The sequence below is a fragment of the Mucilaginibacter sp. P2_A5 genome, from assembly GCF_056404995.1.
The window spans coordinates 115,343-173,013 of record NZ_JBFUCY010000004.1 but is presented as its reverse complement, the minus strand read 5'-3'; the positions used below and the strand labels follow the sequence as shown (position 1 = coordinate 173,013).

General features: G+C 42.5%; 50 protein-coding genes (1 of these 50 cut by a window edge). 25 read left to right on the top strand and 25 right to left on the bottom strand.

Features of this window, described 5'->3' with window-relative positions:
* Positions 1-730, top strand: the 3' portion of a protein-coding gene (dprA, locus tag AC1DXF_RS05250) for a DNA-processing protein DprA (protein ID WP_477446839.1). Its footprint begins 368 nt before the window's first position; the window shows 730 of its 1,098 coding nt (coding positions 369-1,098); the start codon falls outside the window, past its left edge; the stop codon is at positions 728-730.
* 90 nt (positions 731-820) lie between these two features.
* Here the strand turns inward: dprA and AC1DXF_RS05245 are convergent, their stop codons facing one another.
* From AC1DXF_RS05245 to AC1DXF_RS05210, 8 genes are all read right to left on the bottom strand, one after another.
* A complete protein-coding gene (locus AC1DXF_RS05245; RefSeq protein ID WP_477446837.1) occupies positions 821-1,297 on the bottom strand; it encodes a SixA phosphatase family protein in 477 nt (158 codons plus the stop codon).
* Between the two features lie 85 nt (positions 1,298-1,382).
* On the bottom strand, positions 1,383-2,069 hold the full coding sequence (locus AC1DXF_RS05240; protein ID WP_477446835.1) for a porin family protein: 687 nt from the start codon (positions 2,067-2,069) through the stop codon (positions 1,383-1,385).
* A gap of 101 nt (positions 2,070-2,170) precedes the next feature.
* A complete protein-coding gene (locus AC1DXF_RS05235) occupies positions 2,171-2,809 on the bottom strand; it encodes a porin family protein (protein ID WP_477446833.1) in 639 nt (212 codons plus the stop codon).
* 80 nt (positions 2,810-2,889) lie between these two features.
* Complete coding sequence (locus AC1DXF_RS05230; protein WP_477446831.1) at positions 2,890-3,855, bottom strand: glycosyltransferase family 9 protein; 966 nt, start codon at positions 3,853-3,855, stop codon at positions 2,890-2,892.
* A 12-nt stretch (positions 3,856-3,867) separates the two neighbouring features.
* Positions 3,868-4,374: a D-glycero-beta-D-manno-heptose 1-phosphate adenylyltransferase gene (gene rfaE2 / locus AC1DXF_RS05225; RefSeq protein ID WP_477446829.1), complete on the bottom strand. Its 507-nt coding sequence runs from the start codon at positions 4,372-4,374 to the stop codon at positions 3,868-3,870.
* A gap of 46 nt (positions 4,375-4,420) precedes the next feature.
* Entirely contained in the window at positions 4,421-4,978 is a 558-nt protein-coding gene (locus tag AC1DXF_RS05220; RefSeq protein WP_477446827.1) for a D-sedoheptulose 7-phosphate isomerase, read from the bottom strand.
* 83 nt (positions 4,979-5,061) lie between these two features.
* Entirely contained in the window at positions 5,062-6,048 is a 987-nt protein-coding gene (gene rfaE1 / locus AC1DXF_RS05215; protein WP_477446824.1) for a D-glycero-beta-D-manno-heptose-7-phosphate kinase, read from the bottom strand.
* Between the two features lie 346 nt (positions 6,049-6,394).
* Positions 6,395-8,071 carry a helix-hairpin-helix domain-containing protein gene (locus AC1DXF_RS05210; protein WP_477446822.1) on the bottom strand — a complete coding sequence of 559 codons (1,677 nt, stop codon included), beginning with the start codon at positions 8,069-8,071 and terminating at the stop codon, positions 6,395-6,397.
* Positions 8,072-8,316: 245 nt separating this feature from the next.
* Between AC1DXF_RS05210 and AC1DXF_RS05205 the strand changes: the two genes are divergently transcribed.
* From AC1DXF_RS05205 to AC1DXF_RS05190, 4 genes are all read left to right on the top strand, one after another.
* The gene (locus AC1DXF_RS05205; protein WP_477446820.1) at positions 8,317-8,898 is read left to right on the top strand and encodes a hypothetical protein; all 582 of its coding nucleotides are present in this window, start codon (positions 8,317-8,319) and stop codon (positions 8,896-8,898) included.
* A 19-nt stretch (positions 8,899-8,917) separates the two neighbouring features.
* On the top strand, positions 8,918-9,667 hold the full coding sequence (locus AC1DXF_RS05200; RefSeq protein ID WP_477446818.1) for an ankyrin repeat domain-containing protein: 750 nt from the start codon (positions 8,918-8,920) through the stop codon (positions 9,665-9,667).
* A 75-nt stretch (positions 9,668-9,742) separates the two neighbouring features.
* Positions 9,743-10,531 (top strand): carbon-nitrogen hydrolase family protein, encoded by a 789-nt coding sequence (locus tag AC1DXF_RS05195; RefSeq protein ID WP_477446816.1) that lies wholly within the window; start codon positions 9,743-9,745, stop codon positions 10,529-10,531.
* A 247-nt stretch (positions 10,532-10,778) separates the two neighbouring features.
* Positions 10,779-11,765 carry a hypothetical protein gene (locus tag AC1DXF_RS05190; RefSeq protein WP_477446814.1) on the top strand — a complete coding sequence of 329 codons (987 nt, stop codon included), beginning with the start codon at positions 10,779-10,781 and terminating at the stop codon, positions 11,763-11,765.
* A gap of 82 nt (positions 11,766-11,847) precedes the next feature.
* Here AC1DXF_RS05190 and AC1DXF_RS05185 read toward each other — a convergent pair whose 3' ends face one another.
* Both AC1DXF_RS05185 and sppA read right to left on the bottom strand, forming a co-directional pair.
* Entirely contained in the window at positions 11,848-12,336 is a 489-nt protein-coding gene (locus AC1DXF_RS05185) for a hypothetical protein (protein WP_477446812.1), read from the bottom strand.
* A gap of 62 nt (positions 12,337-12,398) precedes the next feature.
* On the bottom strand, positions 12,399-14,165 hold the full coding sequence (gene sppA / locus AC1DXF_RS05180; RefSeq protein ID WP_477446810.1) for a signal peptide peptidase SppA: 1,767 nt from the start codon (positions 14,163-14,165) through the stop codon (positions 12,399-12,401).
* 87 nt (positions 14,166-14,252) lie between these two features.
* Here sppA and folK point away from each other — a divergent pair, with 87 nt between their 5' ends.
* Positions 14,253-14,732 (top strand): 2-amino-4-hydroxy-6-hydroxymethyldihydropteridine diphosphokinase, encoded by a 480-nt coding sequence (gene folK / locus AC1DXF_RS05175; protein WP_477446808.1) that lies wholly within the window; start codon positions 14,253-14,255, stop codon positions 14,730-14,732.
* Between the two features lie 24 nt (positions 14,733-14,756).
* On the top strand, positions 14,757-15,134 hold the full coding sequence (locus tag AC1DXF_RS05170) for an Hpt domain-containing protein (RefSeq protein WP_477446806.1): 378 nt from the start codon (positions 14,757-14,759) through the stop codon (positions 15,132-15,134).
* Between the two features lie 275 nt (positions 15,135-15,409).
* Here the strand turns inward: AC1DXF_RS05170 and purS are convergent, their stop codons facing one another.
* From purS to rho, 3 genes are all read right to left on the bottom strand, one after another.
* Entirely contained in the window at positions 15,410-15,664 is a 255-nt protein-coding gene (gene purS, locus AC1DXF_RS05165; RefSeq protein WP_477446804.1) for a phosphoribosylformylglycinamidine synthase subunit PurS, read from the bottom strand.
* Positions 15,645-16,367, bottom strand: a complete 723-nt coding sequence (locus AC1DXF_RS05160; protein WP_477446802.1) for a CDP-alcohol phosphatidyltransferase family protein — start codon at positions 16,365-16,367, stop codon at positions 15,645-15,647. Before AC1DXF_RS05160 ends, purS begins: the two co-directional genes overlap by 20 nt.
* A gap of 91 nt (positions 16,368-16,458) precedes the next feature.
* A complete protein-coding gene (rho, locus tag AC1DXF_RS05155; protein WP_477446800.1) occupies positions 16,459-18,090 on the bottom strand; it encodes a transcription termination factor Rho in 1,632 nt (543 codons plus the stop codon).
* 354 nt (positions 18,091-18,444) lie between these two features.
* Here rho and pyrF point away from each other — a divergent pair, with 354 nt between their 5' ends.
* Entirely contained in the window at positions 18,445-19,275 is an 831-nt protein-coding gene (gene pyrF / locus AC1DXF_RS05150; RefSeq protein WP_477446963.1) for an orotidine-5'-phosphate decarboxylase, read from the top strand.
* 64 nt (positions 19,276-19,339) lie between these two features.
* On the opposite strand, the gene AC1DXF_RS05145 is transcribed toward pyrF, so the two are convergent.
* On the bottom strand, positions 19,340-20,755 hold the full coding sequence (locus AC1DXF_RS05145; protein WP_477446798.1) for a B12-binding domain-containing radical SAM protein: 1,416 nt from the start codon (positions 20,753-20,755) through the stop codon (positions 19,340-19,342).
* 178 nt (positions 20,756-20,933) lie between these two features.
* On the opposite strand from AC1DXF_RS05145, the gene AC1DXF_RS05140 reads away from it, so the two are divergent.
* The 3 genes from AC1DXF_RS05140 (at position 20,934) to AC1DXF_RS05130 (ending at position 25,656) form a co-directional block, all read left to right on the top strand.
* The gene (locus AC1DXF_RS05140) at positions 20,934-21,545 is read left to right on the top strand and encodes a hypothetical protein (protein WP_477446796.1); all 612 of its coding nucleotides are present in this window, start codon (positions 20,934-20,936) and stop codon (positions 21,543-21,545) included.
* 105 nt (positions 21,546-21,650) lie between these two features.
* On the top strand, positions 21,651-23,618 hold the full coding sequence (locus AC1DXF_RS05135) for a S9 family peptidase (protein WP_477446794.1): 1,968 nt from the start codon (positions 21,651-21,653) through the stop codon (positions 23,616-23,618).
* 61 nt (positions 23,619-23,679) lie between these two features.
* Positions 23,680-25,656 carry a S9 family peptidase gene (locus AC1DXF_RS05130; RefSeq protein WP_477446792.1) on the top strand — a complete coding sequence of 659 codons (1,977 nt, stop codon included), beginning with the start codon at positions 23,680-23,682 and terminating at the stop codon, positions 25,654-25,656.
* Positions 25,657-25,962: 306 nt separating this feature from the next.
* Here the strand turns inward: AC1DXF_RS05130 and AC1DXF_RS05125 are convergent, their stop codons facing one another.
* The 5 genes from AC1DXF_RS05125 to AC1DXF_RS05105 form a co-directional block, all read right to left on the bottom strand.
* The gene (locus tag AC1DXF_RS05125) at positions 25,963-27,327 is read right to left on the bottom strand and encodes an exonuclease domain-containing protein (protein ID WP_477446790.1); all 1,365 of its coding nucleotides are present in this window, start codon (positions 27,325-27,327) and stop codon (positions 25,963-25,965) included.
* 161 nt (positions 27,328-27,488) lie between these two features.
* Positions 27,489-28,235 carry an ABC transporter ATP-binding protein gene (locus AC1DXF_RS05120; RefSeq protein ID WP_477446788.1) on the bottom strand — a complete coding sequence of 249 codons (747 nt, stop codon included), beginning with the start codon at positions 28,233-28,235 and terminating at the stop codon, positions 27,489-27,491.
* 191 nt (positions 28,236-28,426) lie between these two features.
* Positions 28,427-28,717: an Asp-tRNA(Asn)/Glu-tRNA(Gln) amidotransferase subunit GatC gene (gene gatC, locus AC1DXF_RS05115; protein WP_477446786.1), complete on the bottom strand. Its 291-nt coding sequence runs from the start codon at positions 28,715-28,717 to the stop codon at positions 28,427-28,429.
* The gene (locus tag AC1DXF_RS05110) at positions 28,714-29,445 is read right to left on the bottom strand and encodes a lysophospholipid acyltransferase family protein (protein ID WP_477446784.1); all 732 of its coding nucleotides are present in this window, start codon (positions 29,443-29,445) and stop codon (positions 28,714-28,716) included. The genes gatC and AC1DXF_RS05110 overlap by 4 nt, the downstream gene beginning before the upstream one ends.
* 108 nt (positions 29,446-29,553) lie before the next feature.
* Entirely contained in the window at positions 29,554-30,186 is a 633-nt protein-coding gene (locus tag AC1DXF_RS05105) for a lysophospholipid acyltransferase family protein (protein ID WP_477446782.1), read from the bottom strand.
* A 159-nt stretch (positions 30,187-30,345) separates the two neighbouring features.
* Between AC1DXF_RS05105 and trpS the strand changes: the two genes are divergently transcribed.
* The 3 genes from trpS (at position 30,346) to kdsB (ending at position 32,989) form a co-directional block, all read left to right on the top strand.
* Entirely contained in the window at positions 30,346-31,341 is a 996-nt protein-coding gene (trpS, locus tag AC1DXF_RS05100) for a tryptophan--tRNA ligase (RefSeq protein ID WP_477446780.1), read from the top strand.
* A gap of 178 nt (positions 31,342-31,519) precedes the next feature.
* Positions 31,520-32,134, top strand: coding sequence for a deoxynucleoside kinase (locus AC1DXF_RS05095; protein WP_477446778.1), 615 nt, complete (start codon positions 31,520-31,522; stop codon positions 32,132-32,134).
* 120 nt (positions 32,135-32,254) lie between these two features.
* A complete protein-coding gene (gene kdsB / locus AC1DXF_RS05090; RefSeq protein WP_477446776.1) occupies positions 32,255-32,989 on the top strand; it encodes a 3-deoxy-manno-octulosonate cytidylyltransferase in 735 nt (244 codons plus the stop codon).
* 115 nt (positions 32,990-33,104) lie between these two features.
* Here kdsB and AC1DXF_RS05085 read toward each other — a convergent pair whose 3' ends face one another.
* Entirely contained in the window at positions 33,105-36,137 is a 3,033-nt protein-coding gene (locus AC1DXF_RS05085) for a glycosyltransferase family 117 protein (protein ID WP_477446773.1), read from the bottom strand.
* Between the two features lie 422 nt (positions 36,138-36,559).
* Here AC1DXF_RS05085 and AC1DXF_RS05080 point away from each other — a divergent pair, with 422 nt between their 5' ends.
* From AC1DXF_RS05080 to yidC, 4 genes are all read left to right on the top strand, one after another.
* Positions 36,560-37,696 carry an FIST signal transduction protein gene (locus tag AC1DXF_RS05080; protein WP_477446771.1) on the top strand — a complete coding sequence of 379 codons (1,137 nt, stop codon included), beginning with the start codon at positions 36,560-36,562 and terminating at the stop codon, positions 37,694-37,696.
* 1 nt (position 37,697) lies between these two features.
* Positions 37,698-39,230, top strand: coding sequence for an ATP-binding protein (locus AC1DXF_RS05075; protein WP_477446769.1), 1,533 nt, complete (start codon positions 37,698-37,700; stop codon positions 39,228-39,230).
* A gap of 173 nt (positions 39,231-39,403) precedes the next feature.
* A complete protein-coding gene (locus tag AC1DXF_RS05070; protein ID WP_477446767.1) occupies positions 39,404-41,014 on the top strand; it encodes a CTP synthase in 1,611 nt (536 codons plus the stop codon).
* A 21-nt stretch (positions 41,015-41,035) separates the two neighbouring features.
* Complete coding sequence (yidC, locus tag AC1DXF_RS05065) at positions 41,036-42,856, top strand: membrane protein insertase YidC (RefSeq protein ID WP_477446765.1); 1,821 nt, start codon at positions 41,036-41,038, stop codon at positions 42,854-42,856.
* A 253-nt stretch (positions 42,857-43,109) separates the two neighbouring features.
* Here the strand turns inward: yidC and AC1DXF_RS05060 are convergent, their stop codons facing one another.
* Complete coding sequence (locus tag AC1DXF_RS05060; RefSeq protein WP_477446763.1) at positions 43,110-44,150, bottom strand: cellulase family glycosylhydrolase; 1,041 nt, start codon at positions 44,148-44,150, stop codon at positions 43,110-43,112.
* 396 nt (positions 44,151-44,546) lie between these two features.
* On the opposite strand from AC1DXF_RS05060, the gene AC1DXF_RS05055 reads away from it, so the two are divergent.
* Entirely contained in the window at positions 44,547-45,749 is a 1,203-nt protein-coding gene (locus tag AC1DXF_RS05055; RefSeq protein ID WP_477446761.1) for a sensor histidine kinase, read from the top strand.
* Positions 45,750-46,546: 797 nt separating this feature from the next.
* Here the strand turns inward: AC1DXF_RS05055 and AC1DXF_RS05050 are convergent.
* Positions 46,547-47,563, bottom strand: coding sequence for a chitinase (locus AC1DXF_RS05050; RefSeq protein WP_477446759.1), 1,017 nt, complete (start codon positions 47,561-47,563; stop codon positions 46,547-46,549).
* Between the two features lie 184 nt (positions 47,564-47,747).
* Between AC1DXF_RS05050 and AC1DXF_RS05045 the strand changes: the two genes are divergently transcribed.
* The 3 genes from AC1DXF_RS05045 (at position 47,748) to AC1DXF_RS05035 (ending at position 48,862) form a co-directional block, all read left to right on the top strand.
* Positions 47,748-48,296 (top strand): cob(I)yrinic acid a,c-diamide adenosyltransferase, encoded by a 549-nt coding sequence (locus tag AC1DXF_RS05045; RefSeq protein WP_477446757.1) that lies wholly within the window; start codon positions 47,748-47,750, stop codon positions 48,294-48,296.
* A gap of 92 nt (positions 48,297-48,388) precedes the next feature.
* Positions 48,389-48,610 (top strand): DUF2795 domain-containing protein, encoded by a 222-nt coding sequence (locus AC1DXF_RS05040; RefSeq protein WP_002996718.1) that lies wholly within the window; start codon positions 48,389-48,391, stop codon positions 48,608-48,610.
* A 105-nt stretch (positions 48,611-48,715) separates the two neighbouring features.
* Entirely contained in the window at positions 48,716-48,862 is a 147-nt protein-coding gene (locus AC1DXF_RS05035) for a lmo0937 family membrane protein (RefSeq protein ID WP_147052108.1), read from the top strand.
* A 36-nt stretch (positions 48,863-48,898) separates the two neighbouring features.
* On the opposite strand, the gene AC1DXF_RS05030 is transcribed toward AC1DXF_RS05035, so the two are convergent.
* Together AC1DXF_RS05030 and queA are read right to left on the bottom strand one after the other, a co-directional pair.
* Positions 48,899-49,618, bottom strand: a complete 720-nt coding sequence (locus AC1DXF_RS05030) for a 2-C-methyl-D-erythritol 4-phosphate cytidylyltransferase (protein WP_477446754.1) — start codon at positions 49,616-49,618, stop codon at positions 48,899-48,901.
* Between the two features lie 237 nt (positions 49,619-49,855).
* Positions 49,856-50,905: a tRNA preQ1(34) S-adenosylmethionine ribosyltransferase-isomerase QueA gene (gene queA / locus AC1DXF_RS05025; protein ID WP_090652026.1), complete on the bottom strand. Its 1,050-nt coding sequence runs from the start codon at positions 50,903-50,905 to the stop codon at positions 49,856-49,858.
* A 238-nt stretch (positions 50,906-51,143) separates the two neighbouring features.
* Between queA and AC1DXF_RS05020 the strand changes: the two genes are divergently transcribed.
* Positions 51,144-52,391, top strand: a complete 1,248-nt coding sequence (locus AC1DXF_RS05020; RefSeq protein ID WP_477446752.1) for an ABC transporter permease — start codon at positions 51,144-51,146, stop codon at positions 52,389-52,391.
* Between the two features lie 8 nt (positions 52,392-52,399).
* On the top strand, positions 52,400-52,927 hold the full coding sequence (locus tag AC1DXF_RS05015) for a DUF3347 domain-containing protein (RefSeq protein ID WP_477446750.1): 528 nt from the start codon (positions 52,400-52,402) through the stop codon (positions 52,925-52,927).
* 12 nt (positions 52,928-52,939) lie between these two features.
* Here the strand turns inward: AC1DXF_RS05015 and AC1DXF_RS05010 are convergent, their stop codons facing one another.
* A complete protein-coding gene (locus AC1DXF_RS05010) occupies positions 52,940-56,209 on the bottom strand; it encodes a PAS domain-containing hybrid sensor histidine kinase/response regulator (protein ID WP_477446748.1) in 3,270 nt (1,089 codons plus the stop codon).
* Between the two features lie 154 nt (positions 56,210-56,363).
* Here AC1DXF_RS05010 and AC1DXF_RS05005 point away from each other — a divergent pair, with 154 nt between their 5' ends.
* The gene (locus AC1DXF_RS05005; protein WP_477446746.1) at positions 56,364-57,650 is read left to right on the top strand and encodes a citrate synthase; all 1,287 of its coding nucleotides are present in this window, start codon (positions 56,364-56,366) and stop codon (positions 57,648-57,650) included.
* The last annotated feature ends 21 nt before the right edge of the window (positions 57,651-57,671 follow it).

Here is a 57,671-nt window from a genome sequence, read left to right as displayed (position 1 = left end):
CGATTACGGCAAGCAATTATGCAGACAACTGATAGAAGAATTACAGCAATACAACGTTTTGATTGCAAGCGGCCTTGCCCTGGGCATTGATGTTGCCGCCCATAAAGAGTGCCTGCGGCTAAATGTACCCACAGTAGGGGTACTGGGCCACGGCCTCGACAGGATGTACCCCAGCCAAAACCGGGCAACTGCCGAAAAAATGCTCGAAAATGGTGGTCTGCTTACCGAGTATCCATCAGGTACCATCCCCGACAGGGAAAACTTCCCCCAGCGAAACCGGATTGTGGCCGGTATGGCCGATGCTACGGTAGTGATTGAAGCTGGGCTTAAAGGTGGCGCGCTGATAACCGCCGAAATTGCCAATTCCTATAACCGGGATGTTTTTGCATTTCCGGGCAGGCTGGATGATGTATATTCTGAAGGATGTAATTTCCTGATCCGCAACAATAAAGCGGCCCTGCTTACTTGCGTGGCCGACCTGGCCTTTAGCCTCGGCTGGGAAAAAGACGAAAACCTGAAACCCACCGAACAGTTTGCGCTACCGCTTGATTTAACTAAAGATGAAAGCCTGATATTTGATATTTTACAACAACATAAAGCCCCGCTGGCTATTGATGAACTTACCATAAAAGCAAACATGCCCATGAGCTCGCTGGCCATGAACCTGCTCAACATGGAAATGCAGGGCTACATCCGCAGTTTGCCGGGGAAAACTTATAGAGTGAATTAGGGTTACGTTGTACGTGGGACGTTTTACGTTATCCGTTTTTTATATTGTGCAAATTAACGTACAACTTATAACGTACAACCTACAACCTCTTCACCCCTTCGGCGAATCAAAAAAGGTTAAATGTCCGTCTTCGCTGCTGATGGATTCCCAGGTGTCGTTATCAAAAGTGATGAGGGCTACGGCGCAGGTTGGCAAATCGCGGTACTGGCCGGTAAGGTAATATAATACCTGGCTAATGCCTGGGTTATGGCCTACAACGCCAATAAAATCGTACTCGTTTGGCAGGCCGTTAATCACTTTTACCCAGGTATATTCGTTGGCTTCGTAAATCCTTTTATCTGTGCCCGCATTGGGCAGTTGCAGTTGCGCGGTAAAAATATCGGCTGTGGTTTGCGTGCGCAGGGCCGGGCTGGTTACTATTATTTGCGGTATAATGGATTGCCCTTTCAGTATCGATGCCATCAGCATGGCATCCTCCTTACCCGCCTGCTTTAATGGTCGTTCAAAATCAACGTAGCCACTTTCATGTGTGGCTTTGGCATGGCGGATGAGCAGCAATTTTTTCATGACAAAACGGATTTACCGGGTATTTTATGTTTAGTTTATTAAAGTAATAACGCAACCTTTTGTTTGATATTTTTGGCCAGAAGGCTTAAAAAACAAAGCCCACGGAAGCGCCAAAAACGCGTGATTTAAGTTTATAACCTAAATTGTTAGGTGCTATGTTTGATAAGCCAAGGTCGTAATTTAAATTAAGGAGCAGGCCGCTTTTAAGTTTAACACCTGCAATAGCGCCTGCGCCGTACTCGTCCGACCGGATATCGCCGTTATCGCCAAATGTGATTTTATCGCTTGATGATATTGTGGTATGTGTGCCATTGTTATCATTGTCGGCCGATTGTTTCTTTTTGCCATAAATCCCCATGCTTACAAAGGGGCCCGCGCCCAGGTAAAAATCACCTGCCACAAACGGTACGTGGTACACAAGGTTTACCGGAACCTGTATATAATACAAATTGTATTTGGTATCCACTTCGCTTTTTGATCCGTTGGGGAAGGTACCGGTAAAGCCATTGAATGTGCCGCCTTTGCCGGTAAAATTGACGGCTGGTTGCAATGAGAAATGGCCGAGTTTAACATCAACAAAAACGCCGAAATTAAAAGATGTTACAGAGCCATTGTTAGCTATAGTATTTGTGCCGGCAATTACATTAGTCTGCGTGCCCGATGCCTGCATGGTTACAAAATTTACACCGCCTTTGATACCGATAGCAGGCAGTTGCGCGAAAGCGGCTAACGACGGGCAAGATAAAAGCAAGGCAAGAAAGGTTCTCTTCATGTAGCAGCAAATGGTTTACAGGTTAAAACAAATGTATAAATAATACCAAATAAAAAAAGGGGCGTTAATGATGGCTTTTCTTTTGTATTCTCATTCAACTATTAAAATACGAAGCCTGCGGAAACTCCCAGAGCGCGATTTTTTATGTTGTCTCCTTTGTTGTTGGAGATATTTGTTAGTCCCAAATCATAGTTTAATCCTATTAACAAGCCATTTTTTAACTTAAGGCCAGCTATTATATCCGCACCAAAGTCGGTCGGTTTGATATCTGCTTCGTTGTTGCCAAACTTAATATCATGAGTTTCGGTAGTAGCGGAGGTTATATATTTTGTTTTGCCTGATAAACCCACTGCTACATAAGGGCCAGCTCCTGCATACAAATTCCCTATTGTAATAGGTAAGCGATAAATTATATTCATGGGTACCTGTAAATAATATAAATTGTTTTTTTCGGTAACATCTATACCGTCGGCCTCTTGTCCTTTATAAAACACCTGCCTGCCTTTTCCGGTAAAACTTACCGCAGGCTGGTATGAAAAATTGCCAAATTTAAAGTCCATAAATGCAGCAACCGAAAAAGTAGTTAGCGTTTTTCCTGAAACAAGCGGATCATCTTTATATTGCGATGGTATGTTTGTTTTCACAAAGTTAGCGCCACCCTTGACGCCAAATTCAAGATTTTGCGCAATGGCGCTCAGCGATAAAACAGATAATAATAGTGAGAGGAGTATCTTTTTCATGGATAAGGTTTTAAATAATAGATAATATTTAAACCTTACGTAATATCAACCAGTGATATTACAGCCACTGATAATAAAGTTTACCTGTTTACAAAACTGATAATATCACCTTCAGGCATATCATTCATGCATTTAAAATGCCCGAGCGGACATTTCTCCAACCCAAATTTTGAGCATGGGCGGCAATCCAGGTCGATGCCCGCAACCAGCACCTCTTTAACCATATAGGGTTGTACGCCCAGTAGCTCGGGTACGGTGCCGCCCCAAACAGATACAATTGGTTTGCTGAAAGCTTCGGCAATGTGGGTGAGGCCGGTATCAAAACCTATAATACTTTGGGCTTGGGATACCAGGTAAACCGATTCATCCAGCGAGGTTACCCCACAGGCATTATAAATATTTGCGCCGATGGCGGAGGCAACAATATCGCCATTGGCTTTAACATCGTTACCGCCCAATAGTACAACCGGCAATTTAAGCTGGCTGCATATACTGATGATTTTTTCATTCGGCATCCGTTTGGTGAAATGCGTTGCCCCAATAACGAAGGCGATATAGCCGTTTTGATGCGATGCGGGCAATAATTTACTTAGCTCATGCTCCGCCTTAACATAGTAATCAATTGGCTGACCATCGTTAATAACGCCTATAGGCTTTGTTGCTTCCAGGTACCTGTCAACCAGGTGGGTTGGGGCTATCAGCTTTAGTTTAAACTTTAAGCTGAGCCATTTCCTTATAGGTTGCTTTTTGTAGGTTGTGGCTTTTATACCCGTACGCAATTTAATAATGGTGGTGCGCAGGTTGTTGTGCAAATCTACGATGTGATCGTATTTTTCGGCCTTAATCTCGTTAATGGTATCTGATAGCGATGGTTTTAGCAGCAGTAGTTTATCAACATAAGGATTATTGTCATAAATATACTTAAACGCCGGCTTGGTTAAAAAATGAACTTCGGCATTGGGTACCTGCTTTTTGATGCAACGTACAACGGGTGTGGTATATATAATATCACCCATCGAGCTAAAGCGGATCACCAGTATCTTCATATCGCTGCGGTATCAGGAAATTTGGTTCCTGATTTTATTTATTATCGAGGTTGAGGAATAGCCCTCTACAAAATTAATGGTTTTAACCTCGCCGCCATTGGCAATCACCTCTTTAGCACCAATAATGTTTTCTACTGAGTAATCTGCACCTTTTACCAGGTAATCGGGCAAGAGTGTGCTGATTAAATTGAGCGGGGTATCTTCCTCAAAAACTACTATGGCATCTACAAAAAACAGAGCTGCTAATATTGCCGCGCGGGTGTTCTGGTCGTTAACCGGCCTGCTTTCGCCCTTAATGCGCCTTACAGAACTATCAGCATTAAGCCCGATGATCAGCTTATCGCCCAGTTCGGCAGCTTTGGCCAGGTAGGTGATGTGGCCTATATGCAGTAAATCAAACACACCATTGGTAAATACCACCTTTTTTCCTTCGCTTTGCCAGCTTTGCACCAGGCTTTTAAGCGTGGGCAAATCGTTGATCTTTCCGGTAAGTGTTTTTTCGAGATCGATTCTCATCATTTTAATTTTTTTGGCGGGTGGCTCAAATAGGTGCCTATACGATTTTTTAATCAAACATATTATCAACCGCCTGGCACATAATATGGCCTATCAGGATATGCATTTCCTGGATGCGGGCGGTGGTGTTTGATGGTACTACAATATTTAAATCGCAAATACCGTTCATTTTACCGCCGTCCCGGCCGGATAATCCTAAAGTTTTGCAGCCGTATTGAGCAGCAGTTTCAAAGGCATTTAAAATTCCCTGGCTATTGCCGCTGGTAGATATGCCGATAAACAGGTCGCCCGGTTTGGCATATGCCTCAACCTGGCGTGCAAACACCCTATCGTAATGGTAATCATTGGCAATGGCAGTCATTGCCGAAGTATCTACCGTTAAAGCTATTCCTGGCAAGGCTTTCCGTTCCTTTACAAATCGTCCGGTTAATTCGGCCGCAAGGTGTTGTGCATCTGCAGCACTGCCGCCATTGCCGGCAAATAAAATCTTATTGCCGTTTTTTAAAGTAGTGGTCATCATTTCGCAGGCTGTTTCAATATCACCTTGCAGTGTATCAATTACCAGTTGTATAGTGTGCTGATGATCTATAAGTTCTTTTAAAACCATGTTATAGTTTTGAATTTTGTGTTGTCTGTTTGAGATCCTCTTTTCTTGTGCTAAAAAAGCTTTCTGCTTTGGGCCTCTGGCTTTCAGCTCCTATCTATATCCTTAATTATCTCATCGATAGTTGTGGTTGCGCTGCCTACATGGCGTATTACAATAGCGGCGGCGTGGTTGGCCAGTTCACACGCTTCTTCAACAGACAATCCCGAAGCTATAAAATAAGCCATAGTTGCCAAAACGGTATCGCCCGCGCCGGTTACGTCAAATACTTCGGTAGCTTTTACCGGTAACGATTTGTACGACAGCTCACTCAATATTACCATACCTTCTTCGGATAGCGTAACCACAATATATTCAGTGCCCGTTTGCCCAAAAATAACTTTTGATGCTTCCTGCAGGCTTTCTATCGAATTTATTTTTTCCACTTTGGCCGCTTCCGCCAGTTCTTTACGGTTTGGTTTAATGATAAATGCACCTTTATACTTTTCGTAATTGAGCCCCTTAGGGTCAATTATTACTTTTTTACCGTGCTTAGTAGCCTCGATGATAACCCGCTGAGTTAATGTGGGCGAAAAAAGGCCTTTGTTGTAATCAGACAATATCACCATATCCGCCTGTTCAATATAATCGCCTAATTTATCAATAAGCTCATCTTCAATAGCTATTGAAACGGTGTCTGTAACTTCCCTATCCACCCTTACCAATTGGTGACTGCCCGCCAATACCCTTGTTTTAACCGTAGTGGGGCGGTTATTGTCTTTGATAATGGTATGGGTTTCTACGCCTTCGCTTGTTAGTATATCAAATACCCGGGCTGCGGCATCATCATCGCCAATTACACCGGCTACGGTAACACCCGCGCCAAGGGATACCAGGTTTTGCACCACATTCCCGGCGCCACCAAGCGTATATGTTTCTTTTTTTACATTCACTATAGGCACCGGCGCCTCGGGCGAAAGCCTTGTGGCGCCACCTATTATATAATGGTCAACCATCAAATCGCCTATAACCAGTATTTTGGGCTTTGCACCTGACGATTGTATAGCGTGTACTTTATCTTTTAGTTGGTTCATTAGTTCACTGGTTCATTAGTTCATTGGTCTTTTCGCTTCGCTGTCATTGGTCTTTTCGCTTCGCTGTCATTGGTCATTTCGCTTCGCTGTCATTGGTCATTCGCTTCGCTGTCATTGGTCATTTGCTTCGTTGTCATTGGTCATTCGCTGCGCTGTCATTGGTCATTCGCTGCGCTGTCATTGGTCATTCGCTGCGCTGTCATTGGTCATTTTGCTTCGCTGTCATTGGTCATTTGCTGCGCTGTCATTGGTCATTCGCTGCGCTGTCATTTGCTTTTCACCTTTCGCCTTTCACCTTTCACCTTTCGCCTTTCGCCTTTTACCTTTTACCTTTCGCCTTTCACCTTCAACTACCCCTCTTCTTATCAAAGGCCTTTGTAATCTCTGGTAACGATAACGCGTTTAGGCACATTTCCTTATACAGACCGCCTTTGCGGGCTGCTAAAATGCCATAATGCATATCCAGGTGACCTTCCAGCCGGTGGGCATCGGGGTTTATGGATAGCATAACACCTTTCTCCAGGGCGTATTGGTGCCAGCGCCAGTCAAGATCAAGCCTTAGCGGGTTGGCGTTTATTTCAATTACTACGTTGTTGGCGGCGCAGGCGTCAATTACCTTTTTATAATTAATGGGGTAACCCTTACGGCTTAGCAGCAGCCTGCCGGTAGGGTGGCCAAGTATGGTAGTGTATGGGTTTTCAATGGCGGTTATCAGCCTTGATGTGGCTTTGCCCTCATCCATTTTTAATATGGAGTGTACCGATGCCACGATGAAATCGAACTTTTTCAATATCTCGTCCGGGTAATCCAGTGAGCCATCATATAAAATATCCGATTCAATACCTTTGAATATATGAAAGCCATCCAGCTTTTTGTTCAGGTGGTCAATCTCTTCCTGTTGTTGTAGTACACGTTCAATGGTCAGGCCCTTGGCATAAAAGGCGCTCTTGCTGTGGTCGCACATCCCCAGGTACTCCAATTTCAGGGTATCACGGCAGTATAGCGCCATTTCTTCAACCGTGTTAACGCCATCGCTCCAGGTACTGTGGTTGTGCAGACTGCCTTTTAAATCGTGCCAGTTTATAAGCGTTGGCAGGGTGTTTGTTTCGGCCTTTTCAATAAACGTGGTGCCTTCGCGCAGTTCGGGCTGCATCCAGGCCAGGCCCGCTTTAGTGTATATTAATTCTTCAGATTCCGGCTGTTGAAGCGGCGTATTAATCCGCTCTAAAACTGCTTGCACATGATCGTCGGTACCGGTATTTTTAAATAACTCTAAGTAATAATTGCCCTTTTCTACACAAACAATATCAACCAGCAAGCCATTATTTAATTCGCCCGAAATATGGTTTTCATTCTGTGCTACATTCTGTATAATATCAGATGCTAAAAAAGCATCGTAAGCAATTTGCTGGTCTATGCTGCCAATCACAATCACAATTTCGGTAATGATATCATTTAACCTCCTGAACTCACCGGCGAAATGCTTTAGGGCGCCGGGGAAAACGGATTTTACCATGTCCATCAGCTCATTTGCTTCTTTTTCTACCTGGGCAAACAGGAATTTTCCGTTACTGGCCATCCTGAACTCAATGGCTTTACGAATCTCTTCCTGCGTTTTTAGTCCGAAACCTTTGGCCTCAATCAGGCGGTTTTCGTTACATGCATAAAATAGCTCGCCGGTGTTTTCAATCCCCAGTTCCCTCCATATAACAGCAACTTTTTTTGGGCCAATACCTTTAATATGCATCATCTCAACCACGCCCTCGGGGGTTTGGGCAAGCATTTCTTCCATTTCGGCCATGGTGCCGGTTTCAAAAAGCTCGATGATTTTGCCTGCTATGCTTTTGCCAATACCATCAACCTTTTCCAGTTCGGCCAGTGTTTTACCGGCTATAGGGAACGGCAGCTTATCAACCTTAAAAGCGGCATTAGCTATCGACTTAATTTTAAACGGGTTAACCTCATGCAATTCCATGAGTTGCGATAGTAAACGAAGTTTGCGGGCTATGGGTTTATTTTCCATAATTAAATTGAGCGGTAAAAATACAAAAAGCCATTGTAAAGACGGTGTTGTAGGGTGGTTTGTTTTGCAGATGTGCAGATTTCAGATTTCAAATGTGCAGATGATTGAAAGTTAAAATTAGGCTCTGGTTCCTTTATCCAGATTTGCTTGAATTAGATTTTTAGAATTAACAATATAAAAACGAAACTTATGAAGTTTTTAAAACTTCGTAAATTTGACAGTAAGTTGCTAAAGTCGTCAAAACCATGATCCACATAAACCAGGAAGAATTTCAAAAAAACCTTTTGCTTACACAGGTTTATTGTGATATGCAACTCAACACCGGAGGGAAACCGGCAGGTGAGATATTAAGAAGCATTAACCCGGTAATTGATGGAAAAGCTATTTTTTCCTTCAGAAGAGTAAGATTCTTTGGTAGTTCTGAAGAAGAGACAAGGTTGATTTGGAACATTGATCCTACCAAAAACGGCAATGAAATAATTTATGATAAACTGTTTCAACTGCAATTGGCGCACAAAATACAAGCCGTTAGTATTTTGAATTCAAATGTAGCATATCAGGGTCAAATACTGGTCGCCGAGGTAGATTGCGTAATAGTCGACGGATTTTCAGAACAGGAATCACTTGGCATAATAGATGAACAGGATTGCCCGCCCATTGATACCTGGTTTTACATGGCCAGGAATAACTTGGGGCGGGTATTGTATGCCTGGATACCTGGAAAATTTGTTCCGCTTGTTCAGGCCGCAACGGAGGTTAATATGCTATCTACTGTTGTTTGGCTTGATGATTTTATAAAAGATGGCCGGGATAAATTACTATTGTAAACATTAAAACCAACGAGGCATGCCCGATTACAATCAAATTCTTTACGCCATCGAAGTGCATTCCGTTGATGGAATTAATCAATACTTTAACGATGGGGGAGATCCTAATGAGGTTCATGATGGTGTGCCGCTTTTTACCACCATGGTCGAGATGTATTACCGCAGCCCCAAATTTAAGGATTGTGTACAGGCTTTTATTGATGCCGGGCTGGAGTATAAGGATAATGCATTGCTGGCTGTATTGGCACATGACGCCGGAAAGTTAAAAGCGTGTATAGATATTGATTCGCAAATAGTTGACAGGATATATGCAATATATAATAACTCGTACACGCCGTTAACCGGTGGTACCCTGATGCATTTTTGCGCCGAATACAATAGCCTGGCCTGTGCCGAAGTACTGCTGCAACACGGGGCCGATGTAAATGCCGGGGCTGCCCTTGATGAATATGGTTTTGGCGGGCATACACCGATATTTCATACCGTAAATCAAAACGGCAACAGCTCCATTGATATGCTTCACTTCCTGTTGCAAAATGGTGCCGGTTTGTCTGTTACCGTTAAAGGCTTAATATGGGGCAAAGGCTATGAATGGGAAACACTGATGCCTGCCGTTAACCCGATAAGTTATGCCATGATGGGCTCGCTGCCGCAGGTACACAGGAAAGAAGTTACGGTAATGCAAATAGTAACCCTGCTGTTAAAATACGCTTATGGAGTTGAATATGTACCCAAAAATGTGCCTAATGCTTATTTGAAGAGGGGATAAGCTTATCAGGCTAAGTGCCAAAAAATGATACATCGTGTTGGGCAATTAATTATTTTAGTGCGCAAATAAAAAAGCATGAAAATAGCTATAGCATCACCGCCAATGCCGGCATCCATTAGGGAGGGGCTGCAACAGGCCGAGTTTTTGATCCAGGAAGCGGCAAATCGGCAGGCAGAGATCATCTGCTTTCCGGAATCGTACATCCCCGGTTATCCGGCCAAAGAATTTGAGGTTGAGGAACGTTCGCCCGAAAAAATGCAGCTTGCATTGCAGGAGGTATGTGCCATGGCTGCAAAAAATTCTATCGCCATTATTATGCCGATGGATTGGTATAGCAATGGCGATCTTTTAAATATCGCCCATGTAATATCAAAAACAGGTGAAGTTTTAGGCTATCAAACCAAAAACCAGTTAGACCCCTCCGAAGATAACATCTGGATACCCGGAACCGAGCGCCATATTTTTGAAGTAAATGGGTTGAAGTTTGGCATTACTATATGTCATGAAGGTTTCCGCTACCCGGAATCTGTACGGTGGGCAGCCCGCAACGATGCTCAAATTGTGTTTCACCCGCATTGTACAGGCAGCAACATCCAGGGTGTTGAGCTTACTGAATGGGGAAGTAAGGATAATCCTTATTATGAAAAGGCCATTATGTTAAGGGCGATGGAAAATACCATATATTTTGCAAGTTCGAACTATGCATTTAAATATCCCGATTCGGCCAGCTGTATTATAGGCCCCGATGGTGCTTGTCTCGCCCATGAAACATACGGAAAAGTTGGTGTAATTATAGCTGATATTGATCCTCGCTTAGCTACAGGATTGTTGGCCAGGAGGTTTAAACCACAACTCTACATTTAAGAATTTCCATCCTACAGGGTATAAAAAAACACTGTTGCCAAAAGTGTTTTTTCTTCAAAATGCCTTTTGGTAATTCTACCTAAAAGGCAAGTATTTATACGCGATGCAAAACGGGTAATAACACGTTTGCGTTTGCGTGGATCTCCTCATTAATCTTTTTCGCAGTGTGCCGATTTTAGCTCCTGATTAAACAATAAAGAAATTTTGTTTCAATCAGCTCAAATTTATTCACTAAAAATCTATCCACATGAAAAAGATCTATTTATTACAGTTACTGGCGGTTGTTGTATTGGCAATAACCTCTTGCGGTAAAGACGGAGCAACAGGCCCGGCAGGGCCTGCCGGTACACAGGGCGCAGCGGGTGCTGCCGGGGCGGTAGGAGCCACCGGTGCCGACGGAACCAAAATTTACTCGGGCACAACTGCCCCGGCCGCAACGCTTGGTATCAATGGCGATTTTTACATCAATACTGCTACCAGCGGATTCTACGGCCCCAAAACAGCTGGCAGCTGGGGTTCGCCTTTTAGCCTGAAGGGTGCTACCGGAGCAACAGGAGCTACAGGCGCAACTGGTGCTACCGGTGCAGCTGGTGCTACAGGCGCAACCGGAGCTACTGGTGCGACTGGCGCTGCCGGTGCCAACGGTTCAACTATTAAAAGCGGCAATGTTGCACCAAGTGCAGCTGTAGGTGTCAATGGCGACTATTATTTGAACACCGCCACCTATTTATTTTACGGGCCAAAAATTGGTGGCACATGGCCTGCACCTATCAACCTAAAAGGCCCGAAAGGTGACCCCGGCACTGCAAATGTTATTTACTCTGATTGGTTTACACCATCGTCGTACGTAAAAACAACCGTTTTTAGTACAAGTACCTTTACATTCGACGTAGCCGAACCTAAAATAACACAGGATATATTAGATAAAGGTGTTGTGGTGATTTATGGCAAATTAAACGGCTACAATCCAATAATCTGGCCAACAGATCAGGTTGCCCCGCTGCCCATCGTGATTAACTACTTAAGTGGTACCACCCCCGAAATTGATATCTGGTCGGGCCTTTATACCCTGGGGAATGTGCAAATCAGTATGAAAAACAATAACAATGTTTATGGTAATATTTCAAATGCACATAGTTACAGGTATGTAATTATACCTGGCGGGGTACACATAGCTGCTGTTAAATTGAAAAACTATAATGAACTGAAAGCGGCGTTGCATATACAGGATTAAATCATCCCTGCTTATCAGCTTTTTAAACCACCGTATGAAGATGTTTATCTTTCATATGGTGGTTTTTGCGTGATTAAGTCATTTATATTATCCCCGCGATACACGCCTTATAAACCCTCATTATCCGTTCGCCGATAGCTTTGGCAGCTGTAGTTGCTGGTAGGGAAGACTTAATGCTCATATCGTTATCTGCAATTGTATTACCTTCTATATTTATGAAAATATTACCTGAGTTTATGCCATCGATTTTTATTTTAAAGTAGAGCGTTTCAAAAGCTTTAATCGTTTTTTGCTTGCTGTGGATAAAAGCCGGCCAATCTTTAAGTTTTTGGTCGCGAAGGTTTTTATCTTGTACCTTAAAAAGATAGAAGTTCTTCATCACTTCGTCGCCTAAAATTGTTGCATCAGTTGAGAATTTTAATACTGAACATTTTTCCTGTTCATAATAAATTCCTGCGTCGTTTTTATATAGTGGTGCAATAATAATCTTTTCTTCCTGTGCAGAAATATATAAGGAAACGTGCTTTACGTGACCGTTGCTGATGGGTTTTTTGCTAAAAAAAGATAACATATGCTAAAATAAAAAAAAGCCACCCCTTCGGGCAGCTCTTCTTTCAAAATATAACATAAAACTTACTTGATCACAATTTCATAAGGCAACTTGGCCTGGGGGCAGCGCATCATTTGGGTTATGCCTTTTATCTGTTCGTATACGCGGTAATTATCACCTAACTCCGATTTTAGCATTTTAGCTTTCATCTGGCCGGTTACATCACTATCCAGCTGTTTAAAGAAACTTTTTTGCTCGGGGTAACTTACCAGGTTATAGTTTTTTAGCTTTGCTTTTTTAGCAGCCGAAGCAATAGCATCGTTAATATTGCCCAAGCGGTCAACCAGCCCAATTTTTATGGCCTGGGCGCCTGTCCAAACACGGCCCTGGCCGATGCTGTTGATGTAAGCCTGTGTTTTGCTGCGGCCTGCCGCAACGGCTTTGGTAAAATCATCGTAACCATGGTTTACGCTGTTTTGTAGTATTGCCCGTTCTTCGGGGCTCAGGGGGCGGCTTACATCGCCCAGGTCGGCATATTTGCCGGTTTTTACGCCGTCAAAAGTAACGCCCAGCTTATCATTAAATAGCTTTTGCATGTTGGGCAATACGGCAAAAATACCTATTGAGCCGGTTATTGTATTAGGTTCTGCAAATATCGAATCGGCAGCGCAACTGATATAGTAGCCACCCGATGCGGCATAATCGCCCATAGAAACAATGATTGGTTTAACCTTTTTAGTGAGGGCAACTTCGCGCCATATCACATCGGATGCCAATGAGCTGCCTCCCGGTGAGTTAACCCTTAATACAACTGCTTTTACCTTATTATCTAAACGTACTTTACGGATGGCTTTTGAAATTCTTTCAGATCCGATGTTATTATCGTCGCCTTGGCCGCCGGTAATATCGCCGCTGGCATAAACAATGGCTATGCGGTTTTTCGACGAATTATCGTCATCACTTTTACTATCGGTTTTGGTGTATTCGTCAAGATCAACGCTGGCAATATCTTCTTTTTTACCTTTGCCTGTACGTTGTCTAAGCTCATCTAAAAGCTCGTCTTTATATTTCAAACCATCTATCAGCTTAAGTTTCACCGCATCTTCCGGGAATTGAACGCGGCCGTTGTTGGCATAATTAAACAACGAGTCTTTATTAATGCCCCTGCTTTTGCTGATGCCGGTTAAAAAATGATCATATAACGAGCCTAAGTAGGAGGTAACCTGTAAACGGTTTGGCTCGCTCATTTTGGTGAGGAATAAAGGCTCAACCGCGCTTTTGTAGGTGCCTACTTTAATAATTTGTACTTCGATACCCAATTTGTCGAGCGCCCCCTTCAGGAAAGTGACCTGCTGGCTAAAGCCTTTAAACTCAAAAATACCTCTGGGGTTCATATAAACCTTATCGGCAACGGATGCCAGGTAATAAAAGCCCTGGGTGTAAATTTCTGAGTAAGCTATAACGAACTTGCCCGATTTTTTAAAGTCGATTAGTGCATTGCGAATTTCTTCGGTGGTGGCCTGGCCGGATGTCATATAGCTTTCATCCAAAAAAATGCCTTTGATATTGGAGTCGGTTTTCGCTTTTTTAATGTTGGCCAAAATATCATTTAACCCGGTTGATTTATCGCTGTTCAACCCTAAAAAGCTTAACCCTGCAAGCGGGTTATTTGGGGTGCGCTCGGTTATGGGGTTAGTAAACGCCATGTGTAGCACCGAGTTGGACTCAACTTCTACCTCTTTTTCGCCGCTGGCGGCAACTATTATACCTACAATCACAAAAGCCAGTATCACTGTTGTTAATACTATCCCCAGCATGGTGGCAAAAACGAATTTGAAGAATTGTTTCATTAATGTTATAAATCTTTTTAACTATGCAAACTTAGTAATTCAATACCGTATAGTGGTAAGAGCCTGTTCTATAATATTTGTTACAACATGATTGATGTTTTTTTACTTTTGGGCAGTAACCTTGGCGACAGAAAATTGCTGCTGTTTGAGGCTATAAAACGCATTGAAACCGGGGTGGGCCCCGTATTACAGGCTTCATCTGTTTACGAAACGCAATCCTGGGGCAAAACGGACGCCCCCGATTATTTGAACCAGGTGCTGTTGCTGCAAACCGAAATGACGGCGCGGCAAGTGCTTGAAAAAATACTGGCAATTGAACTATCAATGGGGCGCAGGCGCGAAGAAAAATGGGGGTCGCGGACTATCGATATCGACATTTTATTTTATGGTGATGCCGTTATTGACGAGCCCGATTTGAAGGTGCCACACCCCGAAATGCATAAACGCAGGTTTACATTGGCGCCTTTGGCCGAATTGGCGCCTGAATTTGAACACCCGTTAATAAAAAAAAATATTTTGCAGCTAAAAAATGAACTTATTGATGACTTGGTCGTAAAAAAAGTATAATTTTGAATATTCATAAATCTTTATATGTCAGATATTTCACCCGAACAAGACTTTGATCTTTCTTTCCTATATGAAATTGCCGATGGCAGCGATGAATTTATTGTGGAATCAATTGGTATGTTCCTGGAGCAAACACCTCAATTATTGGGTATGATAACCGTTGCCCTTGAATCGGGCGACTGGGCTGAAGCCGGTAAAGCATCGCATAAATTGAAACCCAACCTGGGGTTTTTTGGTATGCCGATAAGCCAGGCTACCATTCAGGAAGTTGAATTGGCTTGTAAGGCAGGCGGGCAAAACCCCGCAGAAATTTTTGCCAAATTTAACCAGGTAAAAGCTACTGTTAACGCTAACCTTATTACCCTGCAACAAATTAAAGAAGAAAAAGAAGCAAGCCTTTAAGGAGGTAAAAGGTTAAAGGCGAAAGGTTAAAGGTTTTTTGCCTGTGTGCTAAAAATATAAGAGAGGCTATCCTTTGAAGGGTGGCCTCTTTACGTTTCTATATGCCTACAAATCGTGAACGAAAAAAAAGAGGCTACCTCTCTGTGAGATAACCTCTTTTTATATTTTAGAGTTGTTAAAGCCTTTCGCCTTTAACCTTTTCCCTTTCACCTTTTTATAGAGATGTTAAAGCCCTTCACCTTTCGCCTTTGACCTTTCGCCTTTAACCTCAAAAACTAAACTTCTACTACTTTAAAAGTGTAGCTTTCCATAATAAGGTTGGCCAATAAATTTTTGCAGGCCTGGTCTACTTTGCTGTGTGCGGTTTCGGCGCTGTCGGCTTCAAGTTCAAGGGTGATGTGTTTGCCTATACGTACATTTTGAATTTCGGCCAAACCGAGGTTTTTCATGCTTCCGGTTACTGCTTTTCCTTGTGGATCAAGAATTTCTTTTTTGGGCATTACGTCAATTTCAGCCTGGAACTTTGTCATTGGTTATTTTAGTTTGAATTAAAGATAAGGTGATGTACATAAATATAACCACCGGAACTGCCACAAATTTAAAAAATAGAATCAGTATTGCCGAAAACATGAGCAGTAAATAACGGAAAATGTTTTTATTGAAGTCGCGGTTCTTGAATTTAAGCGACATTAACGGTAATTCGGATACCAGCAGGGTGCACATGATAATTATCAATGCCGTTAACGAATAAGGATTTAATATAAAGCGGGCCAAAACTTCGTACTGTTCAATAATTAAGGGTAACGATGCTATAAATATGGCGTTGGCAGGTGTTGGCAAACCAATAAAACTATCTGATTGCCGGGTATCGTTATTGAATTTGGCCAGGCGTAAAGCCGAAAACACAGTTATTAAAAAGGCAACGTAACACAAGTACTCGCTTATGTGAGGAATTTGCGGGCCCTTTAAAAACAACTCATACAATATAGCCGATGGCAAAAAGCCAAAGCTTACCATATCTGCCAGCGAATCCAGGTCTTTACCTATAAACGAGTAGGAGTTGAGCACCCGGGATGCAAAGCCATCAAAAAAATCAAAAATGGCTGCCAAAAAAATGGCGTAAGATGCAATTAATAAATTACCCTGGAAGGCAAACACTATCCCTATACAGCCGCTAAACAGGTTGGCGCAGGTTATGGTATTGGGCAGGTGCTTTCTAACTCGTCTCTTCATTTTGTGTTACGAAGTTATCAGGATTTTATTAAGTAATAATGAAGTTACAAATAATATTTACATTAAATATAACTTCATTATCGCTAAAATATTACGAATTCATCGAAATCAGGAATTCTTCGTTGGTTTTGGTACCTCTTATTTGTGCCTGTAAAAACTCCATTGATTCCTGTGAGTTCATGTCGGCCAGGTGGTTACGTAATATCCAGATGCGTTGCAGGGTTTCGCGGTCAAGCAACAGATCGTCGCGGCGGGTACTTGATGCAGTGATGTCGATAGCCGGGAAAATACGCTTGTTGGATAGTTTACGATCCAGCTGCAACTCCATGTTACCGGTACCTTTAAATTCTTCAAAAATAACCTCGTCCATTTTTGAACCGGTTTCTGTAAGTGCAGTTGCGATGATGGTTAACGAACCGCCATCCTCAATGTTACGGGCCGCTCCAAAAAAGCGTTTTGGTTTGTGTAATGCGTTGGCATCAACACCACCCGATAATATTTTACCTGATGCCGGTGCAACCGTATTATATGCACGGGCTAAACGGGTTATAGAGTCTAATAAGATCACCACGTCATGACCGCATTCTACCATACGTTTTGCTTTCTCTAAAACAATATTGGCAATTTTAACGTGGCGCTCGGCAGGCTCATCAAATGTTGATGATACTACTTCGGCGCGTACGCTGCGGGCCATATCGGTTACCTCTTCCGGACGTTCGTCGATCAATAATATAATCAGGTAAACTTCGGGGTGGTTGCGGGCAATAGCATTGGCCACATCCTTTAGCAACATGGTTTTACCTGTTTTAGGCTGTGCCACAATCAATCCGCGCTGCCCTTTACCAATAGGCGAAAACAAATCCATGATACGGGTTGAATAATTGCCTGGATCAGTAAACAAGCTTAATTTCTCAGATGGGAAAAGCGGCGTCAAGTGATCAAAAGGAACGCGGTCACGCACCTCGGCAGGGATGCGGCCGTTAATAGCCTCAACACGTACCAAAGGAAAATATTTTTCGCCTTCTTTTGGCGGGCGGATGCTGCCGCGAACGGTATCACCAGTTTTTAAGCCAAAAAGTTTTATTTGCGATTGCGATACGTAAATATCGTCGGGAGAGGTAAGGTAGTTATAGTCGGATGAACGCAGGAAACCATAACCATCGGGCATAATTTCCAAAACGCCTTCGTTTACAATAACATTATCAAAATCAAGATTGATAGGTGGCTCCTGTGCTTTTTGTTGATTAGGGTTGCCATTGGCGCGCCTGTCAAATTTTTGCGGACGCCCTTCAGCAACAGGTACTTCAGTTTTTGGTGCCGATTCCCCGGGCTGGTTATCAGGGGTTTCGCCTGTTACGGGTGCCGGTACGGTGGTATCGTTAACGGCATCAGCATTGTTTTGATCGTCCTCTTCCTGGTCAAACAGGTTGGTATCATCCAAAGGTACTTCAACACGGGGTTGAGTTTTGGGTTTCAACACACGGGTACGTTTGCGTGTTTTTTCGCCGGCTTCTTCGGCTACAGGCTCGGCTGCAATTGGTGTATAGTTTTGCTCAACAATGTTCTGTTGTACCCTTGCGGCCTCAATTAATTGTTGTTGTTCAATAATACGGGCAATCAGCTGTGCTTTACGTAGTTCGTCGGCCTCAGCAATACCTAAATTTTTTGCAATTTCGCGCAACTCTGAAACGAGTTTGTCGTTCAATTCGATTTTATCAGACATGATATGAATTATAGTTCAAAGGGATTTTTAATATCGTAAATAGTTTTCAAACGGTTATAAAACTTCCATGTGCATTTTGGCTGCTATGTTATTACACACGGGGCATTATAGTAAGAAATTGATCTTGAAGCATTGATTAAATAAACATCCAAACCCACTCAAAGCATTAGTTATAATAAATGTTGTGGGGTTTTAAATTGTTTCTTTAGTGCAAGAAAAATTCAATGGAAAACGATGCAATTGTAAACAATTATTTGTTAATATCAAATTAATTAAATAAATATCTGCGTTGTTATAACGTTTAAGGTAAATTTTTAGTTTTTTTGCCATCCGAATATTTAACCCCTTCCTATGATATCGCGCAGGCAGCTAATAGAGCAGATCAAACAAAAAAAATCCTTTTTATGTGTAGGCCTTGATACCGACATTGATAAGATCCCTCAATTTTTAAAAGAATATCCCGATCCAATCCTTGAGTTTAATAAGCGCATTATTGATGCCACTAGAGATCTTTGTGTATCCTATAAACCCAATGCTGCCTTTTACGAGGCCCGGGGTATAAAAGGCCTGCAAAGCCTGATAGATACCTGGAAATACCTGCCAACAGACACCTTAAATATAATAGATGCCAAAAGGGGCGATATCGGTAACACATCTGATAAATACGCCACCGCTTTTTTTAATGAAGAAGCATCGGGTATGAGTTTCGACGCTATCACTATTACTCCCTATATGGGCAACGATAGTGTTACACCTTACCTTAAATATGAGGGTAAATGGATCATCATCCTGGCGCTCACGTCATCTGTAGGCAGTAAGGATTTTCAGTACCTGGAAACCGGCGATGGCTATTTATACGAAACCGTGATACAAAAAGCCAATACCTGGGCCGGGGCCGATAGGATCATGTATGTTGTGGGGGCTACCAAAAGCACCGAATTTACCAACATCCGCAAGTATGCGCCGGATAATTTCCTGCTTGTGCCCGGAGTTGGTGCGCAGGGGGGCAGCCTTGAAGAAGTGTGCAAATATGGCATTACCAAAGATTGCGGCCTGATTGTAAATGCATCCCGTTCTATCATTTATGCCGGTAACGACGAAAACTTTGCCGAAGCCGCCCGCGCCGAAGCATTACGTATGCAACGGCAAATGCAGGTGGAATTGGAAAAGGCGGGAGTTATTTAGAGAGTATCAAGTAGTTAGTATCAAGTAGCAAGATTTTTAAGTGAATGGTTAGTGGCTAATTAGATTAACCTTCTGGTAAATACAAGGGCAATGTCTCGGTCGTTTTGCCTTGTTTATTGCCGAAGTTTATCTTTGATAGCACGGTTTCCAGGGCGGGGAGTGTATTGTTGAGGTTTTTTGTTTTGATGAGCAAATTCCAAACCGGTTCAAATTTTTTCCAGCCGCCGGCGTAAAAGAAGTGTTTTAGCTTATGCATATGCGATTCGTGCTGAATACTGGCCTTAAAGATGTTGTTCCATTTGTAAAATTCCTTGTAAGCCCACCAGTAACCATCTTCCAGTTCCTGCGCGCTTAGGCCAATGGTTTGGTAAACTACTTTGCGGGTATCATACAAATCCCAGTTTTTGGTCATTATCCTTCCCTGCCTTTCCATGCTTTTAAATAATTCGGTACCTGGGTATGGGGTTAGCACGTGATAGGTTGATGTGGTAATAGAATGTTTTACACCCCAATCAACTGTTCGCTTAAAAACATCCTTATCATCATCATCCAAACCAAAAACAAAACTACCGTTTATCATGATACCAAGGCTGTGGAGCCTGTTTACAGCTTTTACGTAGTCCTTTTCCAGGTTTTGTTTTTTATTGCTTTGTTTAAGATTTTGGGGCGAAAATGTTTCGAAACCAACAAATAAACTCCTTAGCCCGGCTTCTGCGGCTTTTTCAATCAGGTTTCCCCGTAATATCGAATCTACGGTTGCCGCTCCCTGGAAAACGCGGTTCATACCCTTCATTCCGTCAAATAGGGCGGCCGAGAATTTGGTGTTGCCTAACAGGTGATCGTCTAAAAAATATAAATGCCTGCCTGGCAGCCGGTCAATTTCGGCAAGGGCATCGTCAACCTCCTGGGTATAAAAAGTACGGCCACCTTCAAAAAAAGCATCCTTATAACAAAAGCTGCAATGATGCGGGCAGCCCCTGGTAACCACAATGGAGTTTGGTACAAGGTACAAATGCCTTTTGATCAGGTCGCGACGGATTGGCGGTACTTTTTCAAGCGTGCGGATAGTTGAATTGTATATTTTTTGAGGGCAGCGGTTTTTAAAATCCAATAGAAACTTAGGGAAGGTATCTTCTCCAGGCCCTATAAAAATACTATCTGCATGCGGTGCCGCCTCAAATGGCAGCGACGTAACGTGCAGGCCGCCAAGGATAACGTAAGCTCCTTTTGCCCGGTAATGGTCGGCAATTTTGTAGGCGCGGTAAGCATTGGTGATGTACACCTGGATAACCACCAGGTGGGGGCTGTCGTCTAAATTAAGTTTCTCTACATGTTGGTCTTGCAAATCTATTTCATCATCGGGTGACAGGTATGCAGCCAGTGTAGCCAAACCTAAAGGAGGAAACAAGGAATATTTTATCGGCCTCCAAAACGGACTTTCGGCTTCGGTTAAGGCAGGGAGGATCATTTTAACTCTCATATTTTATAAATAAAAAGTACTTTGTTAAACAAAGTAAATAATTAATTTTTAATAAGCAAAAGAGAATGAGTTGTTAAGAAGTATTAAGCGTATAACAACAAATGCTGGCGGGTGACTAACAATATTTTATTGTTAATTAGAAAAGATGGGTATATTAGTTGAACCTAAATAGTCACTCATGCTAAATTCAAAACTAAAAGAGATTTATATATCTTCAGATAAAGAAAATAAAACGTTTATTCCAAAAGAATACATTTTATTATTTATCGGGGCATTTATTTCGTTGTTGTCAAGCTTTGGAGTAATTTATTTTAACAACAAGATCGAAAAAGATAAACAGCTAGCTAAGAATATAATTGATAAGCGAAATGAAGTAACAAAAGCAAAGATCGCCTTTACTGATGAATTATGTAAAAATATCGCAACTAGAATAACTGTTGTAGGGAGCTTATACAATTCAAAATTGGAACAAAATGACATTGAATTAAAAAAGTGGTTGGGCAGAAATGAAGCATTAGATACATTTATGTATGCCCGTACATATTATTATCCTTCCAGGCTGAAAGTTTTGTTCGGTGATCAATATGCCAATTGGTTTAGAGATTCTGTTGATGTCCCATTTGATAAACTAGAAGAAGAAGTTGTTGACTCAAAACAAGAGGACTTGCTTAAAATAAATATGAAAGTAAGATGGCCGAAATTGGATACTGCTATTCACAATTTTACAAGAGCTATTTATACTGATGCTTTTAAAGATTTTAAAAAAGTAGATTCGATAGGAATTAAATAGGAACAGGGTAATTGATATTACAGTCTCTCCGTTACTTGAATTGCCTATTTTTATTTGTTTTTAAGAGACAGTATTTCCTAACTTACCGCCTCGTAAGTTGACGCTATGAAAAAAACATTACTCTCGCTTTTTGCGCTATCCTGTGCGCTGTATGCTACTGCTCAAACAAAACCATTTAAACCAGCCGATTTTTATAAAATTCCTACAGTAAGTGATCCGCAGCTTTCGCCCGATGGCAAATGGGTGGCTTATAGCTTATCTGAAGTTGATACGGCCAAGGATAAACGGGTATCGCACCTGTGGATGCAAAGCTGGGACGGTAAGGAATCAATAGAGTTGACGCATGGCGACGAAGCAGCTTCGGTGCCGCGATGGTCGCCGGATGGTAAATATTTGTCGTTTATGTCATCCCGCGAATCGAAAAAAGGTGGTCAGATCTGGCTGATAGACAGGCGGGGGGGCGAGGGCGTAAAGTTAACAGACATTAAGGGCGATGTTGACGAATACGCATGGTCGCCTGACGGTAAAAAGCTGGTAATGGTTATTGGCGACCCTGAAAATAAAGGTAAAGAGGAGCCTAAAACACCTAAACCTATTGTTATAGACCGCTATCATTTTAAACAGGATGTAGAAGGCTACCTGCAGCACCTGCACAAGCATTTGTACCTGTTTGATGTTGCAGCCAAAAAGCTGGATACTTTAACAAAAGGCGATAAAGATGAAAGTTCGCCGGTATGGTCGCCGGATAGTAAGACGATAGCTTTTGTGAGCAACCGCAGCGCCGACCCGGATAAAAACGAGAATACTGATATTTTTACCATTGACGCCCGGCCGAATGCAAGTATGCTCCAGGTAACATCATGGAAAGGCCCCGATACCAACCCGCAATGGAGCCCCGATGGTAAGCTGATTGCCTTTTTACGATCTACCAGCGATGCCGATTATATGATGTACGATCAAAAGATGTTGTGCACCATGGATATAGTTGGCTCCAATAAAAAAATACTAACCCAACAACTTGACCGCCCCGTTACCGATCTGGCCTGGGCCAGGGACAGTAAGAATATCTCGTTTTTAGTGGTTGACGACCGTGAGCGGTATGTGGCCGCCGTAAATGTAAACAACGGTAAAATAAACACGGTTAATAAAGGCCTGTACAGCATTGCCGATATAACCACCAACCTAAGCGGCAACTGGGTTGTTCAAAAAACAGATCCTTATACCCCAGCCGAGTTATTCGCGTTGGAAGGCGGCAAACTGCGCCGCTTAACCTTCCATCAGCAAGCCTGGTTGGCCAATGTGAAGCTGGCACATGTTGAAGGATTTGAATCTGCCAGTGCAGATGGCACTTTGGTTAACGGCATTGTTTTAACGCCCGATAGTAATGCCAAAAAGCTGCCATTCATTTTATTTATTCACGGCGGCCCGGTCGGGCAGGATGAATACGCTTTTGATGCCGTAAGGCAGGTTTTGGCTTGCGCTGGTTATGCAGTAGCAGGTGTAAATTACCGGGGCAGCAACGGCCGCGGCCTTGATTATTGCAAGGCCATTTATGCCGATTGGGGAAATAAAGAGGTTAAAGACCTCTTAGGCGCCGTTGATAAACTCGAGAAACTCGGCATTGCCGATCCCGACCGTTTAGGCATAGGCGGATGGAGCTACGGCGGTATCCTTACCGATTATACTATTGCATCTGATACCCGTTTTAAAGCCGCGGCCAGCGGGGCAGGCAGCGCATTGCAGCTATCTGTTTACGGCAGCGACCAATACGTGCTGCAATATGAAAACGAAATAGGAGCGCCCTGGAAAAACCCGGATAAATGGATTGCCTTATCGTACCCGTTTTTTCATGCTGATAAAATCAAAACACCGGTACTATATATGTCTGGTTTGAAAGACTTCAACGTACCAACCATCGGCAGCGAGCAAATGTACCAGGCCCTGCGGTCGCAGGGGATACCCACGGAATTAATACTTTATCCAAACTCGTTCCATGGTATCACCAAGCCAAGCTACCAGGTTGACAGGCTGCAGCGGTATGTGGATTGGTATGATAAATATTTGAAGAAGTAGATGCCGTTACTTATGCATTGGATAGTTTTTGCTAAAAACCATTGATTTTTGTTTCATTGCTATGAATAAAAATGTACTGATGCTTGTCGCTATCTTTGCTTTTACGGGCGTATTAGCACAAACAGCTAAGCGCCCTTTAAAACCATCTGATGTAAATAATATCCCCACGCTTGCCAATCCGCAATTATCGATCGATGGTAAATGGCTTGCTTATAGCGTTTCGGATGTGGATACTGCAAAGGATAACCGGGTATCGCATTTGTGGATGCAAAGTGTTGATGGCAAGCAGTCTATTCAGCTTACTTATGGCGCTGAACCGGCTTCGTCGCCCAAATGGACACCGGATGGTAAATTCCTGTCTTATATATCGGAGCGGGAATCTAAAACCGGTGGCCAGGTTTGGCTGATGGATCGCAGGGGAGGTGAGGGGCATAAATTGACAGATTTGAAAAAGGCCGGTCTGGAAAGTTACGCATGGTCGCCGGATAGTAAAAAACTGGTGCTGGTAATTAAAGACCCTGAGTATGATGGTAAGGAGCCAAAAACAATCCCGCCTATAAGGATAGACCGTTACCATTTTAAGCAGGATATTGAGGGGTACCTGCAGCACCGGCACACGCATTTGTACCTGTATGATATTGAAAGCAAGAAGCTGGATACATTGACGACCGGTGGCAGGGACGATCAATCGCCGGTATGGAGCCCGGATGGTAAATACATAGCTTTTGTAAGCAACCATACCAATGATCCCGACAGGAACGAAAATTCGGATATTTTTACGGTTGAGGCCAAAGACGATGGCGAGATTAAGCAATTGACTACTTTTACCGGCCACGATATTCAGCCGCTTTGGAGCCCGGATGGAAAGCATATTGCCTACCTGCGATCGACAAGCGATGCCGATTATTATATTTATCAGCACGATTTGTTGTGTATGATGGATGCCGACGGAAAAAATAACCGCGTGCTTACCGAGGCGCTCGACAGGCCGGTAAGCAACGTAGCCTGGAGCCGCGATAGCAAAAATATAAGCTACCTGGTAAGCAGTGACCGCACCAGGTATATTGCCCAGTACAACCTGCTGCTCCGCAAATCAACTACAGTTTATAAAGGAGCCGAATGCAGCTTTGAAAACCTTATTGGTGCCGCGCCCGGCGTATGGATTGCCAAAATGACCACGCCCTATATGCCGCACGAACTGGTGGCTATCGAAAACGGCAAAATCAGGCGGCTCACCTTTCATCAGGAAAAATGGCTGAGCGGTGTAAAGCTGGCTTATGTAAAAGGTTTTCAATCGTTCAGTGCCGATGGTACGCTGGTTTCGGGCATTTTATATACTCCCGATAGTGTAGTGAATAAAAAACTGCCACTCATCCTGTATATCCACGGCGGCCCTACCGATCAGGATGAGTTTGAATTTGACATGGTTCGGCAAACTTTAGCTTCGGCGGGGTATGCTGTGGCTGCGGTTAACTACCGGGGCAGCACAGGCCGGGGGCTAGAATTTACCAAAGCCATCTATGCCGATTGGGGTAACAAAGAAGTTCAGGATTTGTTAGGCGCGGTAGACGAACTGGTGAAGTTTGGCATAGCCGACCGTGACCGGTTAGGTATAGGCGGCTGGAGCTATGGCGGCATTTTGACTGATTATACCATAGCAACCGATGCGCGCTTTAAAGCAGCATCCAGCGGGGCGGGCAGCGCTATGCAATTGACTATTTACGGCAGCGATCAATGGGTGGTGCAATATGACAATGAGCTGGGGGCTCCCTGGAAAAATCCCGAAAAATATATCAAGTTATCGTATCCGTTTTTTCATGCAGATAAAATCAAAACGCCAACGCAGTTCATGTCGGGCCTGAAGGATTTTAATGTGCCAACCAGCGGCGGCGAGCAGATGTACCAGGCCCTTAAATCGCAGGGTGTGCCTACCCAAATGGTGCTTTACCCCGGTCAGTTTCATGGCATTACCGTGCCAAGCTACCAGGTGGATAGGCTGCAGCGTTATATTGATTGGTATGATAAGTATTTGAAATAATAGCCCACAGTTGTTCCACCGGAACGGGTGGAGCACCCGGAGCGGTGTGGAACGCCTTGGTACTGATAGTCAGCTGTTTAGTGTTTGTTGAAAATAGGGGGTGGAACACCTTTGTAGCTGATTGTCAGGTAGTTGATTTTTAGCAGGGGGATATTTTATCACGTTAAAAAAGGAATAAAAATCAGCGGTGAGTCCCTATAATTAATATTATATTAACATCTGCAAAAATCAAGAAAAATCAAGAAATATATAAATCACACCAGGGATAATTTATTTATGAAATGGGAGATATATTTAAGGATAAACCTATGCAAACACCACCATCCTGTCTGGATATCGTGAGGCGTAGCTGGATACAATATTTTTAATATAATCATTTCCCGGATAGGGGGTGAGGTAGTTTTTTAATTGCTGTATATTATCCGCGTCGAAATAATGCGAGATGTAACCCATGCCATAAAACTGGCCTTTCTCTACCAAAATACAGCTGTGTTCATCGCCTGTGCGGCCTTCATCGCGGATGGCATAGGTAGGCAGGGCAAGTTTAAGCTGGTCAATAGCGTTGTTAACCTTTTTGTTATAGTCCTCTACAGATTCAACACCTTCGCAGGCGCATTGGCTGCCGGCGGCACCTGTACATGGGGCCGTGTTGGTTTGTATAAAGCAAAGCTTGGGGCATAGGCCAAAAGCTTCTATCAGTTTATTGAGCAGGTTATAACCATCCAGCAATGAGTTGCAGGTATAAATAACATCGCTGAATTTGCGGCGTTTATCTACCGCAAGCCTGGTGTATCCCCGCTGATCCTCAAAAGCATACAGGCAATAGGCGTTGTCAAAACGTTTTAATGAGCGGTTGTATTTCGGCCACAGGCGTTTTATCTCGATAGCTTCCAGTACAAAGGCAATCAGTTCGGTGCCGCAAACCTGGTAGCTTACCTGGTGAATATTACGCAAAAACTCCTGCCGCTGCAAGCCGGGATTGTTGCCCGTAAAATGGCTGCTTACTCGTTTCTTGATGTTTTTGGCTTTGCCAACATAAATCACTTTCCCTTTTTGATCATGAAAGTAATATACGCCCGGCGAATATGGTAATTGCTCTACATCTTTTTTAGGCAGGTTGGCGGGCAATACCTGCTCTTTTGAATTTTGTTTAAGCGCCTGTTTAATATGGCCCTCGCTATCGCTGTTTATTAACAGTGTAAATAATTCGGCGGTGGCTTCGGCATCGCCGGCGGCGCGGTGGCGTGCTTCGTTACCGATGCCTAAATGGCGGCACAGGCGGCCAAGGCTGTAGGATGGCAGGCCAGGCAGTATTTTACGGCCAAGGCGTACGGTACAAAGCTTGTTCAGTTGTAAATCGTATCCTGCGGCGGCAAGGTGGTAGCGAACAAATGAATAGTCAAAGTTTACGTTATGCGCTACAAATATCTTTCCGTGTATCAAATGGTAAATATCAGCAGCTACATCTTCAAAGGGAGGGGCGCTTTGTACCATCTCGTTGGTAATGCCGGTTAAGGCGCTGATATATATGGGTATTTCGCGTTGCGGGTTAACCAGGGTCTGGAAACGTTTTACAATTTTTTTACCATCATGTATGCATATGGCAATTTCTGTAATGCCATTGGCGCTGGCATGCCCCCCGGTAGTCTCGATATCAACAATTGCATACATATTTCAAATGTAATACAAGTTTGCTAATTATTTTAGTGTTATTTTATTTTTTAGTCCGAAAGTTCGAAAGTCCGGAAGACGGGAAGTCCGAAAGTCGGGGAGAGCTGAAAGTTTGAAAAACGGATAAGGTTGTGAACTTTATCTTAAATTAAACGGATGATTTAAGCTTTTTCTTCAATAGCAACTCTTCTGTCAACTTTTTGGATATCCTCGTTTTGGTAATCTTTTTCAATCAGGCCATCGCGCATGCGTACAATACGGTGGGCATGTTTAGCAATATCTTCTTCGTGGGTTACCAATATAATGGTATTGCCTTTGGCATGGATATCTTCCAGCAAGCCCATAATTTCAATGGATGTTTTGGTATCCAGGTTACCGGTTGGCTCATCGGCCAGTATAATAGAAGGATCGTTAATAAGCGCCCGGGCCACGGCCACACGCTGGCGTTGACCGCCCGACAGCTCGTTGGGCTTATGATCAACCCTATGCTCCAGGCCAACATTTTTAAGGGCGGCGTTCGCGCGTTCGGTACGTTTTTCTTTGCTGATGCCGGCGTAGATCAAGGGCAGGGCAACGTTATCAAGCGCTGTATTACGGGGTAATAGGTTAAACGTTTGGAAAACGAAGCCAATCTCGGAGTTACGCACCTCGGCCAGCTCATTATCGGTCATGTGGCTTACATTTATTCCGTTCAAAATATACACGCCCTTGGTTGGGGTATCCAGGCAGCCCAAAATATTCATCAGCGTTGATTTGCCGGAACCCGACGGGCCCATCAAAGCCACAAATTCACCTTTATTTATAGTTAACGAAACAGATTTAAGCGCGTGGATCACCTCGCTGCCTATCACATACTTACGTCCAATTTCGTTTATGGTAATTAAAGGCTTGTCTTTTAATGGCTCCATGAATGTTTTTTTATTTGGACTGCTGATAGGTACGGAATGTTACAATGTAAATTCAAAATTCAAAATTAAAAAGTCAAAAGCCTGAATGGCGGAAAATATAGCCGCCAACTTAGCAGTGGAGATCAAAAATCTATATCTAAAAATGCAGCCGTTAAACAAGCACTTTTTAATTTTGACTTTTTAATTTTGAATTATTTATCAATCACTTTAGCCACCAAAAAGTAGTCTTTATCGTGCTTAGGGGCGTTTTCAAGCGCCTCTTCATGGGTTATTTGTTGTTTCACCACATCTTCACGCAATACGTTGGCGCCATCGGTCATGTAAACAAGCGGCTCCACGCCGGTGGTATCCAGCTCGTTTAGTTTGGCCATAAAATCAAGGATTTTGCTCATATCCTGTATCATATCCTGCTTTTCGGTTTCGCTTAACTCTAAGCGGGCCAGGTGGGCAACTTTTTCAACTGTTTCTTTATCTATGGTCATGCCGTTTGCAGTTTATTTTTTATAATCTCAAATACCTCATCGCGCAGCGCATCGGCATCATCAAGCGTTAAATGGGCCGTTTCAATGGGTTTATGCACAAATATATTACAAATTCCTGGTCTGCTGCCATATTCTTTGCCGGTATCCCAAAGCACTTTCCAGGTATCAAGGGACGAGATAGGCAAAATTGGCACTTTCATTTCGATAGCCAGCCTGAACGGGCCGTTCTTAAAACTATGTAACTCGGGCGGATATTCTTTCGGGATAGTAGCTTCGGGGAAAATAACTACACTCACCCCGTTTTTAATACGCTCTGCTGCAGCTTTAAATGCCCGGAATGACGACATTTTACTTTCCCGGTTAACCGTAACATCAATGGTCTTAAAAAAATAACCGAGTACATAATTGTTCAGCAATTCTTCTTTCCCCATAAAACAAATATTGTTTTTCAGGATGGTATTTATGGCCGATACATCAAGGTTTGAGGTGTGGTTGCCGCATATTACATATGTTTTTTTCCAATCGGGCGGTTCTTCAAAAGTGGCGCTATAAAAAATCCCCGAAATGCTCGAACTCAAAAAAATAATAAGTCGCCGCATTTGGTTAATGTACCGGTATCTGCTGGTTTTTTGCCTGAGTATATATAAAACCGGGTAACAAAGGGTGAAAAAGACGGCTATGCTATACCTGTAAAATTTGGTATGGATCCTTTTCAGTGTTAATTTCATGTTCCCCAAATGTAAAAAAAATACTCGTTTCAGAAAGCTAAAAGCTTAATGCGAAAAGCCTAAAGCTAAAATTTTCATGTTAACTTCATTTGCAGGTCTTAATAAGTTTTATGCAATTGTGTGTAGGTTTTGGGATGCAGCCAGCTTTTGTTGAATGATGGCGTAAACGTCATCGCGCAGGGCATCGGCATCGGCAATGGTAAGGTTACGGGTGTCTATGGGTTTATGTACGTAAAAGTGGCAAATGCCCGGCCTGCTGCCGTATTTGGTGCCGGTATCCCATAGTACTTGCCAGGTGTTTACAGATGTTACAGGTACAATAGGTATTTTATGTTCAATAGCCAGGCGGAATGGCCCGTTTTTAAACTCGGCCAATTTGGGGGGATAATCATCCGCGATCATGCCCTCTGGGAAGATAACCAGCGAAACTCCTTCCTTTAACTTTTCAGATGCTTTTTTAAAAGCCCTAAAAGACGACATTTTACTTTCGCGGTTAACCGGAATATCAACCGAGCGGAAGAATACGCCGGTTACCAAACCATCTTCCAGTTCCTGCTTACCCATAAAGCTACAGTTGCTTTTTACCAATATGCACATAGCCGAAATATCGAGGTTGGACGTGTGATTTGGGCAAATGATATAGGGTTTACTCCAATCAATACGTTCCTCATATTCAAAATTATAGAAGATACCCACCAGGGCTGAACTCACGAACCCCCAGGCCCGGCGCAATTTATTCATGCTGTGGTACCGGGATGGTTTTTTAGAAAAAAAATTAAAAAAAGGCCACAATATAAAGAAGGATAGCGCTACACTGGTTATGTATAAATAGATGTGCACTTTTTTCAATATCATTTTCATCGTCATCAAAAATAGAAAAATTCCTTACTTTCGCCACCTATGGAAACTGTTGTTAGTGGCATCCGTTCGACCGGAAATTTGCACTTAGGAAACTATTACGGGGCGTTGCAGAACTTTATAAAAATGCAGAATGAATATAACTGCTTTTTTTTTATTGCCGATCTGCACTCGTTAACCACGCACCCAACACCTGCCAACCTGCATAGTAACGTAAAGCAGGTTTTGGTAGAGTACCTTGCCGCGGGTATCGACCCGGAAAAGGCGACTATCTACGTACAATCAGATGTGCCCGAGATTAGCGAGCTGTATTTATATTTAAACATGAACGCCTACCTTGGCGAATTGGAACGCGCTACCTCATTTAAAGACAAAGTGCGCGCCAATCCTGATAATGTGAACGCTGGCCTGCTTACCTACCCGGTATTAATGGCTGCCGATATCATTATCCATAAAGCAACCAAAGTACCAGTTGGTAAAGACCAGGAACAACACTTGGAAATGGCCCGCACCTTTGGCAACCGTTTTAACCGGCTGTATAACCACGATTACTTTCCTGAGCCTTTTGCATTTAATTACAGCAGCAACCTGGTGAAAATTCCGGGATTGGATGGTAAAGGTAAAATGGGCAAATCAGAAGGGGAGGGTAATGCCATTTTCCTTTGCGATACCCCGGAAGCCATCAAAAAGAAAGTAATGCGCGCCGTTACCGATGGCGGGCCAACAACCGAAAATCAAACTAAACCCCAGGAAATTCAGAATTTGTTTGATTTGATGAAGGTAGTATCATCTGCCGATACCGTTGCCCATTTCGACGATTTGTATAATAAAATGGCTATCCGTTACGGCGACCTTAAAAAGCAGCTTACCGAGGATATGATCATCGCTACGGCGCCCATCCGCGACAGGATAAACGCCATTGCAGGCGATGCAGATTATTTAAGGAAGGTAGCCGCCATGGGCGAAGAAAAAGCCCGCGCAAGCGCATCAAAAACTATCAGGGAAGTACGGGAAATTATAGGGTTTAAGAAATTTTAAGTTGTCTGAAACCGGAATTAAACGAATTAAGGAATTTTCAGAATTTAAAGAAACGGCCCTTTATAGGGCTTTTTTGATATTTAAAAAGTTGAAATAATAAAGTATTGAGCCTTTTAAAATTCAAGTAATTCTGTAAATTCGACAAATTACGGTTCAGACAAAAACTCATTGACATCACATGCACATAGCTATTGTAGGAAATATTGGCGCCGGTAAAACCACGCTGACTGAAATGCTGGCCCATAACTACGGCTGGGAACCGCTTTTTGAAGCCGTAGATAATAACCCCTACCTGGAAGATTTTTACAGCGATATGAAACGCTGGAGCTTTAACCTGCAAATTTATTTCCTGAACAGCCGTTACCGCCAGATCATCGATATTCAGAAAACAGGCCGCAATATTTTACAGGACCGGACTATTTACGAGGACGCCTACATATTTGCCGAAAACCTGCACGATATGGGGCTGATGACCACCCGCGATTATCAAAACTACGAATCGATATTTGAGAATATTACCGAGTTTATAAAGCCGCCAGATTTGCTGGTTTACCTTAAAGCATCGGTGCCAACCCTGGTAAGCAACATACAGCGCCGCGGCCGCGAATATGAAATAGGCATCCGCCTGGATTACCTGTCAAAACTGAACGAGAAATACGATAAATGGATCAAAAATTACAAGCTGGGCAAATTGCTGATCCTCGATAAAGACAACCTCGATTTCGCAAATAAAACAGAGGATATGGCCACCATAGTTCAGTTGATTGAACGGGAAATTAATGGGTTGTTTTAAATCGGGTTCGGGTTGCCTGTGGCGTGTTGCGGGCTGCCTGAGCAATTTTGATAGTATATTTAACGTTTACTGATTGCTGCAAATACACGCAACCGGCAACAGGCATCCCGCAACAGAAAAATGAAAATCCTTGGTATAATTCCCGCACGCTACGCGTCCTCCCGTTTTCCGGGAAAGCCTTTAGTTGACATTGCCGGTAAAAGCATGATTCAAAGGGTTTATGAGCAGGTTAAGAAATGCGTTGATGTTGCCGAGGTAATAGTGGCTACTGACGATAGCCGCATATTTGACCATGTACAAGCCTTTGGGGGAGTTGCGGTTATGACAGCCGATGACCACCAAAGCGGTACCGACCGTTGTGCCGAAGTTGCCTCCTTACATCCCGAATATGATGTCATCATTAACATCCAGGGCGATGAACCGTATATCGACCCGGAACAAATTACCAAGCTGGCGGCTTGCTTTAACGATGCCGGTACCCAAATAGCTACATTGATAAAAAAGATACTGACCATGGAAGAGCTGTTTAACTACAACTCGCCTAAAGTGGTTATCAATAAATTGTCAGAAGCCATATATTTTTCAAGAGCAACGCTGCCGCATATTCGCGCACAGGAGCCGGATAACTGGCTTGAGTTTTATACTTATTTTAAGCACATAGGAATTTATGGCTACCGGGCAGATGTGCTGCAGCAAATTACCAAACTCCCCATCTCGGGCCTCGAAAAAGCCGAAAGCCTGGAACAACTGCGCTGGATTGAAAATGGCTACCGCATAAAAGTTGCCGAAACAGAGCTGGAAACACATGCGGTGGATGTACCGGCTGATTTGGAAAAATTGAATTTGTTTAAATAACTATATACCTAAGCAAGCTAAAAACTTACGAAGTTTTTAAAACTTCGTAAGTTTGGTTCACTTGCATATGATGGGTAAGTAAGCCTTCAGCCTTAGGCTTTTCGTTTTCAGCTTTTTACCTGTTTTCCAGCACAGCAAACTTACTCCCGTAATCATTTAGCTCATCCCGGAATTGTTTATGCAGCCCGGTTTCGTTGTACGCTTTGGTGGTTTCTGCCAATCCATTCAACACATAAAGCTGAAATTGTACTTCGCCAACGTTAAGAGCCTCGGGTTTGTCTTTTAATAGGGTATAATTATACGCAAGTTGGTCGGTAAGGTAATTGCCTATACCTTTGGCGTAGCGGTTGGCCAGCTCTTTATCGTTGAGTTTATAGGCTAATTGCGCCAATAATAACTTGCGATGCGCGGTGTCAATATTAGGATTGATATCGGGCATTTCCTGGTCGAATTTGTGCAGGGCATTTAGCGCCAGGTCGTTATGGCCATCTTTGATCAGGCCTTGGGCCAGATCGTGGAAAGTGGTTTCCAGGTAAGGGTAAAACTGGGTTTTGCTTACATCGTCCAGGTAGCGGGCATGTTTAAAATTGCCATATTTAAACTTGTTCATTACGTTATTGTACATCACCAGGCTGTTTACCTTGCCTAACTGGTCGTGTATGGCAGTATCGGCTTTAAATGGGATGAGGTGATAGGTAAAACCCTCTTTATACAAGTACGGCTCCATGCCAATCATATATTCAGGGCTTACGCCAATGGTAAAACATACCGGCCGTTTCCATTCGTTATGTGCCAGCAGGTCAATTATGGCCAGCTTATCTTTGTATAGGTAATCGCCTTTGTATTGCCATTCCATGCTGTTGGTTAGCTTATCTTTTTGCTGTGGGGTTACCACACCATTTTTTATAAGTTGATTGGGGTTAACTGTTAGTTTAAAGTTTTTGGTGGGCAGGTAATTCATACTCTCGCCGCTTTGGTATTGAACTTTAGTGCGTTCATCATCAGACGTGATGAAGTCAAATACCTCTTTTAGGTCGACCGGGCCGGGTATTTTGGCATCGTTATAAGCCATAAAATCGCGCACGCCCTGTTTGTATTTATCAAAAGGCATGGTAATTGGCAACGGGGCCGATTGGTTCATCGGTTTTTGCATCTGGCGTATGTACCAATCGCCGCTAAAGAGGCTGGTACATACAATACGTACATCGGGCCGCACGCCTTCAACCTCCTGGTTGTACCAAAGGGAGTACGTGTCATTATCGCCATTGGTAAACAGGATGGCATTTTTAGGGCACGATATAAGGAAATTATAAGCCATATCATGCGCCGTCATCTTAGTCGACCGGTCATGACCGCCCCATTCCTGTTTAGCCATTAAAACCGGCGCAACCAGCAAACAAACCGCTACAGATGCAAATGCCGCGCCTTTGGCGTTTACTTTATATTTTATAAAATCATTAATAGCCAGCACGCCCAGGCCTATCCAAATGGCAAAGGCATAAAAGGAACCCACATAGGAGTAATCGCGTTCGCGCGGTTGTATATTAGCCTGGTTGACGTATAGTACAATGGCCAGCCCCGTAAAAAACCACAGCAAACCGATAACCATGGCATCGGCTTTTTTACGTTTAATATGGTAGGCCATGCCTAATAAACCAATCACTAAAGGCAAGGCATATAAAGGAGTATAGGTATTGGAACTGGTTACCGATTTGGGCAGGTGTTTGCTGCCATCAAACCAACCCGATGTCCAGTTACCATCTATTGATACTGCGCTGGTTTGGCCGTCGGCATCATTGTAGCGGCCAACAAAATTCCATAAAAAGTAGCGCCAGTACATCTGGTACATTTGCCAGCTTAACATCCACTTCATGTTATCGGCAAAGGTAGGGCTTTGGTCATCGGCCAGTTGCAGCCATTGTTTGTAAAACTGCACGTTTTGAGCATATTGCGGGTCGCCCTGGGTGCTGTGCATGCGGGGGATCAGTGTATTATGATCGTAAGTATTGATCAGTTTTTTGCCGCTTACTTCGTACCTATCGGCGCCCTTACGGTAAAGGTTTTTACCTTCCTGCTGATCGGTAAGTTTGGCATCAAAGTAGGGGCCGTAAAGGAGCGGCGTTTCGCCATACTGGATGCGGTTAAGGTAATCGTTAAGGGTAAAAGCATTATCCGGGTGCGAGTTGTTCAGATCGGTATTAGCAGTAGCCCGGATGGGGATATAAAAGAACGATCCGTAGCCGAAGTAAATGAAGGCTAAACATATCAGCACCAGGTTTAACGCCGGCTTTTTATGGCGGATACTGTACCAGGTACCTAAAGCTAATGAGGCCACAATCAGCATTATAAAGCACATAGCGCCGCTGCCAAAACCCAGGCCAAGGCTGTTTACAAAAAACAGGTCGAAGTATGCCGCGAATTTGATGGTGTATTCCCGGATGCCATACTGTACCAGTGCCAGCAACACAATGCTCAGCATAAATACGGCTATCCCACTTTTTAGTGTAGGATTTTTATACCTGCGGAAATAATATACCATGGTAATAGCCGGAATGGTTAATAGGTTGAGCAGGTGGATGCCTATGGATAAGCCCATAATGTAGGCTATCAACACTATCCACTTATCGGCGCCGCGTTCATCAGCGTGTGCATCCCATTTTAAAATGGCCCAGAATACTACAGCAGTACACAACGACGAAAGCGCGAATACAATGGTCTCTACCGCCGAGAACCAAAATGTATCGGTAAAGGCAAAAGCTAAAGAACCAACCAGGCCGGCCCCCATTATCGCAATCAGTTGCGATGATGTGATTGTTTCGCCTTTGGCGATAAGCAGCTTTTTTGCCAGTGCGGTAATTGTCCAGAACAAAAACATTACCGTGGCAGCGCTTGCAAGGGCCGATCCGAGGTTGGTAAAATAAGGTACTTTGGTATTATCGCCCATGGATAGCAGCGAAAACACTTTGCCCAGCATGGCAAACATAGGGTAACCCGGCTGGTGCGATACCTGCAGCCGGTAGGCGCAGGCTATAAATTCGCCGCAATCCCAAAAGCTTACCGATGGCTCAAGGGTTAAAACATAGGTGGCCATGGCAATTACCAGGCAAAACCAGCCCAGCAGGTTATTGATTTTGTTGTACTGCATCATAAATAAGGTTGTAAATGTTTTGTCATATGTTATATGGGGTACAATTTCGAAGTAAAATGTCAAAGCGCCATGGGCGTTAACATCTGCTTAACATCTTTTAACAAAATTTAACTTAGTGATTTTGAGCAGGTAGGTAAGGGCATTGCACTATATAACCCAATAAACAACCATCAATAAATTTGGAGCAAAAAAAAATCAACATTATTAAACATAAGCCGTAGAAAGGATTTAAGCCTGTTGAACAAAAGCCTGACAGCAGAGGACGGCAATGGCTGGTTAACCAATAGGAAAACAGCATAATAATCATCAATTAATGAATTGTAGCTTTTGGGTAAATCATTCAAGTTTTCAATATTTTGGCCGCTATTGCTCTTTCTTTTGCTTAAATTACAAAAAATACACCGGGATAAACCTTTTCAGTCATGAAAACCAGACAGCATCATTTTATCAATAATAAGTGGATTGACTTCAACGACAATAGCGAAATTGACCCAACCAAATGCCAGCTTGTGTTTGTATTTGGCGCCGCCCAGCTAATTACTGTGCCGGCAGTGTATGAGTATCTGAAAATAAAATATCCCGTTGCTGATATTGTTTTTTCCTCAACTTCGGGCGAGATACTGGACAGCGAGGTGTATGACGAAAGTATTGTGGTTACTGCCATTGAGTTTGAAAAATCGGCCATCGTGTGCGCCTCAACCCACGTTAACCAGTATGCCAAAAGTTGTGAAGTAGGGGCATACCTGATGTCGCAGCTTGATAAAGATGGGCTGATTTGTGTTTTTGTGATATCCGATGGTACTTACATCAACGGCAGCGAACTGGTTTATGGTTTTAACAATATTAATCCAAACAATGTACCCGTAACAGGCGGCCTTGCCGGCGACGCGGCGCGTTTTAGCAGCACATTTACCGGGCTTAACCAGGTTCCCGCGCAAGGCAATGTGATAGCTATTGGTTTTTACGGCGATCACTTGCACATTGGGCATGGCTCAAGCGGGGGTTGGGACGAGTTTGGCCCGCAGCGTACGATCACCAAATCAGATAAAAATGTTTTGTTTGAGATAGATAAAAGGAGCGCGCTCGACCTGTATAAGGAATATTTAGGCGAGTATGTAAAGGAGCTTCCGGGTTCTGCCTTGTTGTTTCCGTTATCATTAAGTATAGCGGGATCTGATAAAAAATTGGTACGTACCATTTTGAGCGTAAATGAGGATGAAAAGTCGATGACTTTTGCAGGTAACCTGCCCGAGGGTAGTAATGTGCGCCTCATGAAAGCCAATTTTGATAAGCTTATCAATGCCTCGTCAACGGCAGCATCTGATGCAAACGACAGTTTGGCGGCAACCGGTCTGGCTATCATGGTAAGTTGCGTTGGGCGTAAGCTGGTGCTTAACGAGCGTACTGATGAAGAGCTGATGGCGGCAAAAGAAATTTTTGGCGATAATACAGTTATCGCGGGCTTTTACTCCTATGGTGAGCTATCGCCTTTAAACAAAGGCTCAAATTGCGAACTGCATAACCAAACCATGACTATTACCACATTTACCGAAAGATAATATGGAGTACCACCCGCTGTTAAATAAGCAAATAAAGAAAAACCTGCCGGCCACGTATCTGCACGATGCCGGTTTTTTGCAGTTTCTTAACGCTATAAATAACAGTTTCAACAACTTCGACAAATCAATAAAGCTGGCCGATCATGCTTTTAATATCAGTGAACGCGAATACCTGGCGGTAACGGATGATCTTAGACAGCAAAATGAGATCAAAAAAAGATCTATACAGCAATTGAAGGAAGCTATAAAAGCGCTTAACCCCGATGTTGAGCTAAACCTTTCCGATTCGGATGATGACCTCATCCATATCATCAGCTTTTTGCAGGAACGTATAACCAAGGCCAAGGAACTGGAAGTAGAGCTTATTCAATCAAAGGAACTGGCCGAAAAAGCGGCGATGGCCAAAGCGCAGTTTTTGAGTATCATGAGCCATGAAATACGTACGCCGATGAATGCGGTAATAGGGTTTACCCATCTGCTCATTCACCAGGACCCCAAGCCCGAGCAAAAAGAGTTTTTAGGCTTTTTAAAATTTTCGGCCGAAAACCTGCTGGTGCTGATTAATGACATACTAGATTTTAGCAAAATTGAGGCTGGTAAAGTTGAATTTGAACAAGTTGATTTTAGCATAACCGATCTGATTAAAAATATCCGCCTTTCTCTGCTGCAAAAAGCAAACGAAAAAAACATTCAGATAAAACTGATGATGGATCAGGATTTGCCCAATGCTATCATCGGCGACCCGGTGCGGTTAGGACAGATATTAACCAATTTGATAAGCAATGCGGTAAAGTTTACCGATAAAGGCCGGGTTACTATTACTGCGGCTTTAGCCTGTAAGGATGGTGATAACTCTACCATTGATTTTGAAGTTACCGATACCGGCATAGGGATTAAGCCCGACAAAATTGAATATATTTTTGATAGCTTCAGCCAGGCCAGCACAGATACAACCCGAAAATATGGCGGCACAGGGCTGGGCCTAACTATTACAAAGCGCCTTTTGCAGTTGCTGGGTACCGATATAAAAGTAAAAAGCGAAATTGGCGTTGGATCTGTTTTTAGCTTTAGCCTGGTATTTAAAAACAGCAAAAGGCACCTAAGCAGCACATCAGACAGCGACGAATTTTACGCATTAAAAAGCCTGAAAGGCACCAGGTTACTTATAGCCGAGGACAACCAGATTAATGTAATATTGGCAAAGCATTTTATGAAGCAATGGGATGTGGAGTGTGATGTAGCCGAGAATGGCGAAATTGCACTGATGCTGGTACAAACCCATAATTACGATATGGTACTGATGGATTTACAGATGCCCGAAATGGATGGCTATCAAACTACCGCGGCAATACGTAATTTAGGTGACGAAAAGTATAAAAATTTGCCCATTATAGCCCTTACAGCATCGGCCATGCTGGATATTCAGGATATGGCGTTCACTGTTGGGATGAATGATTATGTGAGCAAGCCATTTAACCCGAACGAGCTTCACCGCAAAATAGCTTTGTACAGCAGGCAGAAGGCAGATATGTAACTATCGTTATTTCACTTAGTTAAATTTTATCAATTTAAATTTTGATAAAATGTCGTTACCCGTTTCGTTTTTTCTCCACAAGTACTCCAAAGCCTGAAAATTTTCTTACTTTTGTATCCCGTACACAAACATTTGGTTCCGGCATAAAACCGAGGCCATTTTTCAAAAAAATCATGACTAAATATATTTTTGTTACGGGTGGCGTTACCTCGTCTTTAGGGAAAGGTATTATCTCAGCCTCATTAGCCAAATTACTTCAATCGCGCGGTTACCGTGTTACTATCCAAAAGTTTGACCCCTATATCAATATTGATCCGGGAACATTGAACCCTTATGAGCATGGCGAATGCTACGTAACCGAGGATGGTGCCGAAACAGATTTAGACCTTGGTCATTACGAACGCTTTTTAAATACCCCAACATCAAAAGCCAATAATATTACCACTGGCCGCATTTATCAAAATGTGATCAATAAAGAGCGTGAAGGTGCTTTTTTAGGTAAGACAGTACAGGTGGTACCACACATTACCGACGAAATTAAACGCAATTTCCGCATCCTTGGCGAAAGCGGCGATTACGATATTGTAATTACCGAATTGGGTGGTACAGTTGGTGACATCGAATCATTGCCATATATCGAGGCCGTACGCCAGTTCAGGTGGGAGATAGGCTCGGGTAACTCATTGGTTATTCACCTTACTTTGGTTCCTTTTTTGGCTGCAGCAGGCGAGTTGAAAACCAAACCAACCCAGCACTCGGTAAAAATGTTGTTGGAATACGGCATTCAGCCGGATATTTTGGTTTGCCGTACCGAGCATCACCTGAATATGGATATCCGAAAAAAAATTGCGCTTTTCTGTAACGTAAATATTAACGCGGTTATTGAATCTATTGATGCATCAACCATTTACGATGTGCCTTTGCTGATGCTGAAAGAGCAGCTGGATAAAACGGTGTTGACCAAATTAAAATTATCGCACAAAAATGAACCAAGCCTGGATAACTGGAAAGATTTCCTGGGCCGTTTAAAAAACCCTACCGCAGATGTACGCATTGCCCTGGTAGGTAAATATGTAGAATTGCCTGATGCTTACAAATCCATCACCGAAGCATTTATACATGCCGGCGCCACCAAGGAGTGTAAGGTAAGGGTTGAATATATCCCTTCAGAAAGCTTAACGCCCGAGAACGCTATAGAAAAGCTTAAAGGTATGCACGGAGTACTGGTTGCACCTGGTTTTGGCGAGCGCGGTTTTGAAGGTAAAATTGAAGCTATCCGTTATGTTCGCGAAAATAACATACCCTTCTTTGGTATCTGTTTGGGTATGCAATGCGCGGTTGTGGAGTTTGGCCGTAATGTTTTGGGCCTTAAAAACGCCAACAGTACCGAAATGAACCCCGATACCCTTCATCCGGTTATTGGTATGATGGAGGATCAAAAAAGCATCACCAATAAAGGCGGCACCATGCGCCTTGGCGCCTATGCCTGCGAATTGAAAAAGAACAGCAAGGCTGCGGCGATATATGGCAAAACCAGCATATCCGAAAGGCACCGCCATCGTTACGAGTTTAATAATGTTTATTTAAAACAGTATGAAACCGCCGGTTTAATCCCTTCCGGAATTAACCCCGAGAACAATTTGGTTGAGGTTGTAGAGTTAAAAAATCACCCGTTTTTTTTGGGTTCGCAATTTCATCCCGAATTAAAATCAACAGTTGCAAATCCGCACCCACTTTTTATTAACTTTGTCGCCGCTTCACTGGCTTATGCCCGTAAGAAATAAGTAATTGTACGATACAATATAATGGATAAAAATACTTTCACAGGATTATTCCTGATTATGGCTATCATAGCCGGCTCAATTTACTTTTTAAAGCCGAATGAAGCCGAATTGAAAAAAGAACGCCTGGTACAACACCAGGATTCGGTAAAAAAGGGCTTATTAAATAAAACAAGTACGCCGATTGCCGCTAAGCTTGATACCACCAAAGCCGTTGTAAAAACTGTAGCCGATTCGGCAACGTTAAAAAGCCCCTTTGGAGCTGCATCAGTAGGTGCCGACAAATTAATTACGATAGAAAACCAGGAGTTATTGGTTAAACTAAACACCAAAGGTGGTAAGGTAGCATCTGTTGAGTTAAAGAATTATAAAACCTTTGATAAAAAGCCGCTAATACTGTTCAGTGGCGATAAAGATCATTTTGGCCTGAATTTTAACGTTGGCGCTAAAAACATCAATACCGACGAGTATTATTTTACACCAAGCGGTACCGATTTAAAGGTAGCCGAAAAAGATTCGGCTTCCATTACCCTGCGTTTAAGCTACAGCCCAACACAGTACATTGATTATGTATATAGCTTAAAAGGTACCGGCTTTAAATTAGGCCTTACCATTAAGCCAACCGGCCTTGATGGCGTTATGGCCAACAGCAGCAATCTTAACCTGAACTGGGCAGCCAGCCTGCACAAACAGGAAAAGGATATGAAACAGGAGCGCCAGTATACAACTGTTTACTATTATAATACAGATGGCGATGTTGATTATTTAAGCGAATCCAAAGACGATCAGAAAGAGGTCAGCGATAAAAAGATGACCTGGGTTGCTTTTAAACAGCATTTTTTCTCTGACGCGCTGGTGGCTAAAAACGGGATAAGCAAATCAAATTTTGCAGCAGTAACCGATGTGGCCGATACTACAGACGTTAGGCAGATGAAGGCCGATTTAACATTGGTACGTTCGGCCGATGGCAGCGTTCCTTTGGAGTTTTATTTTGGCCCTAACCGCTATTCAACGCTTAAAGCGCAGGGATCAGATTTACAGAAACTGGTTAACCTGGGCTGGGGACCTTTGAAATACATTAACCAGTTTGCGGTATTGCCGTTGTTTAACTTCCTGAACCAATTTAACTGGAACTATGGATTAATCATTTTGATACTCACAATTGCCCTTAAGCTGGTATTATCGCCGCTTACTTACAAATCATACCTGTCAATGGCCAAAATGCGCGTGCTGAAGCCCGAGATGGATGAAATAAAGGCGAAGGTAGGAGAGGATAACCCAACGCTTTTACAACAGGAGTACCTGAAGCTTTACAAAAAAGCGGGAGTAAACCCATTGGGCGGCTGTTTGCCATTGGTAATACAGATGCCAATTGTTATCGCCTTCTTTAAGTTTTTCCCAAGCTTATTTGAGCTGCGCGGACAAAGCTTTTTATGGATGCATGATTTATCAACTTACGATTCGGTAATTAAATTTGCCCCCATTATGGGTGTCGACCACATCAGTTTGATGTGTTTGCTGATGACCATTTCTACTTTGATCTATACGTATTTCAATAACCAGATTTCGGGAGCTACCGGGCAAATGAAATATATCGGTTACATTACACCGCTTATATTTCTGATTACCCTGAATAGCTATCCTTCGGGTTTGAATTATTACTACTTCCTGGCCAACATGCTTACCTTTTTACAGCAATACCTGATTAAATTCATGGTTGATGATAAAAAGATTCATGCCCAGATCCAGGAAAACAAAAAGAAACCCGAGGAAAAGAAAAAGAAATCAGGTTTCCAGGCTCGTATGGAAGAAATGATGAAAAACCAACAACAAGCTAAAAAGTAAAATTCGGCTAAAGATTAAGATGAAAAGATCCCGGGAGGTTAGCCTTTCGGGATCTTTTTTTTGCGCCCGGCAGTTTGATATTCCAAATCTCGGCATAAACCATTATTCCAAATTCCGCCGAATAAAGGCGTCGGTTCCTCGAACATTGAGGTTGCGGAAAAAAGGGCCCTCTGTTTAAGAGAACCCTTTGATTTAACCTGTCTTGCTAACTGGTTTATGAAATATGCCCGAATAAAGGCGGTTATTGTAACGCCTAATTAAGGCCCCATCCGTAACGTACGCGGAATACACCCGAACTGTTTACTGTGGTTAAGGTGATATTAGTGCCGCTTCCTCCGCGGGTTTGAATGCTATAGCTGTCGTTGTCTCTTAACCCCGGCCAATAAATGCTTGCAACCCTATCATTCCGGAATACATTGCTGGATCCTACTATGTAAGCAATTTCGTTATCCGCCTGAGAGCCGTTTTGATAATCTTTATGGCTATTCATTGTCGCCCCGAACTCTGTAACTACCGTCCTGGCGCCGTAGCTCCCAAATCTGCTTCTCCAGTCACTTTCCCAACCCGAAGTAGATCTTGTTGCCCAATAGGCATAATTGTGTAAGGCCAGCAGGCATGATGTGAATCGGCTATCGGCACCCACGCCGGTAACGTTTTCAGAATAACCGGTACCACTCAAAATAATCCGCCCTTTAGCAACACTGGGGTACCTGGACAGCCACTGCGCATATATCGATGTTAAATCGGATAAATTGTAACCATAAGGTTCGTTAAATACTTCGAAGTAAACATTGCCGTTGCTGCCATATTTATTAACAACTGTTTGCCACATCGTCCAGAAAGCGTTGATGTCATCAATCTTCCCGTCCCTGGCCGATGAGCTTTCCCAACAACACAAAATTACCTTCATGCCTTTACTAAGGGCCTTGTCTATTGCCCCTGTATAAGCGCCCCACCACGATTCAGCCACACTTGGCGGATTAATTGGCAATCTTACTGTGTTGACGCCGGACATGTTAGTTTGAAAGCCCGACAAAATCGCGTTCGCTTTGGCCGAGACAGTATTATAGTCGTCGGATGCCGTCAAGCCGGATGGAATAACCCATCCGTCTACGAAGTTGTCACGGCCGTCGGCCCAGTTCACTCCTGCAATAGATGCTGCTCCGACTGCGAGGGTTGTTTTTGTGGTTGCCGGTTTGGCGTCGGTTGTGGCTTCTGGCGAAACTTCAGCGCGCTGCTTGGCACAGCCAAAAAAAAGATAAACTGTACTAAATAAAATTAAGGTCTTTCTCATGTGGTTTTTTTAATGTATAATGAATTGGTTAGCAAGCGATTCAAAAAAAACGACCTGAAAAAGGGTGCCAACGTCTACAACATAGCATTCGTCTATGAGATAGAAGCAAGAAAAAACGGTATTTACGACAACAGGCGTTGCCTTTTTAGGTAGTTATAATTTGTTCCTAAATTAGATAGGAATAAACAAGTGAAGTGAGGGACAAACTCACAATTTATAAGGGATAAATCTGACAATATTGAACCATTCGAAAGAACCTGATAGGTAATGTGTTATGGATGGTGCGCGACTTTGCATTTGCATCGCGGGCGGGTTGTAATTTTAATGATACAAATAATCTTTAATCACTATAACATTTTTTTAATTTAGAAGTTGTTTTGTTATCAAGAAAGTTTAATGATAAAACCTCCCGTTCCGGAAAACGAAAATGAGCGCCTTGCCGCTTTAAATTCTTACCAAATTCTGGATACTTTGCCAGAGCAGGGTTTTGACGAAATTACTTTGATAGCATCTGAAATTTGCCAAACGCCTATTTCATTGGTTAGCTTAATTGATAACGACAGGCAATGGTTTAAATCAAATAAAGGCCTGGAGGTTACTCAAACGCCCAAAGAACTTGCTTTTTGCGCCCATGCCATTTTGGAGCCGGAAAAAGTGATGGTAGTTACCAATGCGCAGGCCGATGAACGATTTGCCGATAATCCATTGGTTACAGGTACGCCACAGGTTGTTTTTTATACGGGTGTGCCGCTGATTAATCCCGATGGTTATGCTCTGGGTACGTTGTGCGTTATTGATCATAAAGCCCGCCAGCTCAATAACGCGCAAATACTTGCCCTTAAAGCACTGGCCAACCAGGTGGTGGCGCAGCTTGAACTTAAAAAGAAAGTTAACGAACTTGATGCAGCCCGGCTCCAACTGGAAGAGTCGAATCAATATCTTGAAAAATTTGCCATAATGGCGGCCCATGATATTCGCAATCCGCTAACCAATATTTTGCTCACGGGCCAGGTATTAAAAGATAGGTTTAAAGACAACCTTGATGAAAAAGGGAATAAATTCCTGGATATCATTAATGCATCGTCTTATAAATTAATCTCGTTGCTCGAAAAGATGCTCGACTATTCAAAATCGAGTAAAGTGCTGATGCAGAACAGGGTGGAAGTTGAAGTGATGCGCCTATTAAATGATGTACTTAAAATGGTAAATGTGCCCGCTGATTTTACTATCAACATATCATCGCGGCCTATCAAAATTACCACATCGGTTGTGACGTTTGAACAGATCATGACCAACCTGATCAATAACGCTATCCGCTACAACAACAAAGCAGAGGGCGTTATAAAAATTGAATTTACCGCCGATAACTGGTTTTACACTTTTAACATTACCGACAACGGGATTGGTATTGCCCCGGAAAACTACACCAAAATATTTGAACCCATGACCACCCTGGGCATCAAAGACCGGTTTGATGAAGATGGTTCGGGCATTGGCCTGAGTACTGTGAAGGGCTTAGTTGAGGCATTAGGGGGTACTATAAAAGTTAACTCGGTTATTGATGAGTTTACTGCGTTTACTTTTACGCTGAAAAGGTAGACTTAAGGCCAGCGTACAACTTACGAAGTTTTAAAAACTTCGTAAGTTTGAGTATGTTTGCTTATCAGAATTTTCAAATCTAAGCCGTGAAAATCAATCTAAATACCTGCTATCACTTATATAACAGAGGAAACAATAAAGATCTTATTTTCTTTGAAGCTGAAAACTATTCTTACTTTCTTGAACAGTTTAAGAAGCATGTATTGCCATTTTGTGAAGTTTTTTCATATTGCTTAATGCCTAATCATTTTCACTTTTTTATCAGGGTAAATGATAAAGAGTTGTTTGAAAGAGGCATAAAGAATTTCTTTATTTCGTATTCAAAAGCAATAAATAAAAATACAATCGTGTTGGAGCCCTATTTCAGGGAAGGTATAAAGTTTCAGAAATAGATTCCAATAGTTACTTTACTAAGATCATTGTTTATATTCATCAAAATCCGGTGGTAGCTGGTCTTGTAAAACGGATGGAAGATTATAAGTATTCATCATACAATGCTTATTTGGCGAATAAACAAACTGTTATAAACAGGCAAGAAGCAATAGATTGGTTTGGCGGATTGGAAAGTTTTATCAGTCATCATAGCACAATTGTAAAAGATGGCGACTTATCCAAGTACATGTGAACTCATTGCTTGCATGTTGTATAGAAACTTACAAAGTTTTTAAAACTTCGTAAGTTAAGGGTGCTTATTAATTACATGGCTCCACAATTTGCCTGATATCCAAATATATGTGAGTTCATTACTTGCGGGGCGTATAAAAACTTCGTAAGTTTGACCCGTTTAGTAGGTTTGTTTAATATTTATACGGTTTCACGGTAGCACATGAACAGGCACAATTTGCATCGGTGATGCCCAGCTTCTTTAAAAAGAACTGGTAGAAACCAATACGGTCTGTCATCCCAAAGTTGTCACCTTTGCCACATTCTACATCTCCGTTAACAATATTAATGGTCATGCCAAAGCCTGGTGTGGTACGGCCGTTTGCTTTATCATTGGCGGTTGGCTGCCATTTGCCGGTCATTACATCATGGGCCGATGGTTTGTGGGTTTCAGGCGTCATCCAGAAATATATGGCAGCTTTAAAAGCTATTACCGGGTCTTGTTCTACCAATTCGGGATTATTAAGCAGGATTTTTGAATTGCCAAAAATAATGTTCGAGGCAAAGCCATAATTGCCGTTGTAGCTTAGCTGCATAGGGCCGCGGCCATAGTACTTTTTACCTTTAACAGCGGGGTATTCGTCGCTGTCGGATATGTAAACATTTGAGGTGTTGTCTTCATGTATCAGCATCAATCCATCGTTGTAACTTCCGTTCATGCCGTGGCGTGTTTCGTGGGCTATCTGTGCAAAAAAAGCGGCTAGTTCTTTTTTGTTGATATCGGCCGCCGAGGCTGTGCAAAAATCTCCATAGTCAACGGTAAAAACGCTGTCTGGTTTCTTTTTGGCCCATTCTTCGTTCCAATCACCGTCCTGGCGTGCAACGGAATCTTTCCCGGTTTTTTTATCGGTGCGGATAAATTGATAAACCGATACTGCCCTGCGTGATATTTTTACTTTAACCTGCCCTAATTCGTCTGCTGCTTTAATAAACGCGGCGTAAGTATAAAATTTATTGCGTTGAGGGAAAAGATCATTAAACTGTTTTTCGGTAAGGATACTACTGATGGATGCTTTAGGAGCTGTTATTACCGTGCTGGCGGTATCCGGATTTTTTTTAGCCCCGGTACTGCCGCCGCAGCTAACAGACGATACAACCACGGCCGTGGCCGCAAGAAACAATAGCTTAGATGATAATATGATCGATTTCATGATTTTTTATAAATAAACAATTTTGACTATATTATAGTTGCAAGTTTAACGCTATCATTTTATAAAAGCATTTTATATGTAAAAATTACACAAAAGAGTTGTGATATAATATTGGAATTGCGCTATTTGTTTTCTGGTAAAATTGATATATTCACTTTGGCTGAACGAGGTATGAAAAGAATTCATGAAGATATATACTAAAACAGGAGATAAGGGGTTTACATCATTAATAGGCGGCACAAGGGTAGCTAAATACCATTTGCGGATAGAGAGCTATGGTACTGTTGACGAACTAAACTCCTACATTGGCCTCATTCGCGACCAGGATATTACCGGTCATGATAAAGAGATATTGAAGCAGATACAGGACAGGTTGTTTACAATAGGCTCCTGCCTGGCGGCGGATCCCGAACGATCAAAAATGGTGATCCCGGATTTGCACATGCAGGATGTGGAGCTACTTGAAAAGGAAATGGACAGCATGAATGAACAATTGCCCGAGCTGCGTCATTTTATTTTGCCGGGTGGCAGTAATGCCATTTCGTTTTGCCATATTGCAAGATGTATATGCAGGCGTGCCGAACGGATAACCGTTGAGCTGGCTACAGAGAGTACAGTGGATGAAAAAGTGAATATTTACCTGAACAGGTTAAGCGATTACCTGTTCACTTTGGCCCGTAAGATTGGAAATGATAGTAAAGTGCCTGAAAATCAATGGATACCGAGGATTTGATAATGTGAAAAAAAATATTGATATTCCACTTAAAAATATTATAGTTTTGCGAAAAAGTTAATTTACTGATAAATTATAAAATATAGAGAAATATGTATTGGACACTTGAACTTGCATCGCATCTTGAAGATGCACCATGGCCCGCAACAAAAGATGAATTAATTGATTACGCTATCCGTTCCGGAGCTCCTGTTGAGGTGATTGAAAACCTGCAGGCACTGGAAGATGATGGTGAACCGTACGAAAATATAGAAGAGATATGGCCGGATTATCCGACTAAAGATGATTTCTTTTTTAACGAAGACGAATACTAATCAGCATAAAAAAGCCTCTTTTTAGGGGCTTTTTTATTTAAGCCACATTTTTGGAATGATTTTAGTAATAAGCTTAACACATTTATCACTTAAAAACTTACTAAAATGAGAGGCTTATTGTACATTATCGCGGTTATCCTGGTATTAGGATGGCTATTCGGCTTTTTCTTTGGACACGCCGGAAATTTAATTCACATACTTTTAGTAATAGCTATTATAGCTTTACTATTAGGCGTTATCCGAAGAGCATAACAACCTTAGGTAAATAAAAAGCCATTAACCGACAGGTTAATGGCTTTTTTTATCCAGTAGTAATTCTGCAATCGCTATATCTTCAGGGAACGTAATCTTGATGTTTTCATGACTGCCCTCAGTAAGTTGAATGTCAATTCCGTTTTGCTCAACAACGCTGGCGTCGTCGGTAAATTTGGGGCTGAAGGCTTGTTCATAAGCTTTTCTTAATATGCCGGCTTTAAAGGTTTGGGGCGTTTGTACCAGGTAAACTTCGTCCCGCAATAAACTTACCGATTTATCGGCAGTGCCCTGCCTTACAGAATCGCGGCTTTTAACGGCTGTTACCGCGTTGCCGTGTTCGCTGGCATGATTGTATGATGTTTGTATAACAATGGCGCTGGTGAGTGGTCGCACAGCGTCGTGCACGGCAATCAAAGCATCGTCGTTGGCACTGATAGCGCTTAATCCGTATTTTACAGAATGAAAGCGTGTTTCGCCGCCGGCAACCAACCGGTGGGGTATGCCGAAACTGTATTTTTCGCACAACTCATGCCAGTATGCATGAAAATCTGGATGAAGCACAATTACGATGTTGGGGTTAACTCCCGAATTAAAAAACGCCAGCATAGTGTGCATTAATACAGGCAGACCGTTAACCAAAAGAAATTGTTTTGGTACCGCAGCCTGCATACGGGTACCCGAGCCCCCGGCTACTATTATAACATATTTAGATGTGAGATTTGAGATAGGTGTTTGGAGAATAGCGTCGGTCATTTTTTTCTGTTTAACCACTTAACCTGTCATGCTTCGTTCTTCAGCACGGCATATTCAATTTTCCTGTCATCCTGAGGAACGAAGGATCTATCAGCTTTGCATGGCCGATAGAAAAGTTCGCGAATAGATGCTTCGTTCCTCAGCATGACAGTTTTTTATTTTAGTAAATCTAAAACAAAAAAAATGAGATATAAGCTTTAGTCTCATATCTCAAATCTGATTATCTCAAATCTAAACTTATATAATCAGCATGGCATCGCCATAGCTGTAAAAGCGATATTTTTCTTTAACTGCAACTTCGTAAGCGTTCATTACATGCTCGTAACCGCCAAATGCCGATACCATCATCAACAGGGTTGATTCGGGCGTATGGAAGTTGGTGATCATGGAGTTTGCAATGCTAAAATCGTACGGAGGGAAAATGAACTTGCTGGTCCAGTCGTTGGCAGCTTTCAGTGTTTTACCCGCAGATACCGCCGATTCGATGGCGCGCATTGAGGTAGTGCCAACAGCGCATATCCGTGCTTTGCGCTCAATGCCGCGGTTTACAATGTCGGCTTGTTTTTGCTCGATAATAAACTGCTCCGAATCCATTTTGTGTTTGGTTAAATCCTCAACCTCAACCGGGCGGAAGGTTCCTAAGCCCACGTGCAGGGTAACTTCGGCAAAATCAACGCCTTTTAGCTCAAGACGTTTCATTAACTCGCGGCTGAAGTGCAAACCGGCGGTAGGGGCTGCAACAGCGCCTTCGTGTTTGGCAAAAATAGTTTGGTAACGTTCTTTATCTTCGGCTGTAGCTTTACGTTTAATGTATTTTGGCAGCGGTGTTTCGCCCAGGATTTCCACGTTGCGGCGGAATTCCTCGTCGGTACCATCAAACAAAAAGCGAATGGTACGGCCACGTGAAGTGGTATTGTCAACAACTTCGGCAATTAACAAATCATCATCACCGAAATATAATTTATTGCCTACGCGTATTTTACGGGCCGGATCAACCAGTACATCCCATAAGCGTAGTTCTTTGTTTAGTTCGCGTAATAAAAAAACTTCGATGGTAGCGCCTGTTTTTTCTTTATTTCCATACAAACGGGCAGGGAATACTTTAGTATTGTTAAGGATCATTACATCCTTATCGTCAAAATAATCAAGTACGTCTTTAAATATTTTATGCTCAATTTTGCCAGAATCCTTGTGTAATACCATTAAACGCGCTTCGTCGCGGGTAGCTGATGGGTTGTGTGCAATTAGTGACTCTGGTAAATTGAATTTAAATTGAGATAATTTCATGTTTGTGTATATGAATTTTCAGGGCGCAAATGTATGAATTTTTTTGTTAAATTCACGGATTTTTTTAAGGGTCTTCTTATTTTATAAACCTTTAAGTTTAATATTAAAATGCTGTAACTTAAACGCAGCAATACCGTCTAAAAAACAAAAACATTCAACCGGGTAAAATCTGTTCTTTTTAGCTTTTGCTACGGTGCAAATGCAGTAAGGTTAACCATTGAAACCAAAATAAGTTTATATGCTGTTTTTAAAACTTTTCGGGGAAAGCTTTTTGTTTGCTTTTGATGCACTAAAACAAAACAAAACCCGCACAACGCTTTCGTTGTTAGGTGTAACCATAGGCATATTTACCATTATAGCCGTATTTTCGGCAGTTGATACGCTGCGTAACAACCTGCAAAACAGCGTTAATAAATTAGGAAACAACAGCATTTACGTTGAAAAATGGCCCTGGGTAGGAGGTAGTGATTTTCCGTGGTGGAAATACTTGCGAAGGCCGGTGCCCAAGCTTAAAGATTTTAATGAGCTGTCGCGCCGCAGCCAAACTGCCGAAGCTTTATCGTACGAGATTAGCATCGATAACCGCACTATTAAATATAAAAGTAACACTGTTGACGGCGCGCAGATAGATGCGGCATCACAAGATCATAACAAAACCTGGAACTTCGATTTTGCCGAAGGGCGATATTTTACCGGGATGGAATCAAAAACAGGCGCCCCGATAACCGATATTGGTTTCGATATAGCCCAAAATCTTTTCCCGGCCGGTGATGCAATTGGCAAACAGATAAAAGTAATGGGCCGCTACGTTACCGTAGTTGGTGTGTTTTCAAAACAGGGAAAGGATATGTTGGGCATATCTACCGATAAGGAAGTTTTATTGCCGCTTAATTTTGCGCACAACCTGGTTGATATCCAGGCCGAAAATTACCATCCGTCCATCATTGTGCGTGGTAAAGATGGCATCCCCACCGATGATGTTGAAAGCGAGATCAAGGGCCTCATGCGTTCAATCAGGAGTTTAAGGCCAGGTGTGGAAGATAATTTTGCGCTTAACCGTACCACTATGCTAACCCAGCAATTGGATAGCGTTTTTAAGGTGTTAAACACAGGAGGCGCAATTATAGGTTTATTTTCGATGTTAGTTGGCGGGTTTGGTATAGCTAACATTATGTTTGTATCGGTAAAGGAGCGTACAAATATTATAGGCATCCAAAAATCATTGGGGGCTAAAAACTATTTCATATTATTACAGTTTTTAATTGAATCCGTATCGCTTTGCCTTATGGGCGGGTTAATAGGGTTGTTGTTTGTATACTTTTTAACGTTTGGCATTAAGGCGTTATTTGATGTGCAGGTGATACTTGGTGCTTCAAATATTATTACAGGTTTAAGCTTCTCGCTGATAACAGGTGTTTTATCAGGAATTATTCCGGCTTATTTTGCTTCGGTGCTTGACCCTGTTGAGGCAATACGAACTAACTAAAATATTAAATGAAAATTGTAATCCGTATTTCCATTTTTGCAGCCATTATAGCTGCCCCGGCATGTAATCAAGCCGCCAAACAGCCGGATACTGCTAAAACCGATACCACAGCTGTTAAAGTTGTTGATGCGAAAATTGCAGATACAACCAATACGGCCAACGTGTTCTCTGCCTATATCTCGCTTAAAAATCAATTCCTGAAATCGGATGTTGCCGGCATTAAAGCCGCCGCTTCAACACTTGAAAGTAAGCTTCTGGGCATAAAGGGCTGTGCCGAAACTGCTACACTTGCCAATGAAATAGCTACAACTGATGATATAAAAGATCAGCGCGCAGCTTTTTTAACGCTAAGTAGCGATGTGATTGCGCTGGTAAAAGGAAGCAGTATAAAAACCACAGCTATTTACGTTGATTACTGCCCTATGGCCGATGGTGGTAAAGGCGGCTATTGGTTATCTCTCGATAAAAAAATAGCAAATCCTTACTTTCCCGAACACATGAAAGAGTGTGGATTGGTGAAGGAACAGCTGAATTAATATAACTATTATTTACTGATTAACACCTACTGCGGGGTTATAATATTTGGCCGCTTTTTCAAACAGGGTTTCGGGTACAAAGGGCTTGGTGAGGTAATCACTCATGCCTGCTTCTAAAGCTTTGTTATAGGTTTCGGGCATGGCATCGGCTGTTAATGCGATAATAGGGATATCCGGGTGCGATTTTTTGATAATAGCCGAAGCTTCAAATCCATCCATAACCGGCATCTGTAAATCCATAATGATAAGATTGTAGCTGTTGTTGTTTACCATATTTACGGCTATCTCGCCGTTTAGCGCCTCATCGGTGCTGGCATTCCATTTTTTTAAAAAACGGGTGGCAATCATCAGGTTCATTTTATTGTCATCTACCACCAGTATATTCATTCCGGCCAGGCTAAGCGAAAGCCCTGTTACAGTTGGTGTAACAGGCTGATGGCCGATGGTTTTTGGAGCTATGTTAAAGGCGATAGAGAACGCAAAGCACGTACCCTTGCCAAGCTCGCTTGTAACTGATATGGTGCTGCTGTGTAACTCAACCAGGCGTTTGGTAATAGCAAGGCCAAGACCGGTGCCTCCATAATCATTATTAATTACATGTTTATCCTGCATAAACGGATCAAAAACAATCCCAAAGCTATCGGCACTGATGCCTATCCCCGTATCGGCAACAGCAAACTTAACTGTAACAGTGGTGCTATCTATCAGTTCTTTATGTAGCTTAATGGTAACGCCACCTGCGTGCGTAAACTTTACAGCGTTGCTTACCAGGTTGTTCATTACCTGGCTTAGGCGCATATTGTCGCCGGTTATCATTTCGGGTATACTTTCGTCTATGATGACATCCATGAATAATTGCTTTTCGGCAACCCTGGCGTGAAATGATTGCTTTATTTTATGGATCAATTGGTGCAGGTTGAACGGTGAGTTGTTAAGCTCAAGTTTGCCGGCCTCAATTTTATTATAATCCAAAATATCATTGATAATAGCCAGCAGGTTCTCGCCCGAAAATTTTAAGGTATTCAGGTATTCCAATTGCTCTGGCCGGGGATTTTCTGATAATAGTAAATTTGTGGTGCCAATAACCGCGTTCATGGGCGTGCGTATCTCATGACTCATGATCGACAAAAACTCCGATTTAAATTTCGATGCCTTTTCGGCCACCTCTTTAGCCCAAATCAACTCCTGCCGCGCTTTTTGCTGGTCGGTTATATCTTCGCCAATGCTGGTGGTTTCTCTAAGATCGCCGTTTTCGTCAAAAATAATGGTGTTTTGCCAGCTTACTACCCGTTCCTCGCCATTGCGGCAAATAATAGGGTTAATAAAATGGGCTTCAACCGCATTATTTTTAAACCAGTTGGTCATAAAATCTTTTAAGTCGTGCGGTATAAAGTGTTCCATCCAATTCATTCCTGCAATTTCGGCCTGCGAGTAACCAAGTAGTTTGGACAGGTATTTATTGCAAAAAATTACGTTGCCGTTTTTATCTAAAGTAATAGCCGCCAGGTTAATGGTTTCTAAAACCAGTTTGTATTTACTTTCCGATTGCCGGTAATCCAATTCGGCTTGTTTGCGTTCGGTAATATCCTGCAGGGTGCCAATAATTTTACGGATGCTGCCATCGTCGCGCCTCATCAGCTTACCTATAATTACACTCAGGTATTTTATATTACCATTTGGGGTAATTATGCGGTACTCTTGCGAGATATCTTTTAAGTTTTCGGGGTTTCTGATTAATTGCTTTAAAATATGCCTGTCATTAGGGTGAACATACTTTAACAACAGCCGCATCTGGTTTAATCCCGGTAAATCACCGGCCGAAACTTCATGTATAATATTCAATTCATCCGACCAGGCAAGCAGGTTTGTGGTTAAGTTCCATTTCCAGTTGCCTATTTTGGCAATGGTTTGGGCTTCCACCAGTTCTACCTGGCTAACTTTTACCGCTTTTTCGGATAATTTAGTTTCTGTGATATCCTGCAATACGCCAAAAATCTTTTTACCGGTGCCATCATCGTTCTGTAACAGTTCGCCACGGATAATCTTAATATATTTTAAATTGCCTTTCGGTGTAATAAATTTATGTTCAAACTGTGGCTGTGTTATTTGGTGAACGCTTGATAGGTAAGCTTCGGCTTTTTTGCGGTCGTCCGGGTGGATGAGGCTGATATAATAATGAAATTTGCTGATATTAGGAGGGATACTGTCAATCTCGAGCAGGCTGAATAAGTTATCTGACCAATAGGCTTCACTTGTAACGCTATCATACCACCAGTTACCGGTTTTTGAAATAGCCTGCGCCTCAAGCAAAAGCGCTTCATTGGCCTTTAGCGCATTTGCATATCTTTTTTGTTCGGATATATCTACAAAAACTAACGAGATACGATGCATATAAGCGCCATTCCGGTCAAAAATAGGCACAACCTTAGCTATAAACCAAAGATCAGAATCAAAATCCGACATGAAATCAAATGACGTTGGCAAGCGGTTTTGTATTACGTAATCAAGAGCCGCATTATATTTCTTCGCCTTGTCTACGCCCAATACGTCCTCTATCTTTTTTCCTATAAATGCTCTCGGGTTAACTGTTATTTTTGTTAAATCGCTAAACCAGGCATTTTGGCAAACCTTATCTTCATTAAACTCATAAATAATATCATTTAACGAGTTAATGAGTGATGTAAGGTCCTCCTGGCTTTGGCGCAGCATGCCATCATTAGCCAACAGGTTGCTATTAAGCTTCATTACATTGTCTACAGCGTTTTTAAGCTTGTATTGATATGATTTTACAACCAGCAGCGACACATAAGCGATAACCGAGAAAACTACAATAAGCACAGCCAGTACAGGCAGCGATATATTCAATTGTGGCGCGTTCAAGTAAGCAGCAACAACGGCCAGCACATTAAGGGCGCATAAAGTAATAAACTCCCGGCCCCGTTTACAAAATAAGGTAAGGGCAATAAATATGGTAATGGAACTAAAAAGGTAAGCATGTCCAAAACCATTAATGCTTAATAATAAGTAGTTATTAATTACCAGGAAAGCTAAAATCGTGATGTAAGTGCTTGCCGTATAAATGGCTTTATTGTTACCGAAAGACAGGCCGAGTGAGATAATACAAAAAAAACTGTTGATAAGCCTCAACCAAATAGGGTCATAGGAGTTATAATAACAAAGATAATGTAACGATGGGCTTGCAATAAACAGGCCGATGAGTAATAACCGGTAAACTGTATCGTCGTTTTGGATTATTAACAGTGTTTTAACTTTCAACGACATTAACAGATACTTTTTAAATGATTCAGGGCAATATTACTTAGTAAACGAGGGGTAATTTAATAATTTTGCAGTTAAAAATTTACAAATAGTAAATTATCTTAGCGGTTATTAATACGCAGATTTAATTACATTTGTTGCAGATACAAAAATTTCTATGTCGGAAACAGCACAGCTAAAAATTGGTGATAAAACATTTGAACTCCCGGTAATTGAGGGTACAGAAGGCGAAAAAGCAATAGATATTTCAAAACTGCGGGATCAAAGTGGTTACGTAACGCTGGATATCGGCTACAAAAACACAGGTGCTACCAAAAGCGCCATTACTTTTTTGGATGGTGAAAAAGGCATCCTTAAATATCGTGGTTACTCGATTGAACAACTGGCCGAAAATGCCAGCTTTATTGAAGTAGCTTACTTATTGATATACGGCGAATTACCCAGGGAGCAGGAGTTAGCCGATTTTCAATACCAGGTTAGCCGCCACACCCTTGTGCACGAGGATATGAAAAAGTTTTTTGATGGCTTTCCATCAAAATCACATCCTATGGGGCAGCTATCCTCATTAATTGGCGCATTGGCTGCTTTTAATCCCGAATCGTTAAAGCCAGGTTTATCTGCCGAGGAAGTGAACCTCGAGATCATGAAGCTGCTGGCTAAAATGAGTACCGTAGTATCGTGGATCTACAAAAAATCATTAGGCCACCCGGTTGTGTATCCACAAAACAAATACGATTATGTAACCAACTTCCTGTACATGACGTTTGCCGAGCGTACAGAAGATTATAAAGTAGATAGGGTGGTGGTAGATGTAATGAACAAATTACTAATACTACATGCCGATCATGAGCAAAACTGCTCAACATCAACGGTACGTATTGTAGGCTCATCGGATGCTAATTTATATGCATCTATTTCGGCTGGTATTTCTGCATTGTGGGGCCCGCTGCATGGTGGCGCCAACCAGGCCGTGATAGAAATGCTGGAAAAAATTAAGAACGATGGGGGAGATACCGATAAATGGATTGCCAAAGCGAAAGATAAGAACGATCCTTTCCGTTTAATGGGCTTTGGTCACCGGGTGTATAAAAATTTCGACCCGAGGGCTAAGATCATTAAAAAAGCCTGCGATGATATATTAGAAAAATTGGGGATTAACGACGAGGTACTGGAGATAGCCAAAAAGCTGGAAGAAGTAGCCCTGAAAGATCCTTATTTTGTTGAGCGCAAACTATACCCTAACGTCGATTTTTATTCGGGTATCATTTACCGCGCGTTAGGTTTCCCAACCGAAATGTTTACCGTATTATTTGCCCTTGGCCGCTTACCAGGCTGGATTGCCCAATGGAAAGAAATGAAGGCCAACAAAGAACCCATCGGCCGCCCGCGCCAGATTTATACCGGCGATACCGACAGGCAATATGTAGACATCAAAGAACGGTAGTTATTGGTTCATTAGTTCACT

Coding starts and splice junctions, on each gene's coding strand:
- AC1DXF_RS05245 (WP_477446837.1), bottom strand. CDS start 1,297: ATGAAAAAATTGCTGCTCATCCGCCATGCCAAAGCCACACATGAAAGT.
- AC1DXF_RS05240 (WP_477446835.1), bottom strand. CDS start 2,069: ATGAAGAGAACCTTTCTTGCCTTGCTTTTATCTTGCCCGTCGTTAGCC.
- AC1DXF_RS05235 (WP_477446833.1), bottom strand. CDS start 2,809: ATGAAAAAGATACTCCTCTCACTATTATTATCTGTTTTATCGCTGAGC.
- AC1DXF_RS05230 (WP_477446831.1), bottom strand. CDS start 3,855: ATGAAGATACTGGTGATCCGCTTTAGCTCGATGGGTGATATTATATAT.
- rfaE2 (WP_477446829.1), bottom strand. CDS start 4,374: ATGATGAGAATCGATCTCGAAAAAACACTTACCGGAAAGATCAACGAT.
- AC1DXF_RS05220 (WP_477446827.1), bottom strand. CDS start 4,978: ATGGTTTTAAAAGAACTTATAGATCATCAGCACACTATACAACTGGTA.
- rfaE1 (WP_477446824.1), bottom strand. CDS start 6,048: ATGAACCAACTAAAAGATAAAGTACACGCTATACAATCGTCAGGTGCA.
- AC1DXF_RS05210 (WP_477446822.1), bottom strand. CDS start 8,071: ATGGAAAATAAACCCATAGCCCGCAAACTTCGTTTACTATCGCAACTC.
- AC1DXF_RS05205 (WP_477446820.1), top strand. CDS start 8,317: ATGATCCACATAAACCAGGAAGAATTTCAAAAAAACCTTTTGCTTACA.
- AC1DXF_RS05200 (WP_477446818.1), top strand. CDS start 8,918: ATGCCCGATTACAATCAAATTCTTTACGCCATCGAAGTGCATTCCGTT.
- AC1DXF_RS05195 (WP_477446816.1), top strand. CDS start 9,743: ATGAAAATAGCTATAGCATCACCGCCAATGCCGGCATCCATTAGGGAG.
- AC1DXF_RS05190 (WP_477446814.1), top strand. CDS start 10,779: ATGAAAAAGATCTATTTATTACAGTTACTGGCGGTTGTTGTATTGGCA.
- AC1DXF_RS05185 (WP_477446812.1), bottom strand. CDS start 12,336: ATGTTATCTTTTTTTAGCAAAAAACCCATCAGCAACGGTCACGTAAAG.
- sppA (WP_477446810.1), bottom strand. CDS start 14,165: ATGAAACAATTCTTCAAATTCGTTTTTGCCACCATGCTGGGGATAGTA.
- folK (WP_477446808.1), top strand. CDS start 14,253: ATGATTGATGTTTTTTTACTTTTGGGCAGTAACCTTGGCGACAGAAAA.
- AC1DXF_RS05170 (WP_477446806.1), top strand. CDS start 14,757: ATGTCAGATATTTCACCCGAACAAGACTTTGATCTTTCTTTCCTATAT.
- purS (WP_477446804.1), bottom strand. CDS start 15,664: ATGACAAAGTTCCAGGCTGAAATTGACGTAATGCCCAAAAAAGAAATT.
- AC1DXF_RS05160 (WP_477446802.1), bottom strand. CDS start 16,367: ATGAAGAGACGAGTTAGAAAGCACCTGCCCAATACCATAACCTGCGCC.
- rho (WP_477446800.1), bottom strand. CDS start 18,090: ATGTCTGATAAAATCGAATTGAACGACAAACTCGTTTCAGAGTTGCGC.
- AC1DXF_RS05145 (WP_477446798.1), bottom strand. CDS start 20,755: ATGAGAGTTAAAATGATCCTCCCTGCCTTAACCGAAGCCGAAAGTCCG.
- AC1DXF_RS05140 (WP_477446796.1), top strand. CDS start 20,934: ATGCTAAATTCAAAACTAAAAGAGATTTATATATCTTCAGATAAAGAA.
- AC1DXF_RS05135 (WP_477446794.1), top strand. CDS start 21,651: ATGAAAAAAACATTACTCTCGCTTTTTGCGCTATCCTGTGCGCTGTAT.
- AC1DXF_RS05130 (WP_477446792.1), top strand. CDS start 23,680: ATGAATAAAAATGTACTGATGCTTGTCGCTATCTTTGCTTTTACGGGC.
- AC1DXF_RS05125 (WP_477446790.1), bottom strand. CDS start 27,327: ATGTATGCAATTGTTGATATCGAGACTACCGGGGGGCATGCCAGCGCC.
- AC1DXF_RS05120 (WP_477446788.1), bottom strand. CDS start 28,235: ATGGAGCCATTAAAAGACAAGCCTTTAATTACCATAAACGAAATTGGA.
- gatC (WP_477446786.1), bottom strand. CDS start 28,717: ATGACCATAGATAAAGAAACAGTTGAAAAAGTTGCCCACCTGGCCCGC.
- AC1DXF_RS05110 (WP_477446784.1), bottom strand. CDS start 29,445: ATGAAATTAACACTGAAAAGGATCCATACCAAATTTTACAGGTATAGC.
- AC1DXF_RS05105 (WP_477446782.1), bottom strand. CDS start 30,186: ATGAATAAATTGCGCCGGGCCTGGGGGTTCGTGAGTTCAGCCCTGGTG.
- trpS (WP_477446780.1), top strand. CDS start 30,346: ATGGAAACTGTTGTTAGTGGCATCCGTTCGACCGGAAATTTGCACTTA.
- AC1DXF_RS05095 (WP_477446778.1), top strand. CDS start 31,520: ATGCACATAGCTATTGTAGGAAATATTGGCGCCGGTAAAACCACGCTG.
- kdsB (WP_477446776.1), top strand. CDS start 32,255: ATGAAAATCCTTGGTATAATTCCCGCACGCTACGCGTCCTCCCGTTTT.
- AC1DXF_RS05085 (WP_477446773.1), bottom strand. CDS start 36,137: ATGATGCAGTACAACAAAATCAATAACCTGCTGGGCTGGTTTTGCCTG.
- AC1DXF_RS05080 (WP_477446771.1), top strand. CDS start 36,560: ATGAAAACCAGACAGCATCATTTTATCAATAATAAGTGGATTGACTTC.
- AC1DXF_RS05075 (WP_477446769.1), top strand. CDS start 37,698: ATGGAGTACCACCCGCTGTTAAATAAGCAAATAAAGAAAAACCTGCCG.
- AC1DXF_RS05070 (WP_477446767.1), top strand. CDS start 39,404: ATGACTAAATATATTTTTGTTACGGGTGGCGTTACCTCGTCTTTAGGG.
- yidC (WP_477446765.1), top strand. CDS start 41,036: ATGGATAAAAATACTTTCACAGGATTATTCCTGATTATGGCTATCATA.
- AC1DXF_RS05060 (WP_477446763.1), bottom strand. CDS start 44,150: ATGAGAAAGACCTTAATTTTATTTAGTACAGTTTATCTTTTTTTTGGC.
- AC1DXF_RS05055 (WP_477446761.1), top strand. CDS start 44,547: ATGATAAAACCTCCCGTTCCGGAAAACGAAAATGAGCGCCTTGCCGCT.
- AC1DXF_RS05050 (WP_477446759.1), bottom strand. CDS start 47,563: ATGAAATCGATCATATTATCATCTAAGCTATTGTTTCTTGCGGCCACG.
- AC1DXF_RS05045 (WP_477446757.1), top strand. CDS start 47,748: ATGAAGATATATACTAAAACAGGAGATAAGGGGTTTACATCATTAATA.
- AC1DXF_RS05040 (WP_002996718.1), top strand. CDS start 48,389: ATGTATTGGACACTTGAACTTGCATCGCATCTTGAAGATGCACCATGG.
- AC1DXF_RS05035 (WP_147052108.1), top strand. CDS start 48,716: ATGAGAGGCTTATTGTACATTATCGCGGTTATCCTGGTATTAGGATGG.
- AC1DXF_RS05030 (WP_477446754.1), bottom strand. CDS start 49,618: ATGACCGACGCTATTCTCCAAACACCTATCTCAAATCTCACATCTAAA.
- queA (WP_090652026.1), bottom strand. CDS start 50,905: ATGAAATTATCTCAATTTAAATTCAATTTACCAGAGTCACTAATTGCA.
- AC1DXF_RS05020 (WP_477446752.1), top strand. CDS start 51,144: ATGCTGTTTTTAAAACTTTTCGGGGAAAGCTTTTTGTTTGCTTTTGAT.
- AC1DXF_RS05015 (WP_477446750.1), top strand. CDS start 52,400: ATGAAAATTGTAATCCGTATTTCCATTTTTGCAGCCATTATAGCTGCC.
- AC1DXF_RS05010 (WP_477446748.1), bottom strand. CDS start 56,209: ATGTCGTTGAAAGTTAAAACACTGTTAATAATCCAAAACGACGATACA.
- AC1DXF_RS05005 (WP_477446746.1), top strand. CDS start 56,364: ATGTCGGAAACAGCACAGCTAAAAATTGGTGATAAAACATTTGAACTC.